The sequence below is a fragment of the Bacillus cereus group sp. MS39 genome (genome assembly GCF_040448665.1).
Taxonomy (GTDB): domain Bacteria; phylum Bacillota; class Bacilli; order Bacillales; family Bacillaceae_G; genus Bacillus_A; species Bacillus_A wiedmannii.
On sequence record NZ_CP123058.1, the window covers coordinates 3,450,419 to 3,508,089 of the forward strand.

Consider the following 57,671-nt stretch of genomic DNA (forward strand, 5'->3'; position numbering starts at 1 on the left):
CATTCTCATTATTATTTACAACAATTGTTCCTTTCCTGCCATTCCCTTCAATGTATCCCTTTGCCACTAGTTCATCGAAAGCCATTACAATTGTACTCCGGTTCACACCGAATGTATGTGCCAAATCTCTTTGTGAAGGTAATTTCGTTCCAACAGTCCATTCTCCATTAACGATTCTTTCTTTTATATACGTTTCTATTTGTTTATACAGAGGAGTCGCTAGAGACATATTCGGTTTCCAAACGAATCTTTCCATCATATCACCTTATATTCTTTTTGGTTGGTAACCTCTCCAACCATATGGATGGATACAAATTTTCATTTCTTTTATACAATATACACTATCATACTGAATTAAAATAGGAGGTAATATGATGAGTGAAGCAATTATTCATGGTATCATTCTTGCATTTGGTCTTATCATTCCATTAGGTGTCCAAAATGTTTTCGTCTTTAACCAAGGTGCGAGCCAACCAAACATTTGGAGGGCAGCCCCTGTAGTATTAACTGCCTCTATATGTGATACGTTACTCATATTGATTGCGGTGCAGGGTGTCTCCCTTGTACTCCTTACTTTTTCTTGGCTAACTAACACGTTATATATAATTGGATTTTTCTTTCTCCTATATATGGGCTTTGTTATTTGGAGAAGTAACCCTTCCAACGATATAAAACAAGAAAACAGCATGCCATTAAAAAAGCAAATCCTTTTCGCTGCATCGGTTTCGTTATTAAATCCACATGCAATTTTAGATACAATCGGTGTAATCGGAACAAATTCTATTCAATACATAGGAAGTGAAAAATGGGCTTTCACACTTGCAACTATTATCGTTTCTTGGATTTGGTTTATAAGCTTAGCCTTAGCAGGGAAATTTCTAAAAAGAATGGACTCAACTGGAAAGACAATCGTATTATTAAACAAGTTTTCGGGTCTCATCATTTGGGGTGTCGCGCTTTATATGTTAAAACAAGTTATGTATTCTTAATAAACGAAAGAGAATTGCATGTTCCTTAAAACACCATGCAATTCTCTTACAAATTATGAAGTAGGTTCCGTTTTCTGTTTTACCGTCTTTGCATCTTTTTCTGGTTTAATCCAAATCATTGCTATAACAGCACCGATACCAGCGAAAATACTTGTTACATAAAACACTTCATGGTCAGCACCTTTCATGAAAAAAGAGTATAGAGGTGGTCCAGCTGCTACACCAATAAATCGCATGGAACTATAAAATGACGTAACTGTCCCCCTTTGCTCCTTTTCAATTCCTTGTGTAATTAGGGCGTCTAAACATGGGAGTGCCATACCAATTCCTATCCCCATAATAACGAGACAAAGAAGTAGTAAATAAATCCCTTTTATAAATAAAGGAATGATGACTGATGTAGCTGCCATTAAAAAACCAATATAAATACAATTCTTCATTACATTTTGATTATCTCCAATTTTTTTACCCGCCATATATGAACTAAGTGACAATACAAGTAACGGGATAGCAAGTACACAACCTTTCCATATACCATGTATGTCATACTTTGATTCCAGTATCGTCGACAAATAAAAGAGAATTCCGAATAAAATAAGCATAATAATTGCACCTAATACAAAAATGGCAATTAACCATCTTCCCTTTTCTCGAAACGTAGAGATAATAGATTTTATAAACTCTTTAAGTGGTGGCACTTCTCCTTCTTGTTTCTTTGCCTTTACTAGAACAAGTAATAAAACAATTGATACTATGCATAAAACTGGAATTGCCCAAAATGGTAAGAACCATACAATGGCAGCAAGAGCAGATCCTAAAATAGGGCTCAGCACTTTTCCAAATGTATTGGATGTTTCAATGATTCCTAAACCTGTACTAACTTGTTTTTCATCTTTATATAAATCACCAACACAAGGTATAACAACTGGCATTGCACCAGCTGCACCAATACCTTGAATCGCTCTACCAATCAGTATCCAAGTGTAGGGATTATCAACTTTCCATGATACCCAACCTGTTACCGCTCCGCCTATAGCCGCAATCAGCAAACTCGGAACCATTATCATCTTTCGTCCCCATCTATCTGATAAATAACCAGCAATCGGTATAAGTAAAATGGCTACAATAGAGTAAATTGTAATAATCATGGATACTTGAAACGATGAAATATGTAATTTCTTTTCAATAGTCGGCAGAATTGGAATAAGCATTGAATTCCCTAATGTCATAACAAGTGGAACTGATGCAAGCGCAATTAAACAACAGTTTTCTTTTTTTAACATGTTGGCTTCGGAACCCTTTCATCGTATATTTCTGACCATATAATAGCCCTGCTGGAACGTAATTTTTCATTCCACCAGGGCTATTACATCTTTACTACTTCCCATTCACAACAAAAGAAATTGGGGAAAATATAGTATTATTCCTATTCTTTGAATCCAGTTCGCAATATATTCATACCAATTAATTGAAAAAAAAAGAAAGGAAGAATCCTTCCTTTCTCCTATAACCTTCTACAATTAGCGAGTATATCCGCCACCAAGTTGTTGTTCTGCCATCGCTACTAGACGTTTTGTAATTTCACCGCCTACAGAACCGTTTGCACGTGAAGAAGTATCAGCGCCAAGTTGTACACCAAATTCTTGTGCAATTTCATATTTCATTTGATCTAAAGCTGCTTGTGCTCCATGTGATGCTAATTGATTAGAGTTACGATTTCTAGCCATTACCAATCACCTCCTTATTTATATATAAATTGTGTTAAATTTTAATTTAAATACATGGTAATTTTTGGTTATTTGTATTTTTAAAAAAAGAGTCTCTACAATGAGAGACTCTTACATCATTTTATATTAAGAAGTTACTACTTCTAAATTTCTATTTGTTAATACTTTCATTTCTTCTTTTAATATATCTTTCGCATTATGTCCAAACCATTCGAGTGAAGCAAAATGGTCAGTATCTCTCACTTCCTGAATAATCTCATCATAATTTACCACACCTTCAAATAATGGAACCATACCAATTCGACTTCCCGCTGCTGCATATACATTATTTGGTTCAAACACATGCAAATAATCTGCTGACGATATATTCTTAAAATGGTAATGTTGTATCCACGGCTTTAGTCGATGGAAGCTGTCTATTGGATCTGCACCAGACTCCCATATATGAAGAAAATCAAGGTTTATTTTCAAATTCGGATGATCTACTTCTCCTAATAATTCCAAAGTAGAAGGCAGCGTATCCGTTAACGTATTTGGATGTGTTTCTAAAAGTACATACATATTATGCTGAGCAAATACTTCACAAATCATGCGAATACGATTCACATACTCTTTTCTCTCCTGTTCCGAGAAATCTTCGCTACCTTTTTGTCCAGCAAACGTACGAATTTTGTTTGTTTTAAACCAAATAGCTAATATTGCAAGTTGTTCACATTTCTCTATCGTTTTTTCAAAATCTGCCGATAATGATATGTCTAAGTAATCACTTATCATCGTAATTTCCAAGCTTTTATCCTTTAAACAATTCAATTCTCGTTCTGTCGTTTCATACTCTTGCATATACAAATTTTGTGCATGAGTCCCCCACAATTCAATTCCTTCAAAACCGTTTTCATATGCAAACTGAACAATATCAGTAAATGAAATTAATTGATGACGAAAGGAAATAGTACATAATGAATATTTCATAGGTTTGAACTCCCTTATCTTAAATTCAGTTAGGTTTTTAAAATGCTAAGACAGACTCGTTTGTTTTCATTTCTTTCCATGATACAAACTGTCTCTCTAATTCAGCCTTAATTTGCAGTTCAATTGCATTCATTTCATCCAACTTTTCAACAATTGATAATAACATGCCTTTATTATTCGTCATCGCCATTTTAATTGCTCGATACTGTACATTTGTAAATCCTTGTACAATATCCTCTACCCGATCACACCAATAATCAAACTCTTGCTCCGAATATTGCAACGTTTCACGGAAGTATGCAAAGGCATGTTCATAACTATATTTACGAATTGCAAGTACTGGTATTTGCTTCACTGCCGCTACAAGACCCGAAAGCGAATAACCTTCTTCTTCATTTGCCATTTTTATAATTAAATTTTTCAATTCCATAGTCAGTTCATTGTCCTTTCTTTTGAAAGTTTCTATGAAATAACTCGCTACCATTTCTTCTGTTGGCTCCTGAATTTCTTCTACATCAATGAAATACCCTCCACCAAATGGATTATCTTGAACAGAGTGAAGCACTTTTTCTCTTTCCATATTCCCTTCCCAGCGAAAATCAGGATCTAGCATGAACCACTCTTCTTCTTTCTCTGTCTTCGATATCATTAAATAATGTGGAAATGGTTTTTGATGAAATTTATTTTCCCTCTCTGGTAATAGAGACATATCAACCATTACAATGACATAACGATTTTCAGGCTTGTTTTCTACTAATTCTAAAAATATTTCTACATTGCTATTTTTATCTTTTGCATGATCGTACCATTCGTTCACTTTCATACCGTACAATTTTTCATACCATAGTAAGTAATTATCATGGTTAATGTTTTCAGAGTGATACGAAATAATTCCGCCTTCTGTTATATCAAAATCGCCGTCCCATAATCCAAAATAAAATGGACGAAAATCAATATCGCTACGCCTTTTTATAATTTCACAAAAACAACTCACTAAACAGTGCACTTTAATTGAAGTCATACTCTCATCCACTTTCCTAAAGGTTAGTTATTCACATTTACTTCTTATACCGGCTGTAACTCCTCCATAAAATCAAGCAAAGATCCTACAGTAAGAAATGCCTTTGGATCTAATTCATCCTCCGGAACGCATAACTTTAAATCCATTTCTATGTATACAATGAGCTGTAACATCATTACCGAATCTATATATAAATCTTGATTTAAGCGCATCGTTTCTTCTAAATGCGTAACGTTTTTGAGCTCCATTTTCCCTGTCATAATTTTCAAAACTTCATTTTTTAATGTTTCACGTTTCATGCTGTAACCTCTCCCATCTCTAGTAACTTTCTACTTACTTTTCCAGTTTTATTTTTCGGAATTTCAGTTACACTTTCAATCTCATGTGGAACTTTATAAGATGGTAAATACTGCATACACCATTCTCTTATTCGCACTGGATCAATATGAGAGATTACTTTCGCTTTAACAATTTCGCCCATCACAGGATGTTTCCCTCGATATACAATGGCCTCTTGAACACCTTCTAATCGAAGTATTGTTTCTTCTACCTCTATCGGAAAGACTTTCAATCCTGAAACGTTAATCACATCGTCCATGCGTCCCATAAAATGAAGGCCACGCTCAGATTTATATCCCAAATCTTTCGTGAAAATTTTCTTATCATTCATTTTCACTACGATTTCTTCAGGCATATTTTCATCTGAACCCATGCTTATACTCGCATGAGGTAGCGGATTTCCTAAATCTAAATGGCTTTTCATATCATGACATATACTAATACAACCCGCTTCAGAACAACCGTATTGCTGCATCATATATGTTGTCGTTTCTTTTAGTTTATAAAACAATGCTTCTGGCAAAGGCGCTCCGGATGTCATAATTTTATGAAACTGAAACGTTCTTTGCGGGAAACTCCCCATAATATGTAACATAAGTGGTACTGCATATATGATATGTTTTTCTGTATTGCGAACTATATTTAATGCGAATTTAGGATTTTTATTCGTAATGATGATAGGTTTGCTTCCCCGCGTAATTGCGGATAACGTACCACATATTAATCCGTATGAATGTGAAACAGGAGCCATAACGACCGGCACTTCATCTATTTCACAGTTTAAAGCTTCATTATAAGCAGTAATTTCTGTGTCCACTTCCGTCCATGCTCTACGAATCAGTTTCGGTTCTCCTGTTGTACCAGAACTATATTGCAATAAAGAGGGCTCTTCTAGTAAAGCTTTCACTACTTCTAATTTCGTAAAATCGCCATATTCTCCATATAAAATCCCGATACAATTTGCACGCTTTGCCATTTCAATAGCCGTTTCTTTTGGCGTATCTTCATGTATAAGCAATACTGAGGATTTCTTTTCTTTTAAGAAAAACACAAGCGTAATAATATCGAATGGATCTTTCAGACAAAGCGCAAATCTATTTCCTTCTGCTTCTTGAAATTGTTCCATTTCCTCATAAACTTGTAATCTCAAATCAAAATCACTTTTGCTATACTCTTGTTTATTAACGATTAGCATAATTTCCCCCTGTAACAACTGATTTTTGTTTCATAAGTTGGCTTGCTCTATACAATGGATTTGGAACTTCATGAACAAGCGATTCCACATCCATATATGATCGTCGCTTCGTTAATTGCTCAGCATAGAATGTAGGAGTGTATAGCTGAATACTTTCAAATCTATCTTTCAAGTGTGGATATTTTCTAAAATGATTTTCAATTTCTTCGACAACTATCATCCAAAAAATTTCTTCTTTCCAATCATATTCGTCTGCAAGTACGAAAGCTAATTCTCCTACATTAAATAAGAACAGTGCATCTAATACCATCTCTTGTAAACATTCAATACGATTCATTTCAAAGAAATCATTCATTTTTCCATTCACATACGTTTTATGCATTTTAGTAAAGTCTGGACATTTATTCATTTCTTTTAAGAATGGACGATAAAACTCAAGTCCTTCATGGAAATCCTTTAATGCAATACGGACAGGTAGCCCTTCTTTATGAACTAAAATCATATTTTGTCCGTGTGATTCTAATGCGATTCCATGCTCTACAACAAGATGTATAACTGGTATGATCGCTTTTTGAATCAGTAATCGTAGCCAATTTTCTATCCCATATTTGTTTAACCATGCATCAATAACTGGTGTCCCGTCTTTCTCTTTTGCATATAAGCCGTTAAAGGGAACCGCATCCTCTTTCTCATTTAAATATTTATGAACGCTTTCACGCCAAATGCATCCTAACGAACCATATGTGGCTTTCTTATTTGTATCATACGTTACACTCGAAAATTCCTTTAGCAAAATAATGCGCGATTCATTCCTTAAATAAGAATCCTGACTTACGACATCACTTAACCAATTCGATATAGCTGGTGCACTCACAACTGAATATGGTTTCAGCGTACGGAGTGTTGAAGTGTTAAGTATGTTCAGCGATAACTTTACATATGGTCTCTTTGGATTCGTAACATTTCTTAACGTCCTCATCGATTGTTGCGCGCAATAATCATCCGCCGATTGTCCTAAATAAATTATATTTTTATCCTGTATATGGTCAGCGTAATTTGGAATGATGAAGTTCTCCCACTGCCAAGGATGAACAGGTATGAACACGTACTGTTTTGGATTACATTCCGCACTGTGAATTCGTTCCATATACGTTTCTAATGTATGCGCGCCTATCTCACCTTTTAAAATATTGTCATAGATTACTTCATTTTCATAACCTACAGCCGCATATTTCTTATGCGCTGCAATCCATATAATTTTTATTGGTCTCATAAATTCATATCCATATTGAAAATTGTCACGATATTGAAACCCAATGCGTGCTTTATAACTAGGATGATATGGATGGCCGTCTATTAAATGACTTTCAAACTCATCGTAAGATTTTTGAGTGTATTCTTCTTTATTATTTCTTTCAAATTGAGCAATCGTGTCTTTAAATATCGTTTGTTCTAATTCATGAATAAAAGAATCTAATTTCGTTTGTTCTACGTTAACAATCCGAAAAACTTCTTCCAAAAATTGAGAGACTGAGTGTATTTCTTGTTTTCCCTCTTGAACTCTTATTACTAATGAATCTATAGAGATACGTCCAAATGTCATTCGTTCTCTTCCGTAACATTCGTACGTGACACTTTTGTTGTCCTCATCAAGTCCTTGTATAAGAAAAAGAATTTGTTCTTCATTTTCTATGCGAATTGGCGTAATAATCCCCTCATAAATTAACGACTCTACTAATTGACGTAACACTCTTCTTCGTACTGAAATGTAATCTTCTGATTCAAGCGCTTTCAATATTCTCGTATGATACATGTCCACTCTCATAACTCCCTCCGCCTTACGAAAAAATACCATTATTTGTATTACGTGAAATTTTAACGTTATTTATGAACGAACAGCCACTTCTCTAACGAGCGGATTCTGTACCTGTACGTAAATTGCCTGTTCTAAAGGATTACTTAACTCATCGACATCGAAAAATCTCGTTAATAAATTTGCTTTACATGCCAACTTATCCTCTTCTAACAATTCTCTTAAAAAGGTAGAAGGTTCACGGTTATACGGAAGGAACGATTCAAGTACAGATCTTAATTCAGAGAGAAGAAATTCCTCCTTAATTAATCCTGCTGTGCCAAAACCGTTAATGAGACCAAACATATGATTAAAAATTAAGTAGTAACGAAATCTCTCATCTACAATATAATCGTCATATAGATTTCCAGTACGTTCTCCAATGCCAGCCAACTCATTATTAAGCATCTCTTTCATTGAATTACAGAAATAAAACCCTTGATTATCACGGAAATAATATTTGACCGGATAACCATCCTTTAGCTGAACAACGCTATTTTGCTGATGCGCTTCTAATGCAACACCATAACGTAAGTACATCCATACCATTGGCTTTAAAGAAATATTCATATATCGTCTAAACCAATCTAAACTTACTTCTTCACAGCTTCTACCTTCTAAATCTGCTAGTCGATGAATAATATTCGATAAACGAGTACGTTCCCCAGGTATAGTATCTTGAACTAATCCAGCAATTAAAGTAGCGTCATTTGCATGTTCACCATAAAAAGGGTTCTCTCGTATAATTACTTCAAATCCAGATTCTTTTGCCCCGTAATTTAATGTAATAAATGCTGGATCACAAATAAAATCAAAACCTGGAAACTTATCTAACACTTCACCAATTGCTGTATTTAGCATTTCCTTTCCTTCAAGACCACTCTCTAGTTCCTTCAATTTATTAATACGCATTGAATTTGTTACTTTTACTGGGAATGAAAACTTAAGCATATATTTTGATTGGGGATGATATAACGTCCTAAGTGATGATGTTGCCATATAATACTTACCGACAGGACCGATATATTCAAGTACTCCTTGCTCTATCCAATCCTGTACGTATGATTGGTGTAATAGCCATTCTGCCTGAAGCGGATGAATTGGAAGTAATGAATATTCATCTTCATTACAATACTTCGATATAAATTCTTTACAAACCATCTCATCATTACATAGCTCTTCTTTTAGAATTACTGTTGTAGAATCTAATAATAATGATTTTTCCTTTACTATACTTTTATGTGCCCTAAAATAATGAAGCTGACATTCTCCTTTTAATTCTGGAGAATACATTGCACTTTTCCATTCCAAAATACCTTGTCTACTCTTTGGGGTTGGATGCGTTAAATGTCCAAATAATAAAGATTGCTCTGCCTCTATAAAAGTTGTATGGAAACCGTATAATGCAGATGTATCTTCTATTCTCTCCTTTGTAAATTCTTCAATATTTTGACAACTACAAATAACTCGAAGCATAAGTTCAGCAGGATTCGTCCCTTCTCCGTAGTTGATAGACATCTCTTTTATTAAGAATGTAATAACAGTAACGTAATCTGCTTTTATAACATTCTTATTTTCTCCCATTTGATAATAAAATTGTTCTCCAAACAAATGGCGATCTGTTGCTGATTTATATATAACTTCTCCATACAAAGTAATGTGTTGTGCCGATAGCCGACAATATAAATATGTGGGGACTATATCTCTATTCAACGTATTACTGAAGATACTTTTCATTTTTTCATCCTCTGTAATCCATTCTCCACTCCCTGTTTCTCTTAAATAACAGTTTAAAAAACTTTGTAATGTTGCATGTTCTGCGATTTGTTTCGCATGCTGCATATTGGTCCTCCTCTTTATATTAAAGCTATCGAAATTTTATATAATAAACAACAATTGAATATCGTTATCAATTATGATTCTAATTGATAATGATATTCAATTCAATAGTATATTTCAGAATTTTTTTATCTAATTTAATTTTTCTTGTTTTCTATCTTTTCTTTAATCTAGTTAAAAATTCACGTAAAAAATACTCAATTTCAAACTACATACTTACTATTTTTCATTAGTAATCCATCCAAAATAGTTAAACAAAAGAGGTATACCTTAATTGGCATACCTCTTTCAAAGAATAAGTTTACATAATAATATTATTTATATCTCTCCAACAATAGGCTGTCTCTTCTACCTGTACTCGCTCTAAAAATTTTGTATCAATTTTTTCTGGATTAAATTTTTCATAAAAATTTTTAGAAGGATTATTCGTAACAACCCATACTAAAAGTGATTGCATATCATTATTTATACATTCTGATAATAGAGATTGAAATAACTTTTGTCCTATTTTCATTCCTTGATACTCTTGTAAAAGGTAGATTGCATATAATTCCCCATCACAATTATATGCACCACTTCTTTCCACTCCCCCGTCAATAAATCCGATTATTGTTTCATCTGACGTCTCTGCTACAAATCTATATTGGTATGTATCTTCTTGTTGAAAAATGTTTTCCCATTGTTTTTCTCGTTGCTCATATGTTATATTTTCTAAAAATTCGTCAGCAAATATCCCTTTATACGTTGTTTTCCAGCTATCAACATGCACCTTTGCTATACCTCGTATATCATCTTTTATCGCTCTTCTAATATGTATTTCCATCATTTCTCCCCCTTGTTATTCATCATTATATCAATTTTTTTCCTTAAAAATCCAAATAAAAAAAGAGTGAATCCACTTCACTCTTTTTTATCACAATTATCTACTTTCCACTTCAACTGAAACAACACGATCAATCTCTTTCAAGGAACTATATAACTCTGTTGTATATAAATCTTCTGGAGCTAAAATAACCATTTCCAATTGCTGAAATGCTCCACCATCTATATCTTTAATTTTTACGCGTTTCACATGCATACCTAAATTTTTAATTTGCTTAAATATACCATCTAACTCATGATGCTCTTTTACAGTAATTTTTATAGATAAATCTTTTTGTCTTAATGAATACGGACCTGCAATTTTCACAAGTTGTGGAAGTACGTTAATTGCTAAAATAATTAAAATCATTGCAACCGTCGCTTGTAAATAAAAGCCTGCCCCAATTGCTATACCTAAAGCTGAAGCAGCCCACACCATAGAAGCTGTCGTTAATCCAGAAATAACATCATTACTTCTTCGTAAAATAACACCTGCCCCAAGAAAACCAATCCCACTCACAATTTGAGCAGCTAGACGCATTGGATCCATATTTGTATGCCCTGGAACAGAATATACATGTACGGCTTCAATTGAAACCATCGTAATTAAACAACTTGCTACAGAAATAACCATACTTGTTTTCACACCAAGCGGTTTATTCTTTAGCTGCCTATCTATCCCGATGAATAATCCTAAAAAGAGCGCTAAACCTAATTTGAGTAAAAATTCATATGACATATTTCCATTCTCCTTACTTTACAATGTTTCCCTTGGAATAATTCACTATAACTCTTTTATGATATCAATTCCAGTCTTTTCTATTCATTCAACGTAAAAAACCGAAAAAACATTTGTAACGATGTTTCTCCGGCTTTTTATTATGCTTAAGATTCTTCTTTATTTCTGATTTTTAATCTTAATCTCTGCATCTTTGTAGAATGCTAATTTACTGTCATTATACTCTTTTGTAAAATTGTTAAATTGCTCTTTTGATTTTTGTGCTTCCACAGTTAATTCATTAACAGCCTTAACTTTTTCACCAATCTCTTTTAATTTCGTTTCTTTTACTTTTAATTTTTCATACAGTTCTTTTTCAGTCGCTAACGCCTTCGTATAATTTTCATTCATCTTTTGGAATGCATCATAACGGTTTTGATACGACTCTCCTACTGCTTTCGCTTGTTTTTGTAACTTCTTATCTTCAAGCTTCTCTATATTTCCTTGAACAGATTTTGTTTCTTTCTGAGCTTTTTCTAGCATTTCTTTCTCAGTTTTTAATACTTTTTCACGGTCATCTACATTTGCAGTAGCTTGCTCTATCTTCTTCATAACAGTGTCATTATGATCTTTACCTTCTTGTAAAATTTGAGAATATAGTTCTTGACCTTCATTCTCTAATTTCTCTAACTTCTTCGCTTCATCAACTAATGATTTTTCTTGTGTCGCTGCTGTTTCAAAAGCTGTATATAGATTTTCTTCTGGTTTTTCACCGAAACAACCTGTTAATAGTCCTACTGACAGTGCTCCAACTACTGCTACTTTTCCATACTTCAACGTTCATTCCTCCATTACATACGGTTATCATGCCAGAAATTCACTGGGAAGTGACTCTCTTCATGATAAGCTTCAAACTCATAACCCTTTTCTTTTAACCCTTTTAAAATTGCTGGCACAGCAGCAACTGATTGTGGGTGAATGTCATGCATTAAAATAACTTCCTGTGGTTTTGTTGCATTTGTTATTACATTTTGAGCAATTTGTGCTGCCGCTGCATCAACTTGCATTTTGTTATATTTCCAATCTAATGAATCAATTGTCCAATCCCATACTTTAAAACCGCCCTCTACTACTTTATTTCGAAGACCTTCATTTAATCCAGGCATCGAACCGTATGGTGGACGTGTTAATTTAGGTGATTTTCCAATAATATTTGCGATTAAGCTTTGATCTTCTTTCATTTCATTTACATACTCGCCATTTTTATATAACTTTGCAAAATTATGTGTCATACTATGCATACCTACATAATGACCCTCTGCATTTTCACGTTTCACTAAATCCGGAAATCCTTTTACATTCGCTCCAATTAAAAAGAACGTCGCCTTCGCATCATGCTGTTTTAACATATTTAACAATTCAGCCGTATATTTCCCTGGGCCATCATCAAATGTAAGATAAGCAACTTTTCTTTCTTTTCCATTAAAACGACTTGGTGCCGTTTTATTCATTTCTACTTTCGGTTGTTCACTTGCAAGCTGTACTACGTTTTCTTGTTTTGCAACAGCCTTTGCTGGTGAAGTAATGGATTGAAACATGAAATACCCTATAGCTACTGCTGCAATCGCTATTAATCCGAATACTACTCGTTTAACTTTAAAAGCTTTTTCCATTCTATCGAATTCCTCTCCCTATTAATCTTATATATAAATCACCCAATATAATTATACATCTATTTATTTTATTACACTATATAAACAGACATATATATGTATTATAATGGGAGTTTTATTAAAATGGTTGTTCCTATTCCTTCTTTACTTATAAAACTAAGTGTGCCTCCATGAAGCTCTACCATTTTTTTAACGATAGTTAAACCGAGACCAGCACCTGTAGCATGGTTATTAATCTGGTAAAATGACTGTTCTATATATGGTAAATGCTCTTTAGCAATTCCAATCCCTTCGTCTTTCACCTTGATCACTACTTGTCCTTCATTGTTAGTCGCTTCAATGTGTATTGTACCTTTTTCATGTGAATATTTAATAGCATTTTGAACAATATTCAAGAAAATTTGCTTTAGCCTATTTCGATCTCCCATCAATTCAATTCTTTCTATCGTATTAATAAATTGAATTTGTTTCTCTTCAGCGTTAGGAGTTAATTGCCAAATCGTCTCCTCTAGTATATCGTATATTTGCACCTTTTGTTTATATAAATTGAAATGATTTGATTGTAATCTTGAAAAATCTAGCAATTCTTCTACTAAATGAATCAATCGGTCTGTCTCACCTGAAATAATTCCCATGCCTTGCTTTATCTCTTCTTCTGTTAAATGATCTACCGTTTTTAACGTCTCACTCCAACCTTTAATTCCAGTTAAAGGCGTTCGTATTTCATGAGAAATAGAAGCAATGAATTCATTTTTCATCTGTTCCGCTTTTTCTATTTTATTAGACATATGATTTAAACTATGTGCTAACTCACCTAATTCACCTGGATAATCCTCTTTAATTTTCTTCTTTAATGTACCTTCTGCAATTTGTGAAGAAGCATGAATAATAGATTCGATAGGTTTAACAAACGAATTCGCTAATCGTCTACTGATTAAGAATACGATACCAGAAATGACAATTCCAACTGAAATAGTAAACATAATAATTTCAATAATCTTTGCATTTACATTCGTTAAAACAGTTGTATATTTCAAAGCACCGATCGTTTGTCCTTGATGAATAAGTGGACTAATCACTTCCAATTGTTTCACATTGTCTTTCGTAGCAGTCACTTGATGATACATTTCTCCTTCTAGTAACGAATATGGAATAACTACTTTACCTTCTACCTTTTGTCCACTTGACGATTGTATAATCGTACCATGCCGATCAATTAATTGTAATTCGGTTCCTTCTAACTGAAAGCTCTCAATTATATCCCCGCTATATTCTTGCAATCGAATAAAGTATAGTGAATTGTATTCAGAGAAAAATCGCGTACTTGTCTTCGCATGAGATTCTATATATTGCACAATACCATTATAATAATATCGATAAATGGAGACTGAAAATACGACTTCAAATAATACAAGCATAAGTATAATGACCGTCATAAAATATAAAGTCACTTTTCTTTTCATCTTATACTTTCCTTCCACACATATCCTTTTCCCCACACAGTAAGAATAAATTCAGGTTCTGATGGATTACATTCTATCTTTTGGCGTAACCGCCTCATATTTACATCTACTACTTTCGTCTCACCTACATAATTCGTTCCCCAAATCATATTTAAAATTTCATCACGTGAAACCGGCTTTGAAGCCTGATTCATCAAATACTGTAATATCATATACTCTGTAGGGGTTAAATCAACTAATTGTCCACTTTTATATAATCTTTCTTCTATAACATTTAACGAAAACGGGCCAGATATGATTGTATTCGCTTTTTCATCATGTACTTCTATTCTTCTTAGTAACGATTGTATACGTGCAGTTAGTTCCACTGGACTAAACGGCTTTGCGATATAATCATCTGCACCAATTCCTAGTCCTTGTACTTTATCTTCATTTTGTACGCGTGCGGTTAACATAATAATACCTATTTTTTTATTTTCTTCCCGGACGGATTTACAAACTTGAAAACCATCAATTCCTGGTAACATTACATCAAGCAATGCTACATCAACAGTATGTTCACATAAAATCTGTAACGCCTCTTCTCCCGTACTAGCTTCTAACACATAAAATCCAGCACGTTTCAAATTCAAGACGATAAAACTACGAATAGGCATTTCATCTTCTAAAACTAAAATTGTTGGCATAATTTCCACCTCCCTACTCTTGTTGATAATCCGCTAGCGGTTTTACATATGCTTTCACTTTTTCAAAATGTGGTTGTTTCGGTACAGCATATACGTGAGAAGCTGTTTTAACTGCTGCTTCGTATCCTTTTATTTTGAACCATTCTTTCCGCTCAAATATATGGACTTCAAGCCATAATTCTTTTGTACTTGTTTCCAAAAACTTTTGAGAATTTGATTCCTTTTGCTCATCTGGTATCGTAATTTTTCCAATTAACTCTTCAGGAATTTTCACATAATATCCTTTTTCTATATCGATATATCTTTCTTCAATTGGTTTAATTTCAGATTCACTCCACTGTATGTAACGTTCGAATAGCGGACTATCACCATGTGATTTATCTTCCCAACCTTTTGGACGCACTGTACGAACAAATTCAATAATGCCGTCTTCATTTATATCTTTGCTTTCGACTACATAATCATTGAATAAATCTTCTTTCCCATCTATAGGTAGTGGCTCATAATGACCCTTATCAAATTTTGCTACATATGTTATCCCTGAATGAGCACCAACACCTGCGTCAATTACAACCGCCTTTAGTGATTCAGAAATGCGGCCCATTTGTATTCTTTGAATGCTATTTATAAATGGATCGAATGACGCTTCAGATAAAGTCTTAAATTGTTCCATGAACTCAACTGTCAATTTCTCATCTTTTTCATACGTAACAAGACTTATATCTTTCAGTCCATTTTTATTTAAATCCTCTATGAATAACTTCGTATAACTTCGATTATATATTTCCTTCATATCTTCATTTTCTTCCGAAAAAACATACATAACATGTTCTAACGATTCACGACTTACAGAAATTCCGATTAATAACTCTCGCTTCCCATTCCCTGTAAAATCACCGACTTCAACGATATCTACATCTCCACCATCAAATCTGTGCGTGGACTTTACTTTCCATCCATTTCCGACTTCTTCATATACAGCTAAATATACGCTATGATCTTCATTCGGCAATTTATAAAATAAGATGGCTTCTTTCTTATTATCTTGTTTAAAATCCATTGACCAAATCATCTGCTTATCTTTATTAGACATTGGAGTAAGCAATCGATAATTTACAGGCAAATCTTTATCTATTTGCTCTTTTAATTCATTAATCCATTTCTCATTGGCAGGAGCACCCATTAAACTTGTTGGAGCTTCAGACATTTTACATCCAGTCAACATAAAAATGATTCCCATAATGCCTATCCATTTCTGCATATGATATCTTTCCTTATTACAGATTTTTATTATTTTTCTTTACTTTTTGCTTCTCCAATATTCTCATACATATGAGTATAGTTTTTCTAAAATAAAAAATCGTTACAGAAAAGTTACAAATCCATTCCGATAAAAAAAGATTGGCGAAAGCCAATCTTTTTTTATTATTCGTTTCGAACTGGTTTCGGTGTTACACCTAGATGATCATTTATTTTTTTCGAAATATCTTTCACATTTTTTTCATTTGGAATGTAATAATAAATACCTCCGATACGTTTATCCGTACCTTCTATTTGCATTTTTTCCATTTCTAAATTAGATCCTGCCATATTTTTTGTAATCGCAAGCATATCATCGAAAGTTAAGTTCGTTTTCATATTTTTATCAACCGCATCAAGTAAAGAGCCCATTTTGCTAATTGATTGCACAGACATCGCTTTTTTTGCAATTGCTTCTATTACAAGTTGTTGTCTTTGTCCACGCATTGCGTCACTATCAATTTTACGCGTTCTTGCAAGTGCAAGTGCTTGTTCTCCATTTAAATGTTGGAAGCCTTTTTCTAAATGAATCATACCCGCTTGATCTTTACTATCTTGCTCTGTGAAAGTAACAGGTACATCAATATCAATACCACCAAGTGAATCGACAATTTGTACGAATGATTCAAAGTTAAACTTTACATAATAATCAACAGGAACATTTAAAAATCTTTCCACTGTATCTCGTGTACTTTCAACACCACCAAATACGTGTGCGTGTGTAATTTTATCTAATTTCTTTCTAGATGGAATATATACACGTGAATCACGCGGAATACTTACTAATTTAACTGATTTATCATCTTTATTAATTGTTGCTAATAAAAGTGCATCTGTGCGAACAGCTTCACCATATTGACTTTTTCGCATTTCACTACCATCTACACCCATAATTAAAATAGAGATGTTATCCTTTAAAGGCTCAACTTCTTTATCACGTTTTGATGATTTATCAATTTGTGCATACGCATCACTTACAACAGCTTTTGCTTTATTATATATTAATGATCCATATCCTACTCCTCCAAAAATAAGTAGGAAAAATGGAATTAAAATGAACCATTTTATTGACCTTCTTTTAGAACGTTTTTTATTGCTTCTCGTATTTTGTTCTAATTCAGAGCTCATCTTCATTCGCCTCTCTTTCTCTTTCCCTAGTATAATGTATGTCTAGTATTCTGCATATTGAATTTCCTTTCAAACACCTTACATTTTTGTAAGGTTACATAATGAATCCAATATGTATTCCATTTCACATTATACTCTCGTGCTTATTTTTGGCAAGTCACTATTTTCCAACTTTAAATATTTAGCACTTCGCAACATTCAAAATTATAGATTTATAAATTTATTCGTTTCGAATCCTTCAATTTTCACCTGAAAAATTAATAATGCAACAATACATTTCATATTATCTCTCAAGCGGTGTATACATTGTTTTCTTCCCATGATTATTAATGAAAGCGGATTTTGCTTTTAGTTTCGTCTTTTCTATTTCTATCTCTTCATTCGAGAAATTCACAATAATTTTAATATCTTTTCCATAAGAAGCAGATTGAACTAATTTATCTTCTGACAAATATACAAAGTTCATCATTTCTTCTTCTACTGCCTGTTCATGAACGTCATTCCAAACTTTCAGGTGCTGCGTAATTTCTTGTTTATGCTTATTCCACTCTACTTCATCTAAATGGTACAACGGAGGAACATTATACAATAATTCGTATAGCATACGGTTCCCTACCTCATCTTTTACTTTCAAACTTCCCCATTCCCAGTGGTGCGTTGTAATTACAGAATCATTGTATACTAATTTATATAGCGGTACCGAATATACTGGATTTAAATATACTTGTTTATATTCTTCTTTTAACGGTACTTGTTTTGCATATTTTTCTGGAACATTTTGATTCGGTGACCAATATCCGCCCACATAATACGGACTTGTTTTATTTTTCCTCATATCTTCATCGTCCCATTTAATAACCGGCGTTTCAATACCGTGAGCAAATGTAATCGTACTACTTGCAAAGTCATTTCCGCCTTCTGAGCCAACTACCATACCTTTTTCTTGCGCAATATAATCCATTCGTTGCAATCTTGCTTTTAAATCTTGTTCTTGTGTCGTTATATGTTTGGCTGAATAGTCGTCATAAATTTCACCTGTTGCATCACAATCAATAAACCATGAATTATATTTAGGTCCATTTTTTAATATCTCGTTCATTCGCTCTTTTACACTAGGAAGAGATAAAGTTGGATTTAACTTTCGCCCTCTACCTAAAAATCCTTGCACTTTTTCTCCATTTTTCTTCGTCACAGTTGCCTCTTCATATAACGATGGATCCTGAAAAGAAGCTGTATTCCAATTTTTATCAGCTTTTTCGTGAATAGAATGATAAGAATCATACGGACCAACTAAATATCCTATTTTCTTAGCTTCTGTCACGAAATCAGGCTGCATATACCCTTGTTCCCAGTTCGGTAACCCAATCCACGCTTTGTCTATTCCTGATTCTTTCATTTCCTTTATAATATCCGTTCCATCTGCGTTACCCCATTTACTTACTTCTTCAATCGCATCACCGAGCGCCGACTTTAATACATGCTTATTTAAGTTATATAACTCCATCTTCGATAAGTGATCTACCCCTTTGTTTAATAACTCACTAGCGCTCTGATCAACCTTTTGAAAAATATCATCTTTATACAATTCCTTCATTGATAATACTTCATTTACATAACGCAAAATAACATTTTTTTGGTACTTATCAATGAAATCTTGTTTACTTACTTGCTCAAACACACTCAGTTCTCCAGGCTCCGAACTATTCTTTTGAATAAGCCCTTTTATATGACTAAATACAGGACTATTTATTTGCTCTCTTATTTTAGGCCAATTTACGTTACTGTCAGACAAACCATTTTGATTCCAAAAATAAAAATGAGCCGCACCATAAAGTTTTTCAATCTCTTTATTTTTTCTAGCCTTTTCTTGTAATGTTTTAAATTCACCTTTTCGAGCAATATTATCCTTATATAGTTTAGCAATACTGACTGCATCATTATTTGTCACATATAATTGAAATCCATATGTTTTATTTTTATTTATACTCGGGAATTCATGTATAAAATCAAATCCTATTTTCGGATCCGAATGAAATTTCAATTCATTATTAAACATATTGTTCGCAATATATACAATGGAATATTTCGAACCATTTAACGCAAAAAACTTCATAGAAAATGATTCAGCAAATGAATATGCATCATCCTTTAAAAACTTCTTCCAATTTTCATCATTACTCGGAATTTGTTTTCCTTCCCATAACGGAAGTGTATAATTTTCAGCTTGTACTTTCGGCCATATAAAACTTTCTGCACCAGTCGATTCCACTTCAATATTTAAGTGATCTTTTTTCTTTTCTAGATTCACTTTTACTTTTTGATCTGGGTATTCCCAAGATGTGCGATCCTTGTCTTTTTTTACATTCGACACCTTCATTTTCGGTAACGGCTGTGATGCCTGTTCCTTTACACCATCATGTTCTACAGTTAACGTGAAAGTCTCTGGATTTACATCGTAAGTGAACTCTTTATACGTCGCTTTCTTTACTTTAGACTCTTGTACAGCCTTGTTACCTTTTACATCACACCCGACCAAAGTCGAAAATGACATCGTTGTAAGAAGACATATTGCTATCATTTTTTTCATCTTCTGCACCTCCACCACTGAATATACAGGGGCTTTGTTACAGGAATGTGGCAAAAAAATAGAACTAGCATAACGGTAGCTCTATTTTGAGTATTATAAATAAGTGTGTATGAACAACTATAATCTGCTTAAAGTATATGTAGTACAATAGTGTTTTTTCATCCCCACTAAATATAAAAGCAAATAATTCGAATCTTTAACACTTATTTTTTAACTAAAAAAATAAGTGTATATAATACACCCTAAAACTAGCACTAAAATTACTAGCGCTGTACCTTTCCAATTCATACCACCCGTCATATCCACTGGACTACCTGATTCAGCTCTGTTGAATCCATCATGTAAAGAACCGGTAGGATTATTTTTCAATTCACTTTGCCTTATACGTTCCCTGTTTTCTTCTGGTGACTCTTTTTTCATACGATCGCCTCCAAATGAATACACGCTTTACTAAATTATACATTATTACTTTTCTTTTATATGAAAACTGAAAAGATATTTACAACAAAAAAAGCTAGCAATGCTAGCTTTTTTTATAATTCTATATGTTCTTCTTTATTTACAGTAATTCCTCTATGATCGATTTCTAGCTCACACACTTTCATAGACGTAAATACTCTCGCTAATTGCTCAGCAATTTCTTGACGTTTATCATATGGCGTCAATATAAAAATGGATGGACCTGCACCACTAAGCGCTGTGCCGTATGCGCCAAACTCTTTTGCACATTTACGAATTGATGGTAATAGCGGTACGAGTTCTAAACGATACGGCTCGTGAAAATGATCTCTTTCCATCATTTCACCTACAACTTCCCACTTCTTTTGACAAAACGCAGCTACTAATACGTTGCTGATTGCACTAGCCTTAACTGCTTCATGAAATGGAAACACATCTGGTAATACAGATCGGCTTTCCTCTGTATTTAACTCTTCATTTGGAATAAGAGAAATTACACCTAATTCCTTACTTTCAATTCTTACAACCGAAACATTCTTTCCATCAAGTGCTCCGATTACAGTTCCTCCTAATATAGAAGCAGCAACATTATCTGGATGTCCTTCAAAATTTGTAGCAATTTGAACTTTTTGATCAGTCGTTAAGTTCAAATTGCCAAGTTGATTCGCAAGCTCTATCCCTGCTACAATGGCTGATGCACTACTTCCTAGTCCTCTTGTAAGCGGGATATTACTAGTAACTTCTATTATATGGGGTAATAAAGAAGGACTCACTTTACATGCCGTGCTAACGATTAAATTTTTATCGTCTGTCGGAATTGACTCCTCAAAGGAATGAATTACTTGCCATTTATCAGCTTTTTCTTTTACCACCACATCTAAATATAATGACAAAGCTATTCCTACTGAATCAAATCCAGGTCCAACATTCGCTGTACTAGCAGGAACACGAATACTTAATGGTATCACGACATAATCACCCCTTTTATATGCTCTTTAATTTGTTCTATATCATTTGAAACACTTGCAATATCTAATGTATTAGAAGAGATTGCGATATCAGGATCTTTCAACCCATTTCCAGTTAAAACCGCAACAACTGTCTCTCCTTTTTTGATTTTTCCAGATTGAACATGTTTAATAACGCCGGCTAATGAAGCATTTGATCCTGGCTCAGCGAAAACCCCTTCTATTTTTGCTAATAATCTATACGCATGTAATATTTCTTCATCTGATACCATATCTATTTCACCGTGAGATTGTTCGGCAGCCTCTACAGCATATGACCAACTCGCTGGGTTACCGATGCGAATTGCTGTTGCAATTGTTTCAGGTTCTTCAATGACATGTCCTTTTACAATAGCAGCTGCTCCTTCCGCTTCAAACCCGTGAATTCTTGGCTTCTTATAGCCTTTTTCTTTCTCATATTCACAGAAACCTTTCCAGTACGCTGTAATATTTCCAGCATTTCCAACAGGAATCGCTAAAACATCTGGTGCACTTTGCAACTGGTCACAAATTTCAAATGCTGCTGTTTTCTGCCCTTCAATTCGATAAGGATTCACTGAGTTTACTAGTGTAATCGGCTCTTCAGCAGCAATATTTCTTACAGCCTTAAGTGCATCATCAAAATTTCCTTCGATTGAAATGATTTCAGCTCCATAGGCGACTGCTTGCGCTAATTTTCCATGTGCAATCTTTCCTTCAGGGATTACGATTATACATTTCATTCCAAGGCGTGCCGCGTATGCTGCGGCCGATGCCGAAGTATTACCTGTGGATGCACAAATAATTGCCTCCGAACCTTCTTCTTTCGCCTTCGCAACAGCCATTACCATACCACGATCTTTAAAAGAACCTGTCGGATTCGCTCCTTCATACTTACCGTATAACTGAATTCCTAATTGTTTTGATATATTTAATAACGGAATAAGCGGTGTATTTCCTTCCATTAAGCTCACATCAGGTGTATTTTCATTCACCGGTAAATAAGAAGCATACTGTTTTAATAATCCTTTATACATATTGTTTTTCCTCCTCAATAATGTAATAACTGTTTATTTCACTTGCGACATCTTCTATCGCTCCTAGTACTCGTTCGAATTGATACTTTGAAGTTTGATGTGTCACAACAACGACTTCTGCAAGTTCACGATTTAAAGGTAATTGAATAACTTCTTTTAAACTTACAGAATAATTAACGAAACATTCTGTTATTTTTTGTAACATCCCAGGTTCATCTCGTAATGAAATACGTAAGAAATATTTCGAAACGACTTCTTCATCTCCTTGTAACTCGTATGGCTCTGGTTCTTTTAACGCACTTTTATTTTTCGGAACTTGATTCATATTTTTAACGATTGAAATAATATCACTTACAACAGCAGAACCAGTCGGTAACTTCCCAGCTCCAGGTCCGTAAAACATTACTTCCCCTACTGCTTGACCGTGAACATACACTGCATTAAATTCATTATTTACATTCGATAATGGATGATGACTTGGTAAAAGAGTCGGTTCTACACTTAAATGAATGGCTGACCCTTGTTTCTCTGCTTTACCAATTAATTTCATAGTAAATCCTAACTTTTCAGCCATTTGTAAATCTTCTTTTTCGACCTTTCGAATCCCTCTTACTTGCACATCATCTAAAGAAACATTCATCGAAAAACCTAAGTTTGCAAGAATGGCTACCTTTCTCGCCGCATCTAACCCATCTACATCCGCTGTTGGATCCGATTCTGCGAAACCTAATTTTTGTGCTTCTTGTAATGCCTCTTCATACGACCATCCCTTTTGACTCATCTTTGTTAACATATAATTTGTTGTGCCATTTACGATTCCCATTATTTTTTCAATTTGATCTGAAGCTAATCCGTCTGTTAATCCCCTTAACACCGGAATACCGCCCGCTACACTTGCTTCATAACATAGATCACAATCATTTTCGTTCGCCAGGTGGAGAAGTTCCGCACCGTATACAGCCATTAAATCTTTATTTGCTGTTACGACATGTTTCTTATTTCGTAAAGCCTTAACAATGTGCTGCTTCGCTTCTTCAATTCCGCCCATTACCTCTACTACAATATCAATATTTGAATCATTTAGAACTTCATCGACATGACTTGTTACTACAATTCCATCAATACAAACATCACGTTCTTTTTCTAAATCACGTACAACGACTGTCTTTACCTTCACTTCATACCCTGTATCAAGTGCAATTTTTTTATAATGTTCTTTCAAAATATGGACAACACCACTTCCGACCGTACCTAAGCCTAACACCCCAACATTAATAACGTTATTCATCTTCTAATCTCCTCCTACAATTTTATTTTTTATCTTTATCAATCACCTTGCTCTGCTTTTTAATCATGCAGGTGGTGGTTATTTCCGTACGTACAAATCGTTTCATTTTACTGCACCTCCTTTCAAAGTAAAAAAACACACTCATCCCTAGGAAAGGGACGAATGTGTTTTCGTGGTTCCACCCTTGTTCCAATCCAGACTTATTTCCTTCTAGATTGCTCAAGTTCAGATAACGGCTGATTCCGTCAATAATTACTAGATTACTCGTTCACTATTGAAGTTCAAAGGTGGTAAAACCATTTCTCGTGTTAGGAAGCTCACACCCTTGGCTCCCCTCTCTGTAAACCGTAAAAATGATTTCATGTCCTTATCGTTACTTTTTCGTTCATGTTTATTTGTTAACTCATTATACTCGCATAAAAAACAAAATCAATACTATTTTTTGATTATTTTTAATTTTCAATCTTCACATCCATAAAAAAACACACTCATCCCTAGGAAAGGGACGAATGTGTTTTCGTGGTTCCACCCTTGTTCCAACCTAGACATATTTCTCCCTAGATTGCTCAAGTTCAGATAACGGCTGATTCCGTCAATAATTACTAGATTACTCGTTCACTATTGAAGTTCAAAGGTGGTAAAACCATTTCTCGTGTTAGGAAGCTTACACCCTTGACTTCCCTCTCTGTAAACCGTAAAAATGATTTCGTGTCCTTATCGTTACTTTTTCGTTCATGTCTATTTGTTAACTTATTATAGTTATCAACTTTTCAAAAAGCAAGCCTATTTTTACTAAAAATTTTCAAAATCATTTTTTATTGTATTTCAAAATAACATTATGCAACTACCACTTGATTTACCTATTTTGTTATTTCTCCAGTTTGTAAATCAACGATTCTTATATGAATATCACATTCTAAAATGTGTACATATTCACCTTACAAAACTATATCTATAAAGTTTTTTCAATACAATCTTTTCGTATAGCTTTCTTCTAAAGAGCGTGCAACATCTTCTTCAGAAGTATTTACTTTCGCATGCTCCAGCAACATTTTTGCTGCTGAAGGTAACTCTTTTTTATTCAACCATGATTCTGGATCCCACATCTTAGATCGGATAAAAGCTTTTGCACAATGAATATAACACTCTTCTATTTCAACGACAATTCCAAGTAACGGATTGCGTCCATTCGCCTGCATTTCTTGCAATATCTCTTCGTCGTTTGTAATATACGCTCGGCCGTTTATCCGGAGCGTCTCCCCAAGGCCTGGAATAAAAAAGAGTAACCCTACGTGCGGATTTGAAATAATATTCAAAATGGAATCTATACGACGGTTACCTGGTCTTTCTGGAATGATAATTTGATTATTATTTAATACGTATACAAATCCAGGTGCGTCACCTCTCGGCGAAGCATCGCACTCTCCTAATTTATTTGCAGTAGACAATACTAGAAAAGGAGATTTTGACAAAAAATCTATGCAATGGTGGTCTAATGATGAAATAACTTTCTTTAACGCTCGCTCACTTGGTTGCCCCAATATTTTCCGTAATTCTTCCTCTGTTGAAATAATCGATTTTATTTCTTTACTCTCTATCCCCACTATTAACCACTCCGTTTTTCTTTATTTTCCCAAAATTCAATACAAATATTGTATAATAAAATTTGCAGAAAGGGGAATTTAAATGACAGAGTGGTTAACAATATTTGATCCTGAAAGAAATACACTTGGGAAGAAATTGCGTGATGAAGTGCATCGTGACGGTGATTGGCACGAAACATTTCATTGTTGGTTTGTAGAAAAAGATGATGAAGATATGTTCTTATATTTCCAATTACGCTCTAAAAATAAAAAAGAAGCTCCGGGTATATGGGATATTACTTCAGCCGGACATATTATGCATGATGAAGATGTACAAATTGGTGGTCTTCGTGAAATTAAAGAAGAACTGGGGCTTTCTTTTCAAACGACTGAGTTAGCATACAAAGGCATCTTTAAAATAGATTATGAAATTTCAAATCTTACAGATCGCGAGTTTTGTCATATGTATTTTCACAATGTCATCAATCCACTTCCATTCGCACCAGGTGAAGAAGTAGACGATGTGATGAAAGTACATGCAACTTCTTTTCTACAACTACTAAAAAGAGAGATTTCATCTTTTACAGCTATTTCTGTTTTAAGCAATAAACCGATAACGATAACATTTGAAGATATTTATCCATATGATCTTGCATACTATGAATTTGTTATAGAAAAAGGAAAAGACTTACTAGAAAATAATAGTTTATAAATAAAATAGGACTCCCATTTTAAAGTACTTGGGAGTCCTATTCTTTATCCTGCTATTTGCGAGCAATAAGAATCCCACCTCAAATTTCTACAAATGCAATGAGTGAGTTTAAAGTCGGGCGCCCGTATGAGTGGGCTAATAATCAGTAGATAACAGACACAATCCGAGTGATTTAAAATCCATTTTATTTTCTCTCTTTCGATGTTTGGAACATACTTGGCAGCGTTACAAAGCGTGCCCCTTTCGTTTTTAACTGCGGAATAATTTGGTCTAGCGCCTCTACAGATCCTTGCAAATGTCCACCTGGAGTCGAATGCTGAAGGATAACACTGCCAGGAAATGAATTCCCTAACACATTATTTGTAATCGTATCAGCGCTTACTCCTTTCCAATCAACCGTATCAACACTCCATTGTACAATCATAAAATTTTGCTCTGTTGCCCACTTCAATTGATTTTCAAGTATTTCACCGTACGGTGGACGAATAAACTTCGGTGCATAACCAGCTAAACGATTTAATATTTCTTCTGTTTTTATAATTTGATTACGGTACTCAGTATCATCTACTTTCGCTAAATTTGGATGGCTGTACGTATGATTGCCAATTACATGCCCTTCATTCGCAATACGCTTTACTACATTCGGAAACTTTTCTGCATTTTCACCGAGCAGGAAAAATGTCGCTTTTACATTATGTTGTTTTAACTTATCTAAAATTTTCGGCGTAAATTCTAAATCTGGTCCATCATCAAATGTAAGAGCGACTTCCGCTTTATTGTACGGTCCTGAAAATGCGTACGCATATTTTTCGACCCACGAAAATGGTGTCCACGATCCACGCTCATATGCTTTCATTTGTACTGTATAGTTTTGAGGGATATATGTGTATGGCAATGAGCTCATATAGTCTCCATAATAAAATGAGTGATATGGCATATAGGCGTAAGAAACATCTCGTTCTAGTCCCCATTCATATGGGGCAAACATTTCTGACGAATAAAAATAATACATGATAAAAACCTCCCTAAAATTTCATATGTGATTCATCTGCACTTTGTTAGAGAAATTATTATTCATGAACAAAAATAAGACTGTCCGTAATTAGGACAGTCTTACTACTTTGCAATATTAATAAATCGATGTACTATCTTTCGGCAATGCTTTCACATGTTTTAAATAGCTTGTCACTCTGTCATCATCACCTTGAGGATATTGATACCCATATGTGTTAGCAATTTCGTTCGCAACTTTTCTAAATAAATCGCCCATTACAAAAAATGACTCCCATATGTTTTCATATTCAGCATTCGAATAGGTCCGTTTAAAATGCTCCCACATATCTTTTTCAATATATTGCTCGAAATGCTTTCCAAACTTACCTGTATTAACTGTAAAGTCTGTTTTCATACCAATATGCCATTCTAGCATTACAATGAACATATCTCGTACTGGACCATCGAGCATCCCTTTCGCATAAGAAAGTTCTTCTCTCCATAGTCCTTTCCCTACATTCGTACTACACCACCAAAATTCATTACAGCAATCTAAAAACTCTTTTTCTGTAGGCTTTTGTATTAAGTAATCCCTATCGCTTGCTGGTGGAAATTCATCAATACAATTATCTTTATCCAGAAGCAGTTCACTTAAACTATCTTGTCCAACAAACTTATTTATCAAATCACATGGAACTAGCATTAAATCAATTCGATTTCCATCCATAAACTGCATTAAATACGGAAATTTCCCGTCTTCATCTGCTGGAATTAATGACATTTCTTCTGGCATTTGTACAATCATTATTTCTCCAAATCTATGAATCCAATTATGATTAGACGTAAAAGATTGTATATCACTTACAACATACATAATATCATAGTCTTGAAAACAATCTCTTTTCACATTTGGATTTACACGTGATCCATTCATGATGACAGCTCGGATTCTATCATCCTCTTTTGCTGTATCCATAATTAAGTCTAACATTTCTTTTTCAGTTCTCATCTATTCCTTACCTCCAATTTTTATATAAACTTATATTTCCAAGTATGTTGGAGGTCCACGAGGTAGCTGCGTTGTACACCATACATGTTATAATTTTTGAAATTTCTTTTTCATCTTTTTATCTCCTTTCATCATTCTTTTACGACTGCCATTACAAACCCATCGTAGCCTTTACTTCCTACAGTTTGAAGCGCAGTAGCACTTACACTTGGCTCTTCAGCTATTAATTCATAGAAGCGACGTATCCCTTGCACGCGAGGATCATTACTCGTATTGTCAATAACTTCTCCTTCACGTACTACGTTATCCCCAATAATTATAGTACCAGGGCGTGATAGCTTCAGTGCCCATTCAAAATAAGCAGGGTTATTTTGTTTATCGGCGTCTATAAAAATAAAATCAAATGGTTCATACTTCTCATTTTCGATTTGCCGTAAAGAATCTAAAGCTAATCCTGTTCGCACTTCAATTATATCATTCAAATTGGCACGCTCAATATTGCTACGTGCAATTTCAGCATGCTTTTCATTTGCCTCCAATGTAACAACTCTGCCTCCCAATGGCAATCCCCTTGCAAGCCATACCGTGCTATATCCGCCTAGAGTACCAATTTCCAAAATGTTTCGAGCTCCTTGAATTTGTACTAATAGTTGCAAAAACTTCCCTTGCGTTGGCGATACATCATGTGCTGGTAAATTAGCTGCAGCGTTTGCTTGAAGTACTTCTTCTAATGTAGAATCTTTCGGTATTAATACATCACTCACATATTGATCAACAGCCGTCCATTTCTCAATCGTACTCATGAAAATACCATCCCTTCAATTTTTCAATGCTTTTCTACTATTCACTTTTGATTATAACGAAAATTCTGTCTTATATACAAAAAATAAAGAAGGGACATCCACTCCATTACAGAATAAATATCCCTTCTTTGCTTATAATTTTAACCCTTATGGATTAGTAGACCAAAGTCCAGCTGATTTAATAAATGTACGTTTATTTAATTTCAGCTGCGCTACGATAAACTCTGCAATATCTTCTGCTTGCATTACTTTATCCGGATTTCCATCAGTTAATCCTAAATCTACAGCCATGTCAGTTGCTACTGTACTTGGAGTTAAAGCAGTTACACGAATGTTATGTTTACGAACTTCCATCGCTAACGATTCTGTTAAGCCAAGAACACCAAATTTAGAAGCACTATATGCACTTGTTACAGGTGCACCTTTTTGTCCTGCTGTAGATGAAATATTAATAATATCACCAGATTGTTGTTCAATCATACTTGGTAAAGCTGCACGAGTTGCATAGTACACACCCATTAAGTTTACTTGAATGATTTTTTCCCAATCAGCAACGTCTAGTTCTAAAAACTTACCGAATTTAGAAATACCAGCGTTATTAATTAAAATATCGATAGATCCTAAACCGGTTTTTAACGTTTCAATTGCAGTCGTTACCTCTTCATATGAAGATACATCAGCAGTCGCAATAACAGCTTTTACGCCTTCTGCTTCTACTTCTTTCGCTACAGCTTTTAAGTTTTCTTCTGAACGAGCTAAAAGACCTACGTTTACGCCTTCTTTCGCTAATGCAATCGCTACAGCACGACCAATCCCTCTACCTGCTCCTGTAATTAAAGCATTTTTGCCTTGTAATAATTCTGCCAAGTATAACACTCCTTAATCGTCTCAGTTGTTTATTATTATATTAAAAGTGTAACTATATTTATGTAAAAAGGCAATGATGCACTTTCATGTGCGTAGGTTACCTGTGGGTAACTATAATATTTTTTTATAAGTCTCACATGTTTTATCATCATTCATGTAAAATAAAAATAAATCCAGCATAGGGGAGTGTATGTGTATGAAAAGAAAAAAATGGTTCTTGTCACTAACTGCAGTCGGACTATGTATCATATTTTTTGCGATGTACTTTATATTTGGTAATCCACTACATTATAAAGTAATAGAAAAAGATACTAGCAATTATCTCCATACTATAAAAAACTATAAGCAAGAAGAAATACAAAGCATAACTGGAAAATATACTCCCATTTATAATATCGGCTATTATGCAGAGGTAGTATATAAAGACGAACCCTATTTTACATACTCTTATACATACGATAATAATAATAAAATAATACAAGACAATGGCATTTTAGGAAGACATACTGAATCATTTGAGCATCTTAATTTAAATTGGTCACTGTTCGACCAATTAATAAGAGGTATTCATACAAACTTACAAGAAAGAGGTTTAAGTGAAAAAAAGGATTATTCTATACGAAGCGTTCAATTCATTGATATCGATGATGATAAAAACGGTGCAGAAGCATATGTTAACTTTAAAAAAGATACAAAATCAGATTATTCATACCGTATGAATAATGAAGGAAAGGCTTATCAATATAGTTGCAGTAACGGGGAATGTATTTTTAAAGAGAAATAGTGTTAGAAGATATCCTCCTAACACTATTTTCCTTCATTATTCGGAATACACACAATAAATTCTGCGCCATTCCCTTCCTCACTCTCGACTTTTATTTCTCCTTGATGAAGGTCGAGTACTTTTTTTACGATGGCCAAACCTAAGCCACTTCCTCCATAAGTACGATTTCGTGAAGTGTCCGCTTTATAAAAACGTTCAAAAATATGTTGTTTCTGTTCTTCGGATATACCAATTCCCGAATCGCGAATACGTACTTCCACTACTTTCTCATGTTTTTGTAACTGGATTGTAATTGTGCCACCACTTGGCGTAAATTTAATACTATTATGAATTAAATTAATCCACACTTGACTCATACTTTCTTGGTCAGCAATAACATTTACTTTTTCTAAATCCAGTTCTAATTCAATTTCTTTTTCAGCCCAGAGCGGTTCACTATTTAATACAATTTGCTTTAACTGTTGATCTAATCGATACGCCACTCTTTCTGGTGTATACTCTTCCGCCTCTAAAAGAGTTAGTTTCAGTAAATTTTGACTTAGTTTAGATAATCTCGTCGTTTCCGTTTCAATAATGGTAAGATAATGCTTTCGTTTTTCCTCGGAAAGATTGTTATCTTGTAGTGCTCTAGCAAAACCTTTTATAGATGTTAATGGTGACTGTATTTCATGAGAAACATTCGATACAAATTCCTGACGCATTTTCTCCATCGCATTTAGTTCATCTGTCATATCGTTTATACTTTTTACGAGCACACCAATTTCTCCATCATACTTTTCTTCATTATGTATTTTTACGGAAAAGTCTCCTTTTGTAATTTTTTGTATCGGTTCAATTATAGTCCAGATCATTGCCTCTCGTTTTGGTCTCATTAATATCCCAATCAATGTCCAAATAAGAACAATAAATACAAAACCGACCATATAGCTAATTAGAAAGGCCACAAACGACGATACGTTTACTTCAAAAGCATTCAATATACTAGTTGCTACATAAAATGCGATAGACCAAATTATAGTGAGAAAAGAAAAGAGCGCTATTATCGCTCCCGTTACTTTCAACATCTTCAACTTACTCATTCTTTTTCTTTTTCTCATTTACTTACCTCTAAGCGATACCCTAAGCCTCTTATCGTTTTAATACTGAACTTCGACTTCTCTTCTTGAAACTTCTCACGTAGCCGATTAATATGAACGTCTAGTGTACGTTCATTCCCTTCAAAATCATATCCCCATACATCTTCAATTAATTGCTCTCTCGAACAAGTTCTTCCTGCTTTAGAACCTAGAGTAAAGAGCAATTCGAATTCTTTTAGCGGTAATGTAACTATTTGTTCTCCAATTGTAACTTCAAATGTTTTACGATTTAACAGTACATTTCCAACTTGAATCGATTGCGATACTGTAATTTGGTAACGTTTCAGTAGTGCCTTTACTCTCACTACTAGTTCTATCGGATCAAATGGTTTTACAAGATAATCATCCGTGCCAAGGTAAAATCCTTTTACTTTTTGGGACGTCTCCCCTTTAGCAGTTAGTATCAAAATCGGAATATCATAGTACTTCCTTAATTCAAAACATACATCAAATCCATCCATATTCGGCATCATGATATCAAGAATAACCATATCAACTTTTACTTCGTCTATTTTCTTAAGTGCATCTAGTCCATCAATTGCCTCATATGTTTGAAAACCTTCTCGTTCTAAAAATACAGAAACAAGTTCTCTAATATGCGGATCGTCGTCCACTATTAAAATGTTAGGTATCAAAGAAACCATTTCCCTTCTAATTAGCATCCTTTATAAAGCTTTTAAAAATGAATAATCAGTGGAGTACATACCCCACTGATTATTCATTTTATAATGCGCCCTCTTTAATTTTCAATTGTTGCGTTGCAAATTCACGATACATATCATGTGTCTGTAATAATTCATCATGTGTACCGCTTCCTGTAAGATTCCCTTTTTCTATAAAGATAATTTTATCTGCATCTACAACAGTAGAAAGTCTATGTGCAATAACTAACGTTGTTCTGCCTTTCATTAAGTTATTTAATGCCTTTTGAACGACAGACTCAGATTTACTATCTAGACTAGAAGTTGCTTCATCTAACATAAGAATTTGTGGATTTCGAAGTAACGCTCGAGCAATCGCAATTCGTTGTCTTTGCCCTCCAGAAAGCTTCACACCACGTTCTCCAACTTCTGTTGCGTATCCGTTTGGCAAATCATGAATAAATGCATCAACATATGCCATTGCTGCTACTTTTTCAATTTCTTCATCTGTCACTTCGCCCTCAACACCGTAACAAATATTATCACGAATCGTTCCATCAATTAACGGACTATCTTGTGAAACGTAACCAATTTGACGTCGCCATGACTGTAGTGAATAATTCTTAATTGAGTCTTTTCCTAATTTAATGGCACCGCTAGTTGGCTCGTAAAAACGTTCTAACAGTGAGAATAACGTCGTTTTCCCACTACCACTTGGTCCTACGATTGCTGTTACTTTACCTGATTCAATTGTGAAATCAATATTCTTTAAAACTTGCTCTTCTTCGTTATACTCGAAATATACATTTTCAAGAACGATTGGCTGCTTAGCATTTGTGACTTTCACACCAGTTTCATGATCTTCTACTTCATATTCTAAAATTGTATTAATTCTTTCCGTTGCACCAATTGCCTTTTGGAATTGTGTAAAGAACATAGATAATTGACTCATCGGCATTATAATTTGAACTAAATATAAAATAAACGCTACTAGTTCTCCTGTAGTTAATGCACCGCTAGAAACTCGCATTCCACCATATCCTACGATAATAACAAGCAATGCCATTAAAACAAACGACATAACTGGTGAAATTAACGCTTGCACTTTTCCCTCTTTCAAACCAAATTGCAATAGCTTTTCAATACCTTTATTTCCAGTTTCATATTCCTTTTTTTCTGTGTTCGAAGATTTCACTAAACGAATTTCTGATAACACTTGTGTTAATACACTAGTAAAAGAAGCCGTTTCATCTTGAAGTGCTTTTGAAATCTTATACATTTTTCGTCCAAGTGGGACTAAAATGAGTACTGATAACGGAATAACCGTTAAAAGTAAAAGTGTCATTTTCCAGTCTAAAACAAATAATACAATTAATGATCCAACAATTGAAATACCGCCTGTTAATAAATTTGACAAATGCTCAGAAATTAATGTTTTCACAACTCCTGTATCATTTGTCATACGGCTAATTGTATCGCCTGTTCTATTTTGATCATAATAAGTTACCGGTAAAATAAGCACCTTTTTCCACAAACGTTCTCTCAGTCCAGCTACAATCTTCTGCCCAATATAATTTAGTAAATAGATAGACAATCCTGCGGCTATAGTTTGCATAATAAAGAATGCAATTAGCCCAACAATTTGTCCTGTACTAATTGACGAAAGTGAAAAATTATCTACTAACCCTTTCGTTAACATCGGTATAAATAAACTAGCTCCCGTAGAAAGCAAACTCATTAATAAAGCAAAAGCAAGAATCCCTTTCGGAGGATTTGTATCTTGAATAAGGCGTAAAAACTGCCTCCAGCTCCCTTTTTTCTCTATCTCATTTCTAACTTCCATTTTTGTTCATCTCCTCATGTTAAACCAAACTGTTCTTTCTAAAAATAGAATACAATACAAATGTAAACTGAATGTAAACACACTTTTTCTATTTTTACAAAATATACATGCAAACGCATCTTTACAACAGATGTAAACATCTGATATTATTACCTAGTACTAAATATTATTCTATGCGAATTATAGATAACCAATTTACAATACTATATAAATCTCCCGTTATTGAAAGGAGTATCCTTTTTGCAAACAAATATACATTCCGAAAAGGAAACAATCATTTTTATTCATGGCTTAGTCGGCAATCGTCGTGCCTTCAAAAAAGAGCATAAACGATTTTCAGCCACCTATAACATTATAACTTACGACTTATTAGGTCATGGCGATGATAAAGGTGCAGATATCGAATTTTCATTACAGCGCCTCGTAGATCAATTATTGAATTTATATGAAAAAGAAGGCATTCAAAAAGCTCATATTTGCGCTCTAAGTTACGGCTGTTATATCTCTACAATTTTTGCACAAATGCATCCAGAAAAAGTATTGAGCATTTGTCACATTGGTGGACATTATAATAATCCATCCCTTTTATATAACGTATTTCAAAAGTTCTGGGAGAAGCGAGGAGACGAGTACTCTAAATGGCTCTCTCAATACGCAAATACCATTTTCCCAAGTGGCATGCTAAAAGCAAATCCGTTCGCAGTCATTTCAAGAAATATTTATTACCGTTTCGGATTGCAATTGCATTCATCAATTATTGCCCAATCATTACGGCATCGTTTAGAATTCGATTTAAAATCTAAATTGAAATCACTTCCCCACCCTATTCTATGGGTAATGGGTGAACATGATCATCTCTATAAATCTTGTCTTTTTGATTTGAAATCCATTCTTCCTAACGTTTTATATAAAGAAATACCGCTTGCAGGACATGCAGCAAACTTATTTCGCCCGAACTACTTCCATGACCTATACGCTCGATTTTTAAATGGGAAGTTACAGTAAAAACTACTACATTCCCAATTTATTCAACTATAAAAAGGCTTCCCAAGTTTCCCTGGAAAGCCTTTTCTCTATACGAAAAGTATATAAACTACTTTTTCTTAGTATGCTTTTGTGTAACCTAACATGTGCTTGCTCCAGTAAGAGTTACTTACAGAACTAATACGTACACCAGTTGCATCCGTTTCTGCACTAATGAACTGACCGTTTCCTAAGTAAACACCCATGTGAGAAGGACCTGATTTATAAGTATTTTGGAAGTATACTAAATCACCTGGTTGTGGATTGCTAGTTTTTGTTTTAGAGCTCCAGTATCCAGCAACTGTTTGACGAGCGCCTTTATGACCAGTTTGATTTAATACGTAGTGAATGAATCCACTGCAATCAAAACCAGCAGGTGTTGTACCAGCAGTTCTGTATGGTGAACCATTTAAAGATCTAGCGAATCCAGCGATTGAAGATGTATCTCCACCTGTTGTTGGTTTTTGTACGTCTTTACCTGGTTGTTGAACGTTATTTGTAACGTTATTGTTATTTGTAACGTTGTTTACTCCGCCTTTTACAAACTTAACGAAGTCTGCACTTACGTAACCTGTACGGCCGTTATGGTTAATTTTGTACCAACCATTTTCAGCGCCAGTAACGTTTAATACTTTACCTTGTGTTACGCCACCGATTACAGCGTTGTATGTAGCTGGGCCTGTACGTACTTTTAAAGCACCAGTGTTAACAACATAAGAACCACCAGTTTGAACTGTAGTAGTATTGTTGTTTGTAGTTGGTTGTTGTGTTTCGTTAGATACAGCAGAACCACCTTTTGTTACGAAGTCTTTGCTTACGTATCCAGTTCCACCATTGAAGTTGATTTTAAACCAATCTTGTACTTCACCTACAACTTGTACTGTTTTACCTTTATTTACAGAGCCTAATACTGTATGAGATGTACTTGGGCCTGTACGTACGTTAAGTGAAGAAACGTTTACTGTGTAAGTACCAGTTCCTTGTTGAACAGTAGTTCCTGTTTTACCACCAGTCGTTACGAAGTCACCACTTACATAACCAGTTTGACCGTTTACAGTTACTTTGAACCAACCGTTTTCTTGTCCAATTACTTGTAGTACTTGACCTGATTTCACTTTAGAAATAACGTTATGTCCTGTACCAGCACCTGAACGTACATTTAATACATCAGCTGTTACCGTGTATTTTAATTCAGAAGTTGTTTCTACCTTTTTTGTTTCAGTTACAGTCGTTTGAGTTTGAGTTTGTCCATTAATTTCTTTTAGCGCTTCATTTGAAACTTGTGCCTGAGCAGAATCCATACCTGGAACTGCAACACCTACTACTGAAGCTGCTGCTAAACCTGCAATTACTTTTTTCATAAGTTGTCTTTACTTCCTTTCCCTACTATCCTCTTTAAAAAACTTATAAACTTAATACTTTACAATATTATTAAAGTAAAATATTCATTAAGTTCCATTTTTTAACAAGAGTTTTATTTTTCACACAGAGTTCATTTTAAATGAATGAAGTGTATTCCGTGTGAACTTCATGTGAACTTTACCATTAAACTTATTGTTTTTGCAATGCTTTTTTCAATTCTCTTATGTATTTCATTGAAAATTCGACATTCCATTCATTATCTTAATATACATTGTCTATCCACTTTGAAAAACCCTATTCATCTAATCCAATGCAAAGAATATATTTCCTAGTAAAGCTCCTCCCATGAAGCATACTCTTATCATGACAAAAAATACTTTTTTTATCAATAGTATAATATTTTTAGAAAACTATTTTTGATACTATCTATCACTTATAAAAGATTTGACGATTTGTAAGATTTAACTTCAAAAATTCTGTTCTAATTTGGCGAAAACACACACACCACTACCTACTTTTCACTAACTATGGAATTTATAGGATATTTATATTATCATATATATAGTGGTATTTTAACCAATACAAATTTTATTTACCCTACACTGAAACCTATCGAACTTTTACAGGGCGGTACATTGAATTTTAAGATGGAAGTCTTATTGCCTGCAAATATTGGGATTAAAGAAGGAGGTATATTTATGAAAAACATAATAGATGATCCTATAAATAAAAATATAGAATTATACTATGCTTTTTTTCAATTCGTTTCAATTATTACCTTACAAAAAATATCAACTATTGAAACACGTAAAAACGAATTAAAAGATCAGATGAAAAATTCCTATCAAAAAAATCCTTATTACTTATAAAAGGTGAACAGGTTGTATCCCTGTTCACCTTTTATCTCGCATTATTTATAAATTTTCACACGATTTTCTAAAGGTTGGTATTCTTTTTCACCTGCAGTTACCACCGGTTTACCAAACGGCATTTGCGCAGTAAGTTTCCAGTTTCCTGGAACTTCCCATTCTTTTCTCACTTCTTCATCAATTAATGGATTGTAATGCTGCAATGTAGCACCAAATCCTTCAATTTCTAAAGCTGTCCAAATTGCAAATTGTAACATTCCTGAGGATTGCTGTGACCACGTTGGGAAATTCTCTTTGTATAATGCAAAGTTTTCTTGCAGTTCTTCCACTACTTGACTGTCTTCAAAGTATAAAACCGTTCCATAACCACTTTTAAATGCATTCATTTTTTCTTCGGTAGATGCAAAGTTATTTTCAGGTACAATTTTTCGTAACGTTTCTTTCGTAATATCCCATAACTTATCATGTTGTTCTCCTAGCAAGACGACAACGCGGGCGCTCTGAGAGTTAAAAGCTGAAGGTGTATGTTTTACAGCATGATAAATCACTTCTTGAATTTTTTCATCAGAAACTACTTGCTCTTTACTAATCGCGTAAATAGATCTTCTGTCTTCAATTGCTGAGTAAAAATCTTTTGCCATCATAATTCCCTCCAATTTTCATTTGAGGCTTTTTCATATGTATACATCATGTTCCGCCTCTTAAAACTTATCATTAATAAGCTTCTAACTTTATACTATCAACAAACAATAATAAACTCAAATAATAACACTCACATTTTTTACCTTTTTACTTCCTAATACTAACAATAAAAAGGCAATTTATTGTTACCGATAATAAGTAACAACAAATCGCCTTTCTGATATGATGATCCAACTCAGTATTTCACTTAATTAACTAAGCCAAATGCATAAGACATTAGCTTGTTCGTCTCTGTAAAACGCTTCGTTTTACCTTTCGTTCCCATTACAACTGTAATAATACGAGTATCACCTTGTTTTGCTGTACCCGTAAAACAATACCCCGCGCTATCTGTAAATCCTGTTTTTAATCCGTCTATTCCTTCTATATATAAAGCTTTATTATTTTTGTTTAACATATCATTTGTACTTACAACATTAATATTATTAAATGCTAACTGACTTTGACGTAAGTGAGTCACTTCTAATATTTCTGGATAGTCTTTTATTAAATGATACGCCAAGTTTGCTACATCAGCAGCCGTCATCTTCGTCTCACTTCCATCAGGTTCTTGTAGTCCTGACGCATTTGCGAATTTAGCATAATCCGACATTTTTAACTGCTTTGCTTTTTCATTCATAAGCTGAACGAAATCTTTCTCTGTTTTTGCCATATGTTCTGCTAAAGCTACAGCCGAATTATTTGCTGATTCAATCATTAATGCATGGTACAAATCTTTAACAGTTAATGTGTCATTCACTTGGACTGGGATTCTCGCACCCTCTGTTTGTGCCGCTTTCGCACTCATTTTCACTGGATCTTCCCAGCGAACTTTCCCATTATGTACATTTTCTAATAGAAGGTACGCTGTCATCATCTTAGACATACTTGCTGGCGCAAAAGCTTCATTTTCATTATGTTGATAAATAATATCTCCATTACTCGCATCGATAATCATAGCTGCTTTTGCATCAATTTCCGGTGGTATGTACTTTGGTGGCACTACTTTTTCAGTTAATCCTGTTTCAGGTAATTCTGCCACTTGTAAAGGTGGTCCCTCTGCACTTGCTGTACTCTTTTGAGTTCCTTGGAATAAGAACCAACATACCCCTAAAATAAAAACTAATAGGATCGTTATCCTTCCCCATTTTAACCGCTTCATTTCAAAACTCCTTTAGCAAACCTTTTATACACTCACACTCAACCATAACAACTTTCCCTTTATATCGTCAAGGTAAAAAGCATATTTATTCATCTATAGCAATTATTATTTCAATGCATTTATGTTACAATAAAAACACTGAAATATAAGAATATTCATCGATAAATCCTCATAAATAAAATTTTTAAAATAGAAGGGATTCATGCAAATGATACTTCCAAAATCATTAAAATACGGAGACACAATTGGGATCTACTCACCTTCTTCACCAGTAACCTACACTTCTCCCAAAAGATTCGAACGCGCAAAATCTTACTTACTTCAAAAAGGATTTCATATATTAGAAGGTTCACTAACAGGTCGATATGATTATTATCGTTCTGGAAGCATACAAGAACGTGCAGAGGAACTAAATGACTTGATAAGAAACCCTGATGTTTCTTGTATCATGTCAACTATTGGCGGTATGAATTCTAATTCATTATTACCTTATATTGACTATGATGTTTTTCAAAATAATCCCAAAATAATGATTGGCTATTCAGATGCAACCGCTTTATTACTAGGGATTTATGCTAAAACAGGAATTCCTACATTTTACGGTCCGGCGCTCGTTCCCTCTTTTGGAGAGTGTGAGCCTTTTGTAGATTATACATACAAATATTTTGTAGAAACATTACTACATGATCAAATGCTTCCTTACAACATAAAACAACCTTTATTTTGGTCAGATGAATTTATTAATTGGGAAGAGAAGACGAAAGAAAAAGAACTTAGACCAAACAATTGGATTTCTGTAACAAATGGACAAGCTACTGGACGTATTATTGGAGGGAACTTAAATACAATAGAAGGAATTTGGGGTAGTCCTTATATGCCATGTATTCAAGATGGGGATATTTTATTTATTGAGGATAGTTCAAAAGATGCAGCTACTATTGAAAGAAGCTTTTCATTACTTAAAGTTAACGGCGTATTTGATAAAGTTTCAGGTATTATTCTTGGAAAACATGAGCAGTTTGATGATTGTGGTACAAATCGCAAACCTTATGAAATATTATTAGAAGTAATGCAAAATCAAAGAATTCCTTTATTAGCTGACTTTGATTGTTGTCATACCCATCCGATGATCACTATGCCGATAGGTGTTCAAGTGAACATGGATGCAACTAATAAAACAATACATATTTTAGAAAAATGGAAGATATAAAAAAACACTTATATTATTAAGAAGAAAATATTATAAACTTTTCCATTAGAAAACATAAAAAAGCTCCGTTCATCACAAAACGGAGCTTTTTATTATTGTCCTAAATTTTGAACCTTCTCTTTCAAATCACGAACTTGATCAATCGTCTGCATAAGTTCAGAGTTTTTAAATTGCTCTACATCCACTTTTCCTTCTTCTATCTTCGTCATTGCCGTATCAATTAATGTATTTAACTTTTCGTTATATCCGACGATTTGCTGATGAAGATCCTTTGCTACATCAGGTGGTGTTAATTCATTGAAAGCGGGTATATCTTGTTTAATTTCACTAAGCTTCGTTTCTAACTCTTTTCGAGCTTCGCTATCATTAACAGCCTTTTCAGCTAATGTTGGTGCATCATTTGCAAATGCACTTATTTCATTTACATAGTCTGTCGCTTTTTGAGCATAATCTATGGAGTTCTTTCCTTGCTCTACTAGTGAACATCCCATTAAACCAATTGAAACTATAAACACTAATAAAATTGATTTGATTTTCATTTTAGACTCCCTTCGCCTTTATAATTGTCTGCAATTTTCTCTATGCATAACTTCTAGCTAAATTACTTATAACCTTTTTCAAATAGCTATTTACCCTCTTACATGCCCTATTATCGTTACAACATCTATTTCTATATTTACGCTAATAATATCTTCAATTATATCCATATATCCTTGTCCTATAGCTGTTCCATAGTGTAATGTAAGCCCCTTCTTTTCATACACTGACTTTGGCACCGAAAAAATAAACCTCCTCAAGTTACTTTCATCAGCTGGTTCCATAATTAAAACAATCCCATCCTCATCAAACATATACGCTCGCCCTCCAACTTTACATTCACTATGGCTCAGTATTGCCTTTGTCAGCTAAATTTAAAACATAATAAGTTAAGATACAACTTTGCTGTATCATAAAAATAAAAAACATTAATTCTTTTTTGTTAAGAATTAATGCTTTTTAAAAAATCATTTTCTGACTCTAGCATCTTTTTTTGACGAGGTTTTATTTTTCTTACGGGAACTCCAGCATAAATATACCAATCATCTAAACTCTCTTTTACCATACTCATCGCACCAACTGCTGTGCCTTCTCCTACAGTTACATTTGGAAAAATAATAGAATCAGCACCAATAATCGTATGTTTTTTTAAAATAACTTTTCCTGTTTTCACATTCCTATATTGATTCGGGACAGTTGGGCCCATTAATGTATTTCCACTGAAATCATCTAGTACTGCATATACGATTGTTTTAGCTGAGATATTTGCAAAGTCATACATTTCAATCCCAACTTCCCCTCCATATAACGCTGTATACGCTGATATATGCGAATAACTTCCAATTGTGATTTTACCACTTAAAATACAAAAATCATCAATTCTTACATTATTACCAACTGATATAACACCTGGATTATATATACTTGCTTTTTTACTAATCCATACATTTTTCCCAACAGATAAAAATCCAATTTTATTTAGCTCTTCTTGACTATAAAAACTATTCATCTGCCGACACCACCTTCTGCCCTAAACAGATTACAATTTGTTCTACTATTTCTTTCGTCATTCCTTCCCATAAAGGTAAACTTACTATTCGTTTGGCTATTTTATTCGTTTCTATTAAATCTGTAGACTTATAAGTTCTAAAAAGAACTTGTTGGTGGCATGATGGTGAAAAGTATAATCTAGCTTCTATTTTCTGTTTTTTCAGTTCTTCTATTACTTGTATGTTGTGAACTTCTTCTGGACAAAGAATAGGCATAAATTGTTGAATAACTGCTTCTGTCTTTTGGAGTTTCCATCCTTTTTTCATTAATCCATTACTTTGTAACAATTGTTTATACCATTCAGAAATACGGGTGCGTTCTTTTAACTTTTGATTCCATTTTTTCACAGTCGCAATCCCAACAGCTGCCGCATATTCAGACATTTTACAATTAAACCCCATCATCGTACATTCACGATTTTTATCAAATCCGAAATTACCCATTCTTTTAATACGTTGTATATCTTCTTCTTTTTTACTATATATGAGCCCTCCTTCACCAATTCCGAACGGCTTTGTTGCATGAAAGCTATATACGATCATACCACTAAAATCCTGACCGTAATGCATACTTCCATTCATTAACCCAAATCCCGGTGCCGCATCTACGACAACCGGAATACCCTTTTTCTCTAATTCTTCATATTTTTCTAAGTCCATCCATGATCCAAAAGTTGCGTACGGGACAACAATCGCAACCTCTTCTTTTAATTCTTCAATTTTATCCAAAAGTACTGTTTTATCCATATACCAATCATCTATTGAAATATCAATAAAATAAGGTTCCAATCCACACCAAATAGCCGCTAATGGAGTCGCAGGGAATGTAAAACTAGGCATGAGGGCATATTTTCCTTTTCTTCTTTTCTTAAGTTGAATAGCGGCCATTAACCCTAACGTTGCGTTTGCCACTGTTGTAACAGCGCCCCTGTTCTGAAAAAACTCCGACATAATTGTTTCTTCAAAACGTTGATTTATAGGTCCATAATTCGTATATATGTGAGATGTATCAATTTCCTTCAATTCGTCCAAATACTCAATTACAGGTACAGTTGAAGCACGCAAAAAAGGAATATTCTCCATATCTATCTATTCCTTCCTATCATTTTCGGACAATATAGAGCGTATCTGTTTCAGATAATCCAAATTTCCTAGCACTTTTCATTCCTTTTCTTTCAGCTACGTTATATAATTCCACCTTAAACCCTGCATTCATTAATCGTTGAATGAATCCCGATTGATTATAAATTCTCACATGATCTTCTTGACCAAAAGCTAATTTTCTCAATTGTGGTGTTACAATTAATTTATTTTCTATAATAGAATCTACATTCATTACGATTGGTACTTGAATAATTCCCCATCCATTTGGCTTTAATACTCTATATAACTCTCTCATTGCTTTGTCATCGTCAAGAACGTGTTCTAATACATGGCTACATAAAATTACATCAAAAGTATTACTATCATATGTAATGCTTGTAACGTCAATTTCCTTCATTAATGGATCCTTTGGTTCTATATCCCCACATACATACGTAATATTTTTATACTCGTTAAACCAATCTCTTAACTTCTCTTCAGGTGCAATATGAAGCATAGTGTATTCTCTACTTAACAAGTCCGTTTCCATTTCAATGTACGCACGATACAACCTTTCACGATCCATTGAACTACAAAATGGGCATATCCCTGTATCTTTATTCCACATCTCAAATTTATATTTTGGAAAATCATAATGTGCTGGCCAAGGTGAAAATTTTTCAAATTGCTGATTGCAATATTGACAATAACAACATTCTTTCTCAAACATATGAGAGACTAGCTTGTTTAACCCTTTTTTTATCTTTTCATTATAAATTTGATCTAGTTCCCCATTTCTTACCGCATCCTTAACTATAAATCCCGCATTTTCTAAACAATAAGATAAACTCTCTTTATAATCTCTCTCAGAACTTAAAAATCCACTATTATATGCATCTATAATTAATTCAATCCACTCTTCAATTGTCATTAAAATAAAATGTATTTGTTTTTGATTTTGTCCACTATGTTGTCTAAAATAACTAAGAGGTTCTTGTATATAAACTACTTTACCTTTCCTCATCATATCTAGCCAAGTTGCAATGTCATTAATAGAAGAATAAGCCTTTCCTTTAAAATACCCAAACTTCCCTTCAAACAAATCTCGATTAAACAGAACAGTTGTCGGCTCACCAACTATATTTTTTAAATTTTTTAATATGTAATTTCCTAATTCTTTTCCTTCAAAAAGTGTAGTTTCTTTTGCAATTTTCATATTCAATGTTGAGGGTGGTAATATCTCTCCATTCTCATCAATCAGTTCACGATATGACGTCACAAATGAAATATTTTCTAACGTCAAAAAGTATTTCATCATTCTCTCGATCTTTTCATGATGAAATAAGTCATCGTCTAATAAAAAGTTTATATAATCCCCATTCGCAAGTTCTATACACTTATTAAAGTTTTCAGCAACTAACGGAGTTTCATTTTTAGCATATGTAATACACTCATATTCACGTAAATACGGTTGAATCATAGCATTAACTTCATTATTTGTACTGTCGTCAGAAATAATAATTTCAATATTTTCATATGTTTGATTCAGTGCGCTATTGAGCGCTAATTCCAAGTAATAAGGTCTATTGTACGCGGGAATAAGTATACTTACTTTTGGTAAAGGAGAATTATTATTTATATGTTGTTTTTTCTTTTCTATGTTTATTTTCTTTCTCCTAATTTTTTGATAATAGTCTAATGTATACAATATCGATGATGGAACTATCCTTCTTGCATAATCTAGAAAATTAGTTATCGCTTTGTCTAATTCTTTTTCGTCGGATAAGAAACCATATTTTTTTCCTGCTATAATACTATGTGAAAAATCTTCTAACCCATCCATCATTTTATTAGATTCATTTAACTGTTGATCTGGATGTAATCGAAAGTAACTAAGTGTCTCTGCTATATATACTGCTTTTCCTTTACTTAATAAAGATAACCATGAAGCTATATCTACGTTACATAGATACCGCCTCTTATCAAAAATCCCATACGGTTCTTGTAAATCATTTTTACGAAATAAAACTGTTGTCGGTTCTCCAATGTAATTTTTTTGATCCACAATTACCCTATTTGCTAATTCTGTTCCCTCTATAATCGTATCCTCTTCAAATAAACGGACAGTTGAATAAATATGTCGTAGTTCTTTCCCTTTATCATCAATTACTTGGCGATGAGATGTTACAAGCTTAATTTCATTATCTAGATCATTCAAAAAATACTTCATCATTTTTTCAATTTTATTCACGTGAAATATATCATCATCCATTAAAAAGTTTACATACTCACCGTTCGTTTCATTAAATAACATGAGCGCATTTTCAAATTGTCCGAGAGTTGACCTGTTTTTTATATAAATAATATTTGAATGATTACATAAGTATTTTTGTAACACCTTTTCTGTTTCGTCATTCGTACTATCATCTCCAACTATAATTTCTATATTAGGATACGTTTGTTCTAACACACTACATAATGCCTTTTCAAAGTAGCGAGGTCGATTATACGTAGGAATTAACACACTTACCAACGGAAGTTGATCTACCACCTCTACAGTTCTTTCAATACGAGTTCTCATTTTACTCTCTCACCTCTTCGCATATTATTTGTATACGCGATGCAAAAATCACATTACTTTAACTGTATGGAGCCTATATACTTTTATGCAAATATGAATCGAAATATCATACTTTTCGTTCCTGAATAAACATATTTAATAACGCGGACATTTTATTTGCACCTTTTTTATTCATATGATCACTATCATAAAAATCTTCATCACAAAATAATGGTGAATCAAATAGATCTATGGTTTGAAAAGAATATTGTGCTTGAAAATCATTTATAACTTTATAAAAATCTTCTTTTAATTTCTTACTACTACAATTGAAATAATGTGAAGTAACAGGGAAGACAACAATTAGTGGCTTTATATCATTTTTTAACAGTAATTCTAAATATGTTTTAAAAATCGTTTTATTTTCAACTAAAGTATGAGGATACGACAATTTAGCATGTGAAGCTGCTCTCATTTTCCCATGTTCTTCAAAAGGAATATGAAGGGGAGTGGTATTCCATTCAGCATTTATCCAAGGTAGTATCAATGATTCATCTTTTAGTTCGTCTAATAAAATATATTCAAAATGCAAATTAAAAATAGAAAAAAGTGGTTTCGGACTATCTAGATGTGAGAATCCATCAGTAGGTAGAGGAGCATGAACTACAGTATGATGACCGTCTTGAAACAATGGATAATATACTTTGTGAATTCTATATGCTTCAGATGATAACGACATGTCAAAGTAAAAAGAGAAATAGGCTATTCCTATCAAACAATATTGAAATGAATGATCGTTTGATAGAAGTTGTGACGCTATTAAATAATCATAGTATAGATCTTGCGATGGAAGTGTTAATTTTATTGACTTTTTTGAGAGGAGCTCCGTACTTATGCCACAATGCGGATAAGACAAACCGGTAGCAAACAATTCATATGTGGGATCACTCTTTACTTTTTTCATAGACATGTATAAAAACATAAGATCCGGATTTATTTGATATATAGAAATTAATTTATTCCTCCATTCATACATGTATTTTGTTAAATTAATAATTTTTGTACTTTGCACGCCCTTGTTTATCAATTCATTTGTAAGTTTTTCTGCGTCCACTCTCCAAATGACTATATATTGAAAAGAATTTTCTATACGAACAATAGTTGAAACGTCTACAATATGAACGATTGTTTTACATTTATTTTTGTCTAATGCATTTTGAATCCTTGCCCCTGATACTTCATCACTTAAAACAATAATTTTATACTGCTCCTTCATGTATATCCCCCTCCATTATATGTATAATATGAAATTCATTTTTCATTCATAATGATCATATACATCTGCAATCCAACATTAAAAAAGAATAGAATATTCATTTCAAAACAAAAATAGCTCCACCATTTGGCGTAGCTATTTTTACAATTATTACTTATTCAAACTATATTCCTTTATCTAACTCATAAAGCTTTCGATACTTCTCGTTTTCTTTCAGAAGTTGTTCATGACTGCCTTGCATCACAATTTGACCACGATCAAGGAATATAACTTCATCTACATGTTCAATTCCTACAAGGTGGTGTGTAATCCAAATAACAGTCTTTTCTTCTGTTGCAGAAAACATTGTTTCTATTAAAGATAGTTCTGTCTTTGGATCTAAGCCGATCGTAGGTTCATCAAGTACAATAATTGGAGCCTCTTGCATTAGCGTTCTAGCAAAAGCAACCCGTTGTCTTTCTCCACCAGAAAACCTTTTCCCCATTTCATGCATTTTTGTTTGCAATCCATCTGGAAGAGAAGCTATATGCGAAGCTAATTGTGCTTTCTCTAAAGCTGTCCATATCTCTTCATCCGTAGCCTCTGGTTTACCGATTCGCACATTATTTCCAATTGTCGTATCGAATAAATGCGGTTTTTGATTCAATACAGAAATATATTTTGATAAAAGATTCGTATGAGCATGTTCACTATGCAATAAAACTTCACCATGCAACGGGCTTAGCGCACCTGCTAACAATTTTAACAAAGTAGATTTTCCTGTTCCACTTCTTCCTAAAATGGCAATTTTCTTTCCTGCCTTTATTTGCAGTGATACTTCTTTCAATACAAATTCATTACTATCTGGGTAACTATACGATACATTATTTACTTCAATGTCTATATGTTTTGATGCAACATAATCTTTATCCTTATGTAATTCCTTTTCATCCTGTAAAACATCATTAGCTTCTACTTTAATTAGACGATGAGCAGATTCTACATATGATGGAATTCGATCTATAGCATCTGAAAGAGGAATAAGCGCGTTTGTGACTGATAACGTCATTAAGACGAAAGCCGCAATAACGGTAGGTGCAATCTGTTCACTTGCCGCCTCATTTCCAGTCCATATGATCATTGAAATAACTACAATCCCCACTACTAATTGAATGATACTGTCCCGAATATGATTCCAGCGCTTCATTCTTTTTTCCGTTTTTAACAACTGAGCATTTTGCTCTACATACTTATCAATGAATTCATCTTTTCTACCACTTGCTTGCCAATCTGATAATCCAAAAACAGCGTCTGTTAATTGTTGATACAAACGGCTTCTTCCTTGTTTTAAAGTAACATGATGTTGCTTCATTAAAAGTAATGATACAAACGGAAGCAGAAAGACGATAATAGCCAACATACTTGCTGCAATAAGTGCAAATACTACGTCAAATGCACCGATAACAAGTACGAATATGCTATATACAACTAATGCTAATAGACTAGGAAATATTGTACGTAAATATAGGTTTTGCAAATGCTCTATATCTTCGGATAATATACCTAACATATCGCCCGTTTGAAATCGTGAGCGGAAAAATAACGCCTGCGGTTCTACTATTCTATATAGTTTCGTTCTCATCTTTTCTAATATGCGTAGTACGACATCGTGTCCAACTAAACGCTCTAAATAATGAAATACCGCTTGTCCTATACTAAACGCACGTGTTGCAACGATAGGAACATATACAGCCATTACATTTTCTGGTCTAAGAGCAGATTTAGAGATTAAATAACCTGAAATGAAAAGTAACATCGCACCTGAACTAACTCCAAGAAGACCAAGGAAAATAGTTAAAGTCATTCTACCTTTATTTTGCTGTATATAAGGTTTAATCCAGTTACTCATCTCTATCCCCTCTCTTTCCTGTGAAAATGTAATGCCTCATTCTTTAAAAGTTCTTCATACGTTCCGCTTTCTATCATTTCCCCTTTATTTAAAATAAGAATATGATCCATCTGTTTCATCCAGTGAAGACGATGTGTTGCAAGAAATACTAGCTTACCTTCAAACAGACGTAACATCGCTTGCTTTATTTCAAATTCAGTTTCAATATCAAGATGTGCTGTAGGCTCGTCTAATAAAATAATTGGCTTTTTGCTTAAAAGTGCACGCGCCATAGCGACACGTTGTTCTTGCCCGCCACTAAGCATACGTCCACCTTCTCCAATTCTTTCATACATCCCGTTCGGAAGCGATGTAACGAGTGAACGAAGACCAACTTCATTAATAACTCTTTCCACTTCTGCATCAGTTGTATTTGTTTCATAGAAACAAATGTTATCTTTTAATGAAAGCGGGAAAATATAAGGTTGCTGTGGAATATAAGCAATATTCTTTTGCCAATCTTCTCGAGTAGACCCGTCAATTTTCACACCATTTATTATCAGCTTTCCACCCGAAGGAGTTAAAAATCCTGCTAATACGTCAATTAACGTCGATTTCCCTGCCCCACTTTCACCAATTACACCTATAGTGCCGGTGCCTTTCCAAGTAAAATCAATTCCCTCTAATATAGCTTTTTCAGATTCATTATTCTTTACTTTTACATCTTGTAATTTCAAGTTACTAGAGGCATTCCATATTAAACCTACATTAGATTCTTTCGTTCCTATTTCTTTTTGTTGCTGTAAAATCTCTTCTATTTGCTCCATTGCAAGTTGTCCATCTAACGTAGCATGATAATTCGCTCCAACTTGTTTAATCGGCAGAAAATATTCTGGAGCTAAAATTAAAATCGTAAGGGCTGGCAATAGTACAATTGTCCCATCTATTAAACGTATCCCTAATCCGACTGCCACAAATGCGATTGATAAGCTCGTAAAGAAATCTAATGCAAAAGAAGAAAGAAAAGCAACTCGCAAAGTACGCATCGTTGCTTTTCTATATCTTTTACTTACTTTTTCAATCTTTCCTTCGTGCTGTTTACTTTTACCTAAATACTTTAATGTTTCTAATCCTTTTAACGTATCTACAAAATGATTAGAAAGTACACGATACGACTCATACTGACTATCCGCCATCTTTTGCGCTGCTAATCCTAGTAGGATCATAAATATAATTACGATAGGAATCGTTACAACTAAAATGATTCCAGACTCAATATCTAGCGTGAAAACATATAGTACAATTAGTCCCGGTACAATACTACTTCTAATCATTTTAGGAATTGTTAATTCAATATATGTTTTAAATTTCTCAATACCTTCAATCGATAAGGTAACCAGATGACCTGTTCCAGCAGTTTGAACATATCGTGGACCTAATGTGAAATACGCCTCTATTAATTGTTTTCGCAGTAGCGATCCTGTTTTTTCAGCGAAACGTTCCACTAATATTTGCGAAATTCGAACTAGCATATGACGTACTGCAAACGTGATTCCAAAATAAACCGTTTCATTTAACACAGATTGCACTGTTTCTCCTTGAAATAAAAACGTAATAGCCCGTGCTAAAAACACTGTTTGCCCAATAATACTTATAGCTTCTAAAATGCTAATGATTGTTAACACTACATATAAAACTCGGCTACCAGGATACGATGGAAGTCCTCTTTTTCTTTTCATTAGTACTCCAAATCTTTATCTGACTTAACAGGTTGTCTAAACACATAGAAACTCCATATTTGACTTCCCAAAACAAATGGCAATATAGCAATTGAAAAATACGTCATCAGTTTTAGTGCATAATCTCCCGATGCTGCATTATAAATTGTTAAATCGTATATTGACCCTAACGAGCTAATTAAGACACGTGGGAACATGCCGATAAACACACTCGCACTTAGTAAAATGATTGTTAAACTCGTCATAAAGAAAGCCCAACCATCTCTTCTTCTTTTATTTAATAATGTTGACGTACATAATGCTACAAAAGCTCCAATCGGAACCATAATCCACTCTGTACCATGGGCAGTGAAAATATCTGTTTTCCATAATCCTAATCCGGCAAAAATAAGGAGTGCTATAATTGAGAATGGCGCAATTTTCATTGCAGCAATACGTGCACGTTCTCTTAACTTACCAGTTGTACGAATAGTAAGGAATTGCAACCCGTGAACAATACATAACAGAAGGAACACAACTCCTCCAAGTAATGCAAATGGATGAAGTAACGGTAAGAATCCACCTACAGCATTTTTAGTTTCATCAATTGGAATACCTACCATAAAGTTAGCAATTGCAACTCCCCAAAGAACAGGCGGTAGTAAACTTCCTAAAAACATACCCCAATCCCAAAAACCTTTCCATTTATGATTGTCTATTTTCGCACGGAATTTAAAGGAAACCCCTCTTATAATTAAAGCAAGAAGCATAAATACAAACGGAATGTAAAATCCGCTAAATAAAGTTGCATACCAGTGTGGGAATGCCGCGAACATAGCTCCACCAGCACAAACAAGCCATACTTCATTCGCGTGCCAAAATGGACCAATTGTATTTAAATATATTCTTTTCTCTAAATCGTTTTCCCCTAAAAACCTTGAAACTATACCTACACCGAAATCGAAACCTTCAAGTACAAAGAAGCCTACGAATAAAATTGCAATAATGATAAACCACAACTCATTAAGAGATAACATACTCTTCCTCCTTATCAAATGGATCATGGCTTTGAGAATCCTGTTTCGTTTTCTTATTTTCATGTCCTTTAATGACACGAACGAATAAGTAAACAGTAATTCCTCCTATAATTAAATATAGTGATGTGAATGAAACTAAAGAGAATAATACTTCTCCGAACGTAACATTTGGAGATACAGCATCTTCCGTTTTCATAACACCGAAAACTACCCAAGGCTGACGTCCCATTTCAGTCATAATCCATCCTACTGTATTACCGATAAACGGTAGTGCAATTGCATACACCATTAATTTTAAATACCAAGTTTTTTCAACTAAACGATCTTTTCTTGATAAGAACCATCCGTATGCTCCTAGAAGAAGCATAAATGTTCCACTCATTACCATCGCTCTAAAACTCCAGAACATAGTGTGTACTGGTGGTATATAATCTCCAGGCCCATATTTTTCTTCATATTGTTTTTGAATTTGATTCATTCCTTCTACTTGACCACTAAATTTATCAAATGATAATAGACTTAGCATATAAGGGATTTGAATTTCAAACGAATTTTCTTGCTTCTCTGCATCAATTTTCGCAAATACTGTAAATGGCGCTGGATCCTCACTCGTATTCCATAACGCTTCAGCTGCTGCCATTTTCATTGGATGTGTCTTAATTAATTGTTGTGCTTGCGCATGACCGAAGAATAATACAAGCGCTGTCGTAAGTGTTCCAACAATGATAGAAATGCGGAACGATTTTTTAAACACTTCAGTTTCTTGAGCTTTCGTTATTTTCCATGCACTCACACCTGCAATAAAGAAGGCACCAGTTGCAATTGCCGCTGTAATTGTATGCGGGAATTGTACCCATAATTGTGGGTTTTGGATAATTGCTAAGAAATCATTCATTTGTGCACGTCCATCTGCTGCCATTTCATATCCTACTGGCGATTGCATAAATGCACTTGCAGTTAAAATCCAAAATGCTGATAACATTGTTCCAATTGAAAGGAGCCAAATACATAAAAGGTGAATTCGCTTCGGTAATTTATCCTCACCGAATACCCATAAACCTAAGAATGTAGACTCAATGAAAAATGCTAATAAACCTTCAATCGCAAGTGATGGACCAAACACATCACCTACGAAACGTGAATAGGTTGACCAGTTCATACCAAACTGGAATTCTTGTAGAATACCAGTTACTACACCTACCGCAAAGTTTACAAGGAATATTTGCGTCCAAAACTTCGTCATCTTCTTATAAATTTCTTGTCCCTTTACCACATATAACGTTTGCATTAACGCAATGATAAAAGCTAAGCCAATAGACAGCGGAACAAAAAAGTAATGGAAAATCGTTGTTGATGCGAATTGTATTCGTGCCAATTCGAGCGTTTCCATATTACAATCACTTCCTTCATAATTTTTTATATCGTAATTTCGATTGAATTGTATTAATAAAACAACTCAAACCTTAGAAATATAGAAAGATAAATTTGTTTATGTACTTTTAGAAAATATAAATTTTCAGTTTTCAAGATCATTACAAAAGAACTTTCTCATAAAATTTACCTTTTCACTATTTCAGTAGTGTTTTATCCGTTAATCGAATTGTATAATATACCTGCATAGTAAATTCAGCTGATTTTTGACGTATTATTGACATCATTTTGTCTGAAATATGTCTTTTGTCATTTTTTTGAATTAGATTTTTCTCATTAATAAAATGTATTTTTTTAATATAAGACTTACTTTCGCATCAATAAAATAATCGTTTTTCTCTTTATACACTTGACTTTCTTATAAAAAAATGTCCTCTTAACCAATGAAGAAATTAGTTAGTTTTTTGTCAAGAGGAAAATGTATTTTTAAAATTCAAACACGAAATATTGTTATTCAAAAATAGAAAATACCCTCCTTCTCTCTAGACTAAAAATTCATTTTTTTTTCATTTTTTCAAACTAAATTAATACATAAAAAATACCGAGAATCGATTAGACTCTCGGTATTTTTTATATTATTTTGCTGTATGTTTTCTAACAGCCGGTAAAATTTCAGTAGCAATTAATTCGATGTTTTTCTCAATTTTATCAAATGGTACACCACCAAAATCAATTTGTGCCATAAAGCGTTGTTGCCCAAACAATTCATATTGGTAAAGCATTTTTTCAATAATTTGTTGCGGACTACCAACCATTAACGCGTCACGGTAATCTATTGCATTTGTAAATTGGTGTTTCGGATACCCACCACCGCGTAGTGTAAGCATACCAGCATTAATGTGAGGATAGTATTCACTAAGTGCATCTTGTGAATTTTTTGCTGTATAAAATAAACTCGTTGTTGCAACTGGCAAACTTGCTGGATCAAACCCACTTTTCTCAGCAGCCTCACGGTAAGCATCTACTGATCCTTTAAAGTTAATAGCTGGACCACCTAGTGTTGTTATCATCATTGGTACACCTGTACGTCCTGCTTTAATCGCACTAGCTGGTGGGCCACCAACTGCACGCCAAATTGGTAAGTTATTATTTTTAGCTCTCGGAATAACCGATGCATGTGCAAGTGGTGCTCTGAACTGTCCATTCCATGTTACATGTTCCTCATTATTAATTTTTAATAAAAGATCCATCTTCTCTTCAAATAACTCTTCATAATCATTCACGTCATAACCAAGTAAACTATATCCTCCAATACGCGATCCACGGCCAGCCACAATTTCTGCACGTCCATTAGAAATCAAGTCAATTGTAGCAAAGTCCTCATATACTCGTACCGGATCAGATGTACTTACTATCGTTGCTGAACTTGCAATTTTTATATTTTTCGTAGCTTGTGCAATAGCTCCTAAAATAACTGTATGAGCTTGCGTCGTAAAATGCGTTTGATGACTTTCACCGACAGCAAATACATCCAGTCCAGCTTCATCCGCTAACTTAGCTGTTTCAATTAATTCATGAATTCTTTGTTCTGCACTAATTTTCTCTCCATTATGCGGATTTAAAACATGATCCCCAATCGAATATAATCCAAACTCCATTCCTTTACTTGTATCCATACGGTATTTTTCCATCATTACTCTCTCCTTTAATGAAGTGGTATTAGTTTCTCTTCTAAAAACGTTGGTAATTCAAATGTATCTCTCTATTACTTACAACATCACTTGATTAGTCAATTGATTTCGTAAAAAAAATTACTCTTGTGGTAATTCTTTTTTTTCACTATGCTTATGAACTTTCGTCATCAGCTCGTATAATATTTTTTGCTCTTCTTCATTTAATACATCATCAAAAAACGAAGATTGAAATGCAAGTTGCTCTGGCAATGCTCTCTCTAAAGCTGCTTCCCCTTGCTCTGTAAGACTAATTGTTTTCGTTTTCCAATCCTGTTTTCGTACAATATATCCTTCTTTTTCAAGACGAGTTAACATTCGAGAAATACCGCCTTGTGTAACAGTTACCTTTTCAGCTAACTCCATTTGTGTTAATGGCTGATACGTACGTATTTGCAAAAGAACATCAAATTGAGCTGTCGTTAAATCAAAACGTTTTAAAAACTCATTTGACATCTGATTACTTTGGTTCGTGAATCGTATTAAACGTAACCATATTAATGACCCTATCGTATTATCACGCATGTTTGATCACTTCCTATCGTGAATCTTACTATCACTTTACCACTCAAGTGATAGTAATGCAAGAGATAATTATATTTTTCATACACCTAACTTAAAACAATATGTTATACCCAAATGCATCACTTGTGTAATATCTGGTCTACCTTTCTATGTAAAAAGGTGTAAGCTCAAATACCTAATCCTTATTATGCATTTTTTTGCTTTCTGACACAATTTGTTCGGGAATTCACATCATTAAATAGTTACATTTTATTATCTCCAAAATGAAATATACACCTTATTAACGTACTCTTTCCCCCTCATAAGTATGAGTGTTTTTAATTTGCGAACAAAAAACTAAATATAATGATACAATTAAATAAAACAATCATAAAAAGGTGGGGATAACATACAAATTTCTAAACGATTTATAAAACCATTTCCTGAATATGAGGACATATTTTATGATGATTTGGAACAGCATAAAAAACACTTTTTACCCATTTGCTCTATTAATTTACAATGTGTTGAACCGGAATCAGAAGAATGGTTACATATTGTGTCAGCAAAAGAAATCCATGATGGTTGCGTTGGTGATTTTACCAAACCATTTCACACAAATTTTACGAAAGCAGATACATTAGGGTTCGATGTCATTAATGGAAAATATAAATTTGAAGCGGATTGGAATTATTTCAAAATCGAACAAAATAATTCTGACATAATAGAACAAGCCTACGAGAGTAATGAAAGAAATTATCAAATCCGCAAAGAATATTTTCAACGTAATCAAAAAATTTATCCTTATTCTAGCTTTGGAAAAGAATTTACATCTGTAGAAGTATTAGAAGAAGAGTTTGCCGAAAAACAAACAAATGGCTGGGGATTAAATTATCCCGTGGTAAATGGTATCCTAAATGATGTTCGTTTTATGACAGAAGAAGGTAAAGAATTATTAGAAGACTGCGATAACGAAGACGAAATTTTTGACTTTACGAATCTTCTATATGTACCAAAAGATGAATATGGACATCCATTTACATATGTTGGATTTGTTACAGGATATTATTTTCAAGCTTATGGTGCCGATCGTATTTACTTATTCTTTAATAAAGAATTAAGAAAAGCAGTAATTTGTTTTGAATATACATAAGATAATTAAGAAAAATCCATTTTGAACATTATTACATGAATCAACATGGATTTTTTATAAATAATTTATTTATATTTCAATTCCGCATCTACTGTGAAATGTGTAAAACCTCATATATTGTAATATCCTCCATCTCTTCAATTTCAGGCTTTACTTCATAAAATTCAAACTGACTATATCCCCACTTATCTGGGTTATACACTATTACATTCCCTTTACAATTTTCTGTATTCTGGTCATTCTTATTCAAAATGTTAAATTGAGTCCCAATCAATGAATTCTTTTGAGGGATACTCCCCGTATATTCGACAACATATCTGCATTTTTTAAAATCATCACTTAGATTAACAACTAATGGAACACCTATATTTATTTGTTGCCACCCAAACGATTGTAAAATATTATCGTAATACCCTTCAAAAATAAATTTATTCATCCCTTCATGACCATTCCAAATATATAAAGGTGCATAACAGTTATAGAAATTCCCATGCTTACCTGCCTCAGTCATTAAATATGCTTTGAAATTCAATTCTTGAAAACCATCCGTTTTATACCCATTATCCTCTACCCTTTTCCTAATAATCTCCATATCATAATCTTTTGGCAAAATGACCTTATATTGCATTCCAATCATGTTTATCACTCACTTTCCATCTTATATACACAATGATAAGGGGATGATTGACTAACGTAAAATAGGTATAAATTATGTTTGGTATCATTTATAATGATATCGTATAAGGGGCTGTGATAAATGGAAATAAATGATCTTATTATATTCAAAACTGTAGCTAGCGAAGGTTCTATTAGTAAAGCTGCGAAAGAGTTAGGGTATGTTCAACCAAACGTAACTGAGCGAATCAAAAAATTAGAACAAGAGTTAGAAACACCTTTACTACATAGAGATAACAAAGGCGTTTCCTTACTACCTTCTGGTGACATTTTATTAGACTACACGAATCAAATATTAACTCTAGTAGAAGAAGCGA

At 33.8% G+C, this 57,671-nt stretch carries 54 protein-coding genes and 2 other annotated features (2 of these 56 running past the window's edge); of the genes, 8 read left to right on the forward strand and 46 right to left on the reverse strand.

Annotated elements, in window-relative coordinates:
* Positions 1-256: the beginning of a PLP-dependent aminotransferase family protein gene (locus QEP67_RS18080; protein WP_064459803.1), read on the reverse strand. Its footprint begins 1,187 nt before the window's first position; the window shows 256 of its 1,443 coding nt (coding positions 1-256); the start codon lies at positions 254-256; the stop codon falls past the left edge of the window.
* Positions 257-374: 118 nt separating this feature from the next.
* Here QEP67_RS18080 and QEP67_RS18085 point away from each other — a divergent pair, with 118 nt between their 5' ends.
* The gene (locus QEP67_RS18085) at positions 375-989 is read left to right on the forward strand and encodes a LysE/ArgO family amino acid transporter (protein WP_001287309.1); all 615 of its coding nucleotides are present in this window, start codon (positions 375-377) and stop codon (positions 987-989) included.
* A gap of 53 nt (positions 990-1,042) precedes the next feature.
* Here the strand turns inward: QEP67_RS18085 and QEP67_RS18090 are convergent, their stop codons facing one another.
* The 22 genes from QEP67_RS18090 to QEP67_RS18195 form a co-directional block, all read right to left on the reverse strand.
* Entirely contained in the window at positions 1,043-2,272 is a 1,230-nt protein-coding gene (locus QEP67_RS18090; RefSeq protein ID WP_064459804.1) for an MFS transporter, read from the reverse strand.
* 237 nt (positions 2,273-2,509) lie between these two features.
* Positions 2,510-2,716, reverse strand: a complete 207-nt coding sequence (locus QEP67_RS18095) for an alpha/beta-type small acid-soluble spore protein (protein ID WP_000113545.1) — start codon at positions 2,714-2,716, stop codon at positions 2,510-2,512.
* A 126-nt stretch (positions 2,717-2,842) separates the two neighbouring features.
* Positions 2,843-3,685: a petrobactin biosynthesis 3-dehydroshikimate dehydratase AsbF gene (gene asbF, locus QEP67_RS18100; RefSeq protein WP_000877692.1), complete on the reverse strand. Its 843-nt coding sequence runs from the start codon at positions 3,683-3,685 to the stop codon at positions 2,843-2,845.
* Positions 3,686-3,722: 37 nt separating this feature from the next.
* Positions 3,723-4,706 (reverse strand): petrobactin biosynthesis protein AsbE, encoded by a 984-nt coding sequence (asbE, locus tag QEP67_RS18105; protein ID WP_000200724.1) that lies wholly within the window; start codon positions 4,704-4,706, stop codon positions 3,723-3,725.
* Between the two features lie 44 nt (positions 4,707-4,750).
* Positions 4,751-5,005 (reverse strand): petrobactin biosynthesis protein AsbD, encoded by a 255-nt coding sequence (gene asbD, locus QEP67_RS18110; protein WP_000818071.1) that lies wholly within the window; start codon positions 5,003-5,005, stop codon positions 4,751-4,753.
* Entirely contained in the window at positions 5,002-6,240 is a 1,239-nt protein-coding gene (asbC, locus tag QEP67_RS18115) for a 3,4-dihydroxybenzoic acid-AMP ligase AsbC (protein WP_000909560.1), read from the reverse strand. Before asbC ends, asbD begins: the two co-directional genes overlap by 4 nt.
* Positions 6,227-8,065 carry an IucA/IucC family protein gene (locus QEP67_RS18120; RefSeq protein WP_353706354.1) on the reverse strand — a complete coding sequence of 613 codons (1,839 nt, stop codon included), beginning with the start codon at positions 8,063-8,065 and terminating at the stop codon, positions 6,227-6,229. Before QEP67_RS18120 ends, asbC begins: the two co-directional genes overlap by 14 nt.
* A gap of 60 nt (positions 8,066-8,125) precedes the next feature.
* Positions 8,126-9,934: an IucA/IucC family protein gene (locus tag QEP67_RS18125; protein ID WP_048566548.1), complete on the reverse strand. Its 1,809-nt coding sequence runs from the start codon at positions 9,932-9,934 to the stop codon at positions 8,126-8,128.
* Positions 9,935-10,232: 298 nt separating this feature from the next.
* Positions 10,233-10,754, reverse strand: a complete 522-nt coding sequence (locus tag QEP67_RS18130) for a GNAT family N-acetyltransferase (RefSeq protein WP_000402429.1) — start codon at positions 10,752-10,754, stop codon at positions 10,233-10,235.
* A 96-nt stretch (positions 10,755-10,850) separates the two neighbouring features.
* A complete protein-coding gene (locus tag QEP67_RS18135) occupies positions 10,851-11,531 on the reverse strand; it encodes an MgtC/SapB family protein (protein ID WP_000119501.1) in 681 nt (226 codons plus the stop codon).
* Between the two features lie 159 nt (positions 11,532-11,690).
* Complete coding sequence (locus tag QEP67_RS18140; protein ID WP_000873561.1) at positions 11,691-12,347, reverse strand: YkyA family protein; 657 nt, start codon at positions 12,345-12,347, stop codon at positions 11,691-11,693.
* A 14-nt stretch (positions 12,348-12,361) separates the two neighbouring features.
* Positions 12,362-13,183 carry a peptidoglycan-N-acetylglucosamine deacetylase gene (locus QEP67_RS18145; RefSeq protein ID WP_000409393.1) on the reverse strand — a complete coding sequence of 274 codons (822 nt, stop codon included), beginning with the start codon at positions 13,181-13,183 and terminating at the stop codon, positions 12,362-12,364.
* A 101-nt stretch (positions 13,184-13,284) separates the two neighbouring features.
* Positions 13,285-14,646: a HAMP domain-containing sensor histidine kinase gene (locus tag QEP67_RS18150; RefSeq protein ID WP_000824505.1), complete on the reverse strand. Its 1,362-nt coding sequence runs from the start codon at positions 14,644-14,646 to the stop codon at positions 13,285-13,287.
* Positions 14,643-15,332: a response regulator transcription factor gene (locus tag QEP67_RS18155; RefSeq protein WP_001142161.1), complete on the reverse strand. Its 690-nt coding sequence runs from the start codon at positions 15,330-15,332 to the stop codon at positions 14,643-14,645. The genes QEP67_RS18150 and QEP67_RS18155 overlap by 4 nt, the downstream gene beginning before the upstream one ends.
* Before the next feature lie 13 nt (positions 15,333-15,345).
* Positions 15,346-16,593, reverse strand: coding sequence for a hypothetical protein (locus tag QEP67_RS18160; protein ID WP_001174816.1), 1,248 nt, complete (start codon positions 16,591-16,593; stop codon positions 15,346-15,348).
* Between the two features lie 164 nt (positions 16,594-16,757).
* A complete protein-coding gene (locus QEP67_RS18165) occupies positions 16,758-17,759 on the reverse strand; it encodes an LCP family protein (RefSeq protein WP_000093638.1) in 1,002 nt (333 codons plus the stop codon).
* A 283-nt stretch (positions 17,760-18,042) separates the two neighbouring features.
* The gene (locus QEP67_RS18170) at positions 18,043-20,346 is read right to left on the reverse strand and encodes a glycoside hydrolase (protein ID WP_048566550.1); all 2,304 of its coding nucleotides are present in this window, start codon (positions 20,344-20,346) and stop codon (positions 18,043-18,045) included.
* A 210-nt stretch (positions 20,347-20,556) separates the two neighbouring features.
* Positions 20,557-20,766, reverse strand: a complete 210-nt coding sequence (locus tag QEP67_RS18175; protein ID WP_000712287.1) for a DUF6366 family protein — start codon at positions 20,764-20,766, stop codon at positions 20,557-20,559.
* Between the two features lie 113 nt (positions 20,767-20,879).
* Positions 20,880-21,773: a homoserine kinase gene (gene thrB / locus QEP67_RS18180; RefSeq protein WP_000612661.1), complete on the reverse strand. Its 894-nt coding sequence runs from the start codon at positions 21,771-21,773 to the stop codon at positions 20,880-20,882.
* Positions 21,770-22,828, reverse strand: coding sequence for a threonine synthase (gene thrC / locus QEP67_RS18185; protein ID WP_353706355.1), 1,059 nt, complete (start codon positions 22,826-22,828; stop codon positions 21,770-21,772). The genes thrB and thrC overlap by 4 nt, the downstream gene beginning before the upstream one ends.
* Positions 22,821-24,116, reverse strand: coding sequence for a homoserine dehydrogenase (locus QEP67_RS18190; RefSeq protein WP_048566552.1), 1,296 nt, complete (start codon positions 24,114-24,116; stop codon positions 22,821-22,823). Before QEP67_RS18190 ends, thrC begins: the two co-directional genes overlap by 8 nt.
* A gap of 151 nt (positions 24,117-24,267) precedes the next feature.
* Positions 24,268-24,499, reverse strand: a binding site (T-box leader).
* Positions 24,500-24,614: 115 nt separating this feature from the next.
* Positions 24,615-24,846: a binding site (T-box leader), on the reverse strand.
* A gap of 235 nt (positions 24,847-25,081) precedes the next feature.
* Positions 25,082-25,720, reverse strand: a complete 639-nt coding sequence (locus tag QEP67_RS18195; protein WP_000510736.1) for a pyridoxamine 5'-phosphate oxidase family protein — start codon at positions 25,718-25,720, stop codon at positions 25,082-25,084.
* Positions 25,721-25,802: 82 nt separating this feature from the next.
* On the opposite strand from QEP67_RS18195, the gene QEP67_RS18200 reads away from it, so the two are divergent.
* Positions 25,803-26,411: an NUDIX domain-containing protein gene (locus tag QEP67_RS18200; RefSeq protein WP_000141351.1), complete on the forward strand. Its 609-nt coding sequence runs from the start codon at positions 25,803-25,805 to the stop codon at positions 26,409-26,411.
* A gap of 184 nt (positions 26,412-26,595) precedes the next feature.
* On the opposite strand, the gene QEP67_RS18205 is transcribed toward QEP67_RS18200, so the two are convergent.
* From QEP67_RS18205 to QEP67_RS18220, 4 genes are all read right to left on the reverse strand, one after another.
* Positions 26,596-27,423 (reverse strand): peptidoglycan-N-acetylglucosamine deacetylase, encoded by an 828-nt coding sequence (locus QEP67_RS18205; protein ID WP_000291230.1) that lies wholly within the window; start codon positions 27,421-27,423, stop codon positions 26,596-26,598.
* A 117-nt stretch (positions 27,424-27,540) separates the two neighbouring features.
* A complete protein-coding gene (locus QEP67_RS18210) occupies positions 27,541-28,413 on the reverse strand; it encodes an aminoglycoside 6-adenylyltransferase (RefSeq protein ID WP_061671823.1) in 873 nt (290 codons plus the stop codon).
* 131 nt (positions 28,414-28,544) lie between these two features.
* The gene (locus QEP67_RS18215; RefSeq protein WP_151035404.1) at positions 28,545-29,216 is read right to left on the reverse strand and encodes an O-methyltransferase; all 672 of its coding nucleotides are present in this window, start codon (positions 29,214-29,216) and stop codon (positions 28,545-28,547) included.
* Between the two features lie 147 nt (positions 29,217-29,363).
* Positions 29,364-30,083, reverse strand: coding sequence for a 3-ketoacyl-ACP reductase (locus tag QEP67_RS18220; protein WP_000818988.1), 720 nt, complete (start codon positions 30,081-30,083; stop codon positions 29,364-29,366).
* A 196-nt stretch (positions 30,084-30,279) separates the two neighbouring features.
* Between QEP67_RS18220 and QEP67_RS18225 the strand changes: the two genes are divergently transcribed.
* Positions 30,280-30,867 carry a DUF3139 domain-containing protein gene (locus QEP67_RS18225; protein ID WP_061671822.1) on the forward strand — a complete coding sequence of 196 codons (588 nt, stop codon included), beginning with the start codon at positions 30,280-30,282 and terminating at the stop codon, positions 30,865-30,867.
* Positions 30,868-30,890: 23 nt separating this feature from the next.
* On the opposite strand, the gene hitS is transcribed toward QEP67_RS18225, so the two are convergent.
* The 3 genes from hitS to QEP67_RS18240 form a co-directional block, all read right to left on the reverse strand.
* Positions 30,891-31,964, reverse strand: coding sequence for an envelope stress sensor histidine kinase HitS (gene hitS, locus QEP67_RS18230; protein WP_001231636.1), 1,074 nt, complete (start codon positions 31,962-31,964; stop codon positions 30,891-30,893).
* On the reverse strand, positions 31,961-32,638 hold the full coding sequence (gene hitR / locus QEP67_RS18235; RefSeq protein ID WP_061671856.1) for an envelope stress response regulator transcription factor HitR: 678 nt from the start codon (positions 32,636-32,638) through the stop codon (positions 31,961-31,963). The genes hitS and hitR overlap by 4 nt, the downstream gene beginning before the upstream one ends.
* Positions 32,639-32,726: 88 nt before the next feature.
* A complete protein-coding gene (locus QEP67_RS18240) occupies positions 32,727-34,487 on the reverse strand; it encodes an ABC transporter ATP-binding protein (protein ID WP_048566554.1) in 1,761 nt (586 codons plus the stop codon).
* Between the two features lie 240 nt (positions 34,488-34,727).
* On the opposite strand from QEP67_RS18240, the gene QEP67_RS18245 reads away from it, so the two are divergent.
* Complete coding sequence (locus QEP67_RS18245) at positions 34,728-35,492, forward strand: alpha/beta hydrolase (protein ID WP_001194295.1); 765 nt, start codon at positions 34,728-34,730, stop codon at positions 35,490-35,492.
* Positions 35,493-35,590: 98 nt separating this feature from the next.
* Here the strand turns inward: QEP67_RS18245 and entFM are convergent, their stop codons facing one another.
* Positions 35,591-36,871 (reverse strand): enterotoxin EntFM, encoded by a 1,281-nt coding sequence (entFM, locus tag QEP67_RS18250; protein WP_000755541.1) that lies wholly within the window; start codon positions 36,869-36,871, stop codon positions 35,591-35,593.
* 699 nt (positions 36,872-37,570) lie between these two features.
* Between entFM and QEP67_RS18255 the strand changes: the two genes are divergently transcribed.
* On the forward strand, positions 37,571-37,741 hold the full coding sequence (locus QEP67_RS18255; RefSeq protein WP_000789341.1) for a hypothetical protein: 171 nt from the start codon (positions 37,571-37,573) through the stop codon (positions 37,739-37,741).
* Positions 37,742-37,782: 41 nt separating this feature from the next.
* Here QEP67_RS18255 and QEP67_RS18260 read toward each other — a convergent pair whose 3' ends face one another.
* Together QEP67_RS18260 and QEP67_RS18265 are read right to left on the reverse strand one after the other, a co-directional pair.
* The gene (locus tag QEP67_RS18260) at positions 37,783-38,385 is read right to left on the reverse strand and encodes a nitroreductase family protein (RefSeq protein WP_002108512.1); all 603 of its coding nucleotides are present in this window, start codon (positions 38,383-38,385) and stop codon (positions 37,783-37,785) included.
* Positions 38,386-38,630: 245 nt separating this feature from the next.
* Positions 38,631-39,584, reverse strand: a complete 954-nt coding sequence (locus QEP67_RS18265; RefSeq protein ID WP_000825872.1) for a D-alanyl-D-alanine carboxypeptidase family protein — start codon at positions 39,582-39,584, stop codon at positions 38,631-38,633.
* Positions 39,585-39,792: 208 nt separating this feature from the next.
* Between QEP67_RS18265 and QEP67_RS18270 the strand changes: the two genes are divergently transcribed.
* Positions 39,793-40,794, forward strand: a complete 1,002-nt coding sequence (locus QEP67_RS18270; RefSeq protein ID WP_151035670.1) for a S66 peptidase family protein — start codon at positions 39,793-39,795, stop codon at positions 40,792-40,794.
* Between the two features lie 92 nt (positions 40,795-40,886).
* On the opposite strand, the gene QEP67_RS18275 is transcribed toward QEP67_RS18270, so the two are convergent.
* The 12 genes from QEP67_RS18275 to QEP67_RS18330 all read right to left on the reverse strand — a co-directional run bounded on the left by QEP67_RS18275 (position 40,887) and on the right by QEP67_RS18330 (position 55,547).
* Positions 40,887-41,333: a DUF6376 family protein gene (locus QEP67_RS18275; RefSeq protein WP_353706356.1), complete on the reverse strand. Its 447-nt coding sequence runs from the start codon at positions 41,331-41,333 to the stop codon at positions 40,887-40,889.
* Between the two features lie 90 nt (positions 41,334-41,423).
* Positions 41,424-41,645: a hypothetical protein gene (locus QEP67_RS18280; RefSeq protein ID WP_000459113.1), complete on the reverse strand. Its 222-nt coding sequence runs from the start codon at positions 41,643-41,645 to the stop codon at positions 41,424-41,426.
* A gap of 128 nt (positions 41,646-41,773) precedes the next feature.
* Positions 41,774-42,340, reverse strand: coding sequence for an acyltransferase (locus QEP67_RS18285; protein WP_001084198.1), 567 nt, complete (start codon positions 42,338-42,340; stop codon positions 41,774-41,776).
* The gene (locus QEP67_RS18290) at positions 42,333-43,463 is read right to left on the reverse strand and encodes an aminotransferase class I/II-fold pyridoxal phosphate-dependent enzyme (protein WP_000427948.1); all 1,131 of its coding nucleotides are present in this window, start codon (positions 43,461-43,463) and stop codon (positions 42,333-42,335) included. The genes QEP67_RS18285 and QEP67_RS18290 overlap by 8 nt, the downstream gene beginning before the upstream one ends.
* A 19-nt stretch (positions 43,464-43,482) precedes the next feature.
* Positions 43,483-46,044 carry a glycosyltransferase gene (locus QEP67_RS18295; RefSeq protein ID WP_001260432.1) on the reverse strand — a complete coding sequence of 854 codons (2,562 nt, stop codon included), beginning with the start codon at positions 46,042-46,044 and terminating at the stop codon, positions 43,483-43,485.
* 106 nt (positions 46,045-46,150) lie between these two features.
* Positions 46,151-47,299 (reverse strand): hypothetical protein, encoded by a 1,149-nt coding sequence (locus QEP67_RS18300; protein ID WP_000664275.1) that lies wholly within the window; start codon positions 47,297-47,299, stop codon positions 46,151-46,153.
* A gap of 163 nt (positions 47,300-47,462) precedes the next feature.
* Positions 47,463-49,187, reverse strand: coding sequence for a thiol reductant ABC exporter subunit CydC (gene cydC, locus QEP67_RS18305; protein WP_000073469.1), 1,725 nt, complete (start codon positions 49,185-49,187; stop codon positions 47,463-47,465).
* Positions 49,188-49,189: 2 nt separating this feature from the next.
* Entirely contained in the window at positions 49,190-50,905 is a 1,716-nt protein-coding gene (cydD, locus tag QEP67_RS18310) for a thiol reductant ABC exporter subunit CydD (protein ID WP_353706357.1), read from the reverse strand.
* The gene (gene cydB / locus QEP67_RS18315; protein WP_353706358.1) at positions 50,905-51,921 is read right to left on the reverse strand and encodes a cytochrome d ubiquinol oxidase subunit II; all 1,017 of its coding nucleotides are present in this window, start codon (positions 51,919-51,921) and stop codon (positions 50,905-50,907) included. Before cydB ends, cydD begins: the two co-directional genes overlap by 1 nt.
* A complete protein-coding gene (gene cydA, locus QEP67_RS18320) occupies positions 51,908-53,311 on the reverse strand; it encodes a cytochrome ubiquinol oxidase subunit I (protein ID WP_048566561.1) in 1,404 nt (467 codons plus the stop codon). Before cydA ends, cydB begins: the two co-directional genes overlap by 14 nt.
* Positions 53,312-53,927: 616 nt before the next feature.
* Positions 53,928-54,983: an LLM class flavin-dependent oxidoreductase gene (locus tag QEP67_RS18325; protein ID WP_000417580.1), complete on the reverse strand. Its 1,056-nt coding sequence runs from the start codon at positions 54,981-54,983 to the stop codon at positions 53,928-53,930.
* Between the two features lie 120 nt (positions 54,984-55,103).
* Positions 55,104-55,547 (reverse strand): MarR family transcriptional regulator, encoded by a 444-nt coding sequence (locus QEP67_RS18330; RefSeq protein WP_001205523.1) that lies wholly within the window; start codon positions 55,545-55,547, stop codon positions 55,104-55,106.
* Positions 55,548-55,935: 388 nt separating this feature from the next.
* Here QEP67_RS18330 and QEP67_RS18335 point away from each other — a divergent pair, with 388 nt between their 5' ends.
* Complete coding sequence (locus QEP67_RS18335; protein ID WP_033658774.1) at positions 55,936-56,679, forward strand: hypothetical protein; 744 nt, start codon at positions 55,936-55,938, stop codon at positions 56,677-56,679.
* 88 nt (positions 56,680-56,767) lie between these two features.
* Here QEP67_RS18335 and QEP67_RS18340 read toward each other — a convergent pair whose 3' ends face one another.
* On the reverse strand, positions 56,768-57,316 hold the full coding sequence (locus QEP67_RS18340; protein WP_000579914.1) for a DUF4865 family protein: 549 nt from the start codon (positions 57,314-57,316) through the stop codon (positions 56,768-56,770).
* Positions 57,317-57,436: 120 nt separating this feature from the next.
* Here QEP67_RS18340 and QEP67_RS18345 point away from each other — a divergent pair, with 120 nt between their 5' ends.
* On the forward strand, positions 57,437-57,671 hold the start of the coding sequence (locus QEP67_RS18345; protein WP_000405014.1) for a LysR family transcriptional regulator. 554 nt of this gene lie beyond the right edge of the window; 235 of the gene's 789 nt are visible here — the first part of the coding sequence; the start codon lies at positions 57,437-57,439; the stop codon falls past the right edge of the window.

What these genes read in the sequence shown, in the direction of transcription:
- QEP67_RS18285 (WP_001084198.1), bottom strand. Translation starts at nt 42,340, where the DNA reads ATGAATAGTTTTTATAGTCAAGAAGAGCTAAATAAAATTGGATTTTTA.
- QEP67_RS18295 (WP_001260432.1), bottom strand. Translation starts at nt 46,044, where the DNA reads ATGAGAACTCGTATTGAAAGAACTGTAGAGGTGGTAGATCAACTTCCG.
- QEP67_RS18280 (WP_000459113.1), bottom strand. Translation starts at nt 41,645, where the DNA reads ATGTTTGATGAGGATGGGATTGTTTTAATTATGGAACCAGCTGATGAA.
- cydC (WP_000073469.1), bottom strand. Translation starts at nt 49,187, where the DNA reads ATGAGTAACTGGATTAAACCTTATATACAGCAAAATAAAGGTAGAATG.
- asbC (WP_000909560.1), bottom strand. Translation starts at nt 6,240, where the DNA reads ATGCTAATCGTTAATAAACAAGAGTATAGCAAAAGTGATTTTGATTTG.
- QEP67_RS18330 (WP_001205523.1), bottom strand. Translation starts at nt 55,547, where the DNA reads ATGCGTGATAATACGATAGGGTCATTAATATGGTTACGTTTAATACGA.
- QEP67_RS18260 (WP_002108512.1), bottom strand. Translation starts at nt 38,385, where the DNA reads ATGATGGCAAAAGATTTTTACTCAGCAATTGAAGACAGAAGATCTATT.
- QEP67_RS18170 (WP_048566550.1), bottom strand. Translation starts at nt 20,346, where the DNA reads ATGAAAAAAATGATAGCAATATGTCTTCTTACAACGATGTCATTTTCG.
- QEP67_RS18215 (WP_151035404.1), bottom strand. Translation starts at nt 29,216, where the DNA reads ATGAGTACGATTGAGAAATGGACGGCTGTTGATCAATATGTGAGTGAT.
- QEP67_RS18160 (WP_001174816.1), bottom strand. Translation starts at nt 16,593, where the DNA reads ATGCAGAAATGGATAGGCATTATGGGAATCATTTTTATGTTGACTGGA.
- QEP67_RS18265 (WP_000825872.1), bottom strand. Translation starts at nt 39,584, where the DNA reads ATGAAGCGGTTAAAATGGGGAAGGATAACGATCCTATTAGTTTTTATT.
- QEP67_RS18155 (WP_001142161.1), bottom strand. Translation starts at nt 15,332, where the DNA reads ATGCCAACAATTTTAGTTTTAGAAGATGAAATGCCTATTCGTAGTTTT.
- QEP67_RS18120 (WP_353706354.1), bottom strand. Translation starts at nt 8,065, where the DNA reads ATGAGAGTGGACATGTATCATACGAGAATATTGAAAGCGCTTGAATCA.
- QEP67_RS18135 (WP_000119501.1), bottom strand. Translation starts at nt 11,531, where the DNA reads ATGTCATATGAATTTTTACTCAAATTAGGTTTAGCGCTCTTTTTAGGA.
- asbF (WP_000877692.1), bottom strand. Translation starts at nt 3,685, where the DNA reads ATGAAATATTCATTATGTACTATTTCCTTTCGTCATCAATTAATTTCA.
- asbE (WP_000200724.1), bottom strand. Translation starts at nt 4,706, where the DNA reads ATGACTTCAATTAAAGTGCACTGTTTAGTGAGTTGTTTTTGTGAAATT.
- QEP67_RS18125 (WP_048566548.1), bottom strand. Translation starts at nt 9,934, where the DNA reads ATGCAGCATGCGAAACAAATCGCAGAACATGCAACATTACAAAGTTTT.
- QEP67_RS18340 (WP_000579914.1), bottom strand. Translation starts at nt 57,316, where the DNA reads ATGATTGGAATGCAATATAAGGTCATTTTGCCAAAAGATTATGATATG.
- QEP67_RS18145 (WP_000409393.1), bottom strand. Translation starts at nt 13,183, where the DNA reads ATGGAAAAAGCTTTTAAAGTTAAACGAGTAGTATTCGGATTAATAGCG.
- QEP67_RS18300 (WP_000664275.1), bottom strand. Translation starts at nt 47,299, where the DNA reads ATGAAGGAGCAGTATAAAATTATTGTTTTAAGTGATGAAGTATCAGGG.
- QEP67_RS18200 (WP_000141351.1), top strand. Translation starts at nt 25,803, where the DNA reads ATGACAGAGTGGTTAACAATATTTGATCCTGAAAGAAATACACTTGGG.
- QEP67_RS18210 (WP_061671823.1), bottom strand. Translation starts at nt 28,413, where the DNA reads ATGAGAACTGAAAAAGAAATGTTAGACTTAATTATGGATACAGCAAAA.
- cydB (WP_353706358.1), bottom strand. Translation starts at nt 51,921, where the DNA reads ATGTTATCTCTTAATGAGTTGTGGTTTATCATTATTGCAATTTTATTC.
- QEP67_RS18275 (WP_353706356.1), bottom strand. Translation starts at nt 41,333, where the DNA reads ATGAAAATCAAATCAATTTTATTAGTGTTTATAGTTTCAATTGGTTTA.
- QEP67_RS18150 (WP_000824505.1), bottom strand. Translation starts at nt 14,646, where the DNA reads ATGAAAAGAAAAGTGACTTTATATTTTATGACGGTCATTATACTTATG.
- thrC (WP_353706355.1), bottom strand. Translation starts at nt 22,828, where the DNA reads ATGTATAAAGGATTATTAAAACAGTATGCTTCTTATTTACCGGTGAAT.
- QEP67_RS18255 (WP_000789341.1), top strand. Translation starts at nt 37,571, where the DNA reads ATGAAAAACATAATAGATGATCCTATAAATAAAAATATAGAATTATAC.
- QEP67_RS18175 (WP_000712287.1), bottom strand. Translation starts at nt 20,766, where the DNA reads ATGAAAAAAGAGTCACCAGAAGAAAACAGGGAACGTATAAGGCAAAGT.
- QEP67_RS18240 (WP_048566554.1), bottom strand. Translation starts at nt 34,487, where the DNA reads ATGGAAGTTAGAAATGAGATAGAGAAAAAAGGGAGCTGGAGGCAGTTT.
- QEP67_RS18090 (WP_064459804.1), bottom strand. Translation starts at nt 2,272, where the DNA reads ATGTTAAAAAAAGAAAACTGTTGTTTAATTGCGCTTGCATCAGTTCCA.
- QEP67_RS18325 (WP_000417580.1), bottom strand. Translation starts at nt 54,983, where the DNA reads ATGGAAAAATACCGTATGGATACAAGTAAAGGAATGGAGTTTGGATTA.
- QEP67_RS18095 (WP_000113545.1), bottom strand. Translation starts at nt 2,716, where the DNA reads ATGGCTAGAAATCGTAACTCTAATCAATTAGCATCACATGGAGCACAA.
- QEP67_RS18290 (WP_000427948.1), bottom strand. Translation starts at nt 43,463, where the DNA reads ATGGAGAATATTCCTTTTTTGCGTGCTTCAACTGTACCTGTAATTGAG.
- QEP67_RS18165 (WP_000093638.1), bottom strand. Translation starts at nt 17,759, where the DNA reads ATGAGCTCTGAATTAGAACAAAATACGAGAAGCAATAAAAAACGTTCT.
- QEP67_RS18130 (WP_000402429.1), bottom strand. Translation starts at nt 10,754, where the DNA reads ATGGAAATACATATTAGAAGAGCGATAAAAGATGATATACGAGGTATA.
- asbD (WP_000818071.1), bottom strand. Translation starts at nt 5,005, where the DNA reads ATGAAACGTGAAACATTAAAAAATGAAGTTTTGAAAATTATGACAGGG.
- cydA (WP_048566561.1), bottom strand. Translation starts at nt 53,311, where the DNA reads ATGGAAACGCTCGAATTGGCACGAATACAATTCGCATCAACAACGATT.
- hitS (WP_001231636.1), bottom strand. Translation starts at nt 31,964, where the DNA reads ATGAGAAAAAGAAAAAGAATGAGTAAGTTGAAGATGTTGAAAGTAACG.
- QEP67_RS18085 (WP_001287309.1), top strand. Translation starts at nt 375, where the DNA reads ATGAGTGAAGCAATTATTCATGGTATCATTCTTGCATTTGGTCTTATC.
- QEP67_RS18190 (WP_048566552.1), bottom strand. Translation starts at nt 24,116, where the DNA reads ATGAATAACGTTATTAATGTTGGGGTGTTAGGCTTAGGTACGGTCGGA.
- QEP67_RS18225 (WP_061671822.1), top strand. Translation starts at nt 30,280, where the DNA reads ATGAAAAGAAAAAAATGGTTCTTGTCACTAACTGCAGTCGGACTATGT.
- entFM (WP_000755541.1), bottom strand. Translation starts at nt 36,871, where the DNA reads ATGAAAAAAGTAATTGCAGGTTTAGCAGCAGCTTCAGTAGTAGGTGTT.
- QEP67_RS18205 (WP_000291230.1), bottom strand. Translation starts at nt 27,423, where the DNA reads ATGTATTATTTTTATTCGTCAGAAATGTTTGCCCCATATGAATGGGGA.
- cydD (WP_353706357.1), bottom strand. Translation starts at nt 50,905, where the DNA reads ATGAAAAGAAAAAGAGGACTTCCATCGTATCCTGGTAGCCGAGTTTTA.
- QEP67_RS18270 (WP_151035670.1), top strand. Translation starts at nt 39,793, where the DNA reads ATGATACTTCCAAAATCATTAAAATACGGAGACACAATTGGGATCTAC.